Source organism: Pseudomonas sp. stari2 (genome assembly GCF_040760005.1).
GTDB lineage: Bacteria > Pseudomonadota > Gammaproteobacteria > Pseudomonadales > Pseudomonadaceae > Aquipseudomonas.
Window position 1 is genome coordinate 4,232,656 of record NZ_CP099760.1, and the last position, 57,671, is coordinate 4,290,326.

The following is a 57,671-nucleotide window of genomic DNA, read 5'->3' on the forward strand; positions in this document are numbered from 1 at the left end:
AATCGGGGCGCTGATTCCGGGCGTTTCGCGCTCCGGGTCTACGCTGACGGCGGCGCTTTTTCTCAATTTCAAACGTGAAGAAGCGGCACGCTTCTCCTTCCTGCTCGGATTGCCGGCCATCGCGCTGGCGGGGTTGAAGGAGTTGTGGGTGCTGTTCCATGCGCAACTGCCGGCGCAAGCCTGGGCGCACCTGATTTTCGGTCTGGTGATTGCCAGTATCTCGGCGTTTTTCGCGATCTGGGGCCTGATGCGCTTTCTGGAGAAGTTCTCCACCTGGCCTTTCGTGATTTACCGCGCGGTACTGGGGATTTTCCTGATCGTCGCGGTCAGCACCGGGCTCTTGAGTTAAGGCCCGCCACAAAAAACAAAACCCGCACTTGGCGGGTTTTGTTTTCTTGAAGCACTTACATTTGTTCCCAAGCTGAGCGTGGGAACAAACATGCCGAGCGGATCAGTCAGCCAGACGCCAGGTCGTGCCGCCCTTGCCGTCTTCCAGCACCACGCCCATGGCGGTGAGCTGGTCGCGGATGCGGTCGGATTCGGCCCAGTCCTTGCCGGCACGAGCCGCCAGACGCGCAGCGATCAGCGCCTCGACTTCGGCTGCATCGACACGCCCTTCGGCGCCGGCCTGCAGGAAGTCATCGGCTTCGAGCTGCAACACACCCAGCACGCTAGCCAGTTCTTTCAGGCGCGCTGCCAGACCGGCCGCTGCGTCAAGATCGCTCTCGCGCAGACGGTTGATCTCACGGACCATCTCGAACAGCACCGCGCAGGCTTCCGGCGTACCGAAGTCGTCGTTCATCACCGTGGTGAAACGCTCGACGAACGCTTCGCCGCCAGCCGGCGCCACGTTCGGCAGGCCTTTCAACGCATGGTAGAAGCGCTCCAGTGCGCCTTTGGCGTCCTTGAGATTGTCTTCCGAGTAGTTGATCGCGCTGCGGTAGTGGCTCGACACCAGCAGGTAACGCACGACTTCCGGGTGGTACTTGTCGAGCACGTCGCGAATGGTGAAGAAGTTGTTCAAGGACTTGGACATCTTCTCGCCATTGATACGGATCATGCCGCAATGCATCCACGCGTTGGCGTAGGTCTTGCCGGTGGCCGCTTCGCTCTGGGCGATTTCGTTTTCGTGGTGCGGGAACTCGAGGTCGCTGCCGCCGCCATGAATGTCGAAGGTCTCACCGAGGCAGCAGGTGGACATCACCGAGCACTCGATGTGCCAGCCCGGACGCCCGGCGCCCCACGGCGACTCCCAGCTCGGCTCGCCCGGCTTGACGCCTTTCCACAGCACGAAGTCCAGCGGATCTTCCTTGGCTTCGTCGACCTCGATCCGCGCACCGATGCGCAGGTCTTCGATCTTCTTGCGCGAGAGCTTGCCGTAGCCCATGAACTTGCCGACGCGGTAGTACACGTCGCCATTGCCCGGGGCGTAGGCGAAACCCTTGTCGATCAGGGTCTGGATCATCGCGTGCATGCCCGGGATGTGATCCGTGGCGCGCGGTTCCATGTCCGGCTTCTGGATGTTCAGGCGCGCTTCGTCTTCGTGCATCGCCGCGATCATGCGCTCGGTCAACGCTTCGAACGACTCGCCGTTCTCGTTGGCACGGTTGATGATCTTGTCGTCGATGTCGGTGATGTTGCGCACGTAGGTCAGGTCATAACCACTGAACCGCAACCAGCGGGTCACCAGGTCGAACGCGACCATGCTGCGGCCGTGGCCCAGGTGGCAGTAGTCGTACACGGTCATCCCGCAGACGTACATGCGCACCTTGTTGCCATCCAGCGGCTTGAAGACTTCTTTGCTCTTGGTGAGCGTGTTGTAGATCGAAAGCACGGTCATTCCTTAAGACTTGATCACTGGCCCCACGAATCACGCAGGGTCACGGTACGGTTGAATACCGGCTGACCTGGTTTCGAGTCCTTGATATCCGCGACGAAGTAGCCTTCGCGCTCGAACTGGAAACGGTCTTCCGGCTGTGCATTGCCCAGCGAGGGTTCAGCACGACAACCGGTCAACACTTGCAGTGAGTCAGGGTTGATGTTGTCCAGGAAACTCGCGCTGTCTTCGGCCTTCTCCGGGTTCGGAGAACGGAACAGGCGATCGTACAGACGCACTTCGCACTCGACGCTGGCAGCGGCCGGCACCCAGTGGATAACGCCCTTGACCTTGCGGCCTTCAGGGTTTTTGCCCAGGGTGTCCGGATCGTAGGAGCAACGCAGCTCGACGATGTTGCCGTCAGCATCCTTGATCGCTTCGTCGGCACGGATCACGTAGCTGCCGCGCAGACGCACTTCGCCGTTCGGCTCCAGGCGCTTGTAGCCTTTTGGCGGCTCTTCCATGAAGTCATCGCGGTCGATGTAGATTTCACGGGCGAACGGCAGCTTGCGCACGCCGAGTTCTTCTTTCTGCGGATGACGCGGCAGTTCGAGGTTCTCGACCTGGTCTTCCGGATAGTTGGTGATCACGACTTTCAACGGACGCAGCACGCACATGGCGCGCGGGGCGTTCGCGTCCAGGTCCTGACGGATGCTGAACTCAAGCATGCCGAAGTCGACCACGCCGTCGGAACGGTTGGTGCCGATCATCTCGCAGAAGTTGCGGATCGACGCCGGGGTGTAGCCACGGCGGCGGAAGCCCGACAGGGTCGACATGCGCGGATCGTCCCAGCCGTTGACGTGTTTCTCGTCAACCAGTTGCTTGAGCTTGCGCTTGCTGGTGATGGTGTAGTTGAGGTTCAGACGGCTGAACTCGTACTGACGCGGGTGTGCCGGCACTGGCAGTGCGTCGAGGAACCACTCGTACAGAGGACGATGGCTTTCGAACTCCAGGGTGCAGATCGAGTGGGTGATGCCTTCGATGGCATCCGACTGACCGTGGGTGAAGTCGTAGTTCGGGTAGATGCACCACTTGTCACCGGTCTGGTGGTGATGGGCGTGGCGGATGCGGTACATGATCGGGTCGCGCAGGTTCATGTTCGGCGAGGCCATGTCGATCTTGGCGCGCAGTACGCGGGCACCGTCCGGGAACTCACCGGCGCGCATGCGGGCGAACCAGTCCAGGTTTTCTTCCACAGAACGGTCGCGGAACGGACTGTTCTTGCCCGGCTCGGTCAGGCTGCCGCGGTATTCCTTGGCTTGCTCAGGCGTCAGGTCGTCGACGTAGGCCTTGCCGGCCTTGATCAGCTCGATGGCCCAGTCGTGCAACTGGTCGAAATATTGCGAGGCGTAGCGCACTTCGCCGGACCATTCGAAGCCCAGCCATTTGACGTCGCTTTCGATCGCATCGATGTATTCCTGGTCTTCCTTGGCCGGGTTGGTGTCGTCGAAACGCAGGTGCGTGACGCCGCCGAACTCCTGGGCCAGGCCGAAGTTCACGCAGATCGACTTGGCGTGGCCGATGTGCAGGTAGCCGTTGGGCTCAGGCGGAAAACGAGTAACGATCTGCGTGTGCTTGCCCGAGTCCAGGTCTGCCTGGATGATCGGCCGCAGGAAATTGACCGGCACGGCAGGGCCGGACTTGGCATTCGAGGTAGGGTCGACAGTGGGCTTGCTCATAGGATCCTTGACTTACATGTGCGCGGCCGCAAAGGGGGCCAGACAAAACAAAGCCGCTATCATAGCCGATGCTGTCAAGGGCCTGACAGAGCAGGCTCTTATAAAGGCATGCATTTAATCGCCGGCAATTGAAAAACTGCCTCGAAATTCGCGCCTGTCACGCTAAACTGCGCTCCTTGGCCGAAGCAGGCTGAACCGGTTGCGGGGCTTTAGCCTCCAAGACCACGAATTCCCTATAAAGAGTACTGACCATGACTCAAGTCAAACTGACCACCAACCACGGTGACATCGTCATCGAACTGAACGCTGAAAAAGCCCCGATCACCGTGGCCAACTTCATCGAATACGTCAAAGCCGGTCACTACGAAAACACCGTTTTCCACCGTGTCATCGGTAACTTCATGATCCAGGGCGGCGGTTTCGAGCCAGGCATGAAGGAAAAGAAAGACAAGCGTCCAAGCATCCAGAACGAAGCCGACAACGGTCTTTCCAACGACAAGTACACCATTGCCATGGCCCGCACCATGGAGCCGCATTCGGCTTCCGCGCAGTTCTTCATCAACGTGGCCGACAACAGCTTCCTGAACCACAGCGGCAAGAACGTTCAAGGCTGGGGCTACGCCGTATTCGGTAAAGTGACCGCCGGTACTGAAGTGGTCGACAGCATCAAGAAAGTCTCGACCGGCTCCAAGGCTGGCCACCAGGATGTACCAAACGACGACGTGATCATCGAGAAAGCCGAGATCATCGAAGCGTGATATTGCTGATTTCAGACTTGCATCTGGAAGAGGAACGCCCGGACATTACCCGGGCGTTTCTGGATTTGCTCGCCGGACGCGCCCGCTCGGCGAGTGCGTTGTACATTCTGGGCGACTTTTTCGAGGCGTGGATTGGCGACGATGCCATGACCCCTTTCCAGCGTTCCATTTGCCAGGCACTGCGCGGTTTGAGCGACAGCGGCACGGCCATATTTCTGATGCACGGCAATCGCGACTTCCTGCTCGGCAAGGCGTTCTGCAAGGAAGCCGGCTGCACGCTGCTGAAGGATCCGAGTGTCGTGCAGTTTTACGGCGAGCCGGTGCTGCTGATGCACGGCGACAGCCTCTGCACCCGCGACGAAAGCTATATGAAGCTGCGTCGCTACCTGCGCAACCCGATCACCCTGTTCATCCTGCGACATCTGCCGTTGAGCACCCGCCAAAAACTGGCGCGCAAGCTACGCAGTGAGAGCCGTGCGCAGACGCGGATGAAGGCCAACGACATCGTTGATGTCACGCCGGAGGAAATTCCGCGGATCATGCAGGAATACGGAGTGAAAACCCTGGTTCACGGGCATACCCATCGCCCGGCCATCCACAAGTTGCAGATCGGCGATCAGGCGGCGAAACGGATTGTGCTGGGGGACTGGGATCGTCAGGGCTGGGCGTTGCAGGTGGATGAGAACGGGTTTGTGTTGGCGCCGTTTGATTTTGCACCGCCGCCTTCCCTGCCTGCCCCTGCCACTGTTTGATCGTTCCCACGGCGTGGGAACGATCTCCCGGAATCAGTGACCGCTGGCCGCCGGCCCTGCTTTGGCAGCAAACGGCGGCTTCGCCAGCCACACGATCAGAATCAACCCCATGAACCCCCACCCCAGCAACGTGAAGTAGTCCACGGTCGAAAGCATATACGCCTGGCTGGTCAGCACATGATCAAGCTGCGCATAGGCCGGATTACCGGCCCCGCCCAGGTTGTTCAGCGCTTCCCGGGTCGCCGGCTCATAGGTACTGATGCTTTCACTCATGTAGGCATGATGTTGATCCGCCCGACGAATCCAGATCCAGGTGGTCAGCGAAGCCGCAAAGCTGCCGCCCAGGGTCCGCAGGAATGTCGCCAGACCAGCGCCGTCGGCAATCTGGCTCGGCGGCAGGTCCGACATCAGGATGCTCAGGGTCGGCATGAAGAACAGCGCAACGCCAATGCCCATGAACAACTGCACCAGCGCGATGTGCTGGAAGTCCACCTCATTGGTGAACTCGGCACGCATGAAGCAGCTCAGGCCGATCGCCAGAAACGCCAGCCCGGCCAGCAGTCGCAGGTCGAACTTGTGCGCGTACTTGCCGACAAACGGTGACAGCAGCACCGGCAGAATTCCGATCGGCGCCACCGCCAGCCCGGCCCAGGTCGCGGTGTAGCCCATCTGGGTCTGCAACCACTGTGGCAGGATCAGGTTGATGCCGAAGAACCCGGCGTAACCCAACACCAGCACCAGCGTGCCGATGCGGAAGTTGCGGTGGGCGAACAGGCGCAGATTGACCACCGGATGCTGGTCGGTCATTTCCCAGATCACAAACACCGCCAGCGCTATCACTGAAATGGCCGCACCGATGATGATGAAGTTCGACTCGAACCAGTCCAGGTCATTGCCCTTGTCGAGGATCACCTGCAACGCACCTACGCCGATGATCAGCGTGATCAGCCCGACGTAGTCCATCGGCTGACGACTGGTGACTACCGGACGTTTCGCCAGCTGCGAACGCACCACCATCACCGCGAACACGCCAATCGGTACGTTGATGAAGAAGATCCACGGCCAGCTGTAACTGTCGGTGATCCAGCCGCCGAGAATCGGGCCGGCAATCGGCGCCACCACCGTGACCATCGCCAATAACGCCAGGGCCATGCCGCGCCTGGCGGGCGGATACACCGCGATCAGCAGCGTCTGGGTCATCGGGTACAGCGGCCCGGCCACCAGCCCTTGCAGGACCCGGAAGCCGATCAGCTCGGGCATCGACGTGGAAATACCGCAGAGAAACGAGGCCAGCACGAACAGCATGGTGGCCCAGAGAAACAGCTTCACCTCGCCGAAACGCCGGCTCAGCCAGCCGGTGAGCGGCAGCGCGATGGCGTTGCTCACGGCGAACGAGGTGATGACCCAGGTGCCCTGCTCCGAACTCACGCCGAGGTTGCCGGAGATGGTCGGCAGCGCCACGTTGGCGATGGTGGTGTCGAGCACTTGCATGAAGGTCGCCAGCGACAGGCCGATGGTGCTGAGCAACAGGCTGGGCGGCGAAAAAGAGGCGTTATTGCTCATCGCGAATCCTTTGGAGCCGATTTTTTGGAGCGGGGACAGGCGCCGCGCCCGTTACGGAGCGCGGCGAAGGGATTGGCGAATCAGCGTTGCGCGGTCTTGCTGACCGCAGCGCTGTTGTCGTGGATCAGTTGGGCGATCATCGCGTCGGCTTCACCCAGTTGGCGGTCGTAGACGCTGGTGCTGAACGAGGCCTGTTGCGGCGGCTGCTGAGCCAATACCGGACCGCTCTGGTCGTGCAGGTTGACCTCGACATTGGTCGACAGGCCCACGCGCAGCGGATGCTTGGCCAGTTCTTCGGCGTTGATGTGAATCCGCACCGGTACACGTTGCACGATCTTGATCCAGTTACCGGTGGCGTTCTGCGCCGGCAACAGGGCGAACGCGCTGCCGGTGCCGGCACCGAGGCTGTCGACGGTGCCGCTGAATTTCACGTCGCTGCCATAGATGTCGGATTCGATGTCCACCGGTTGGCCGATGCGCATGTCGCGCAGCTGGGTTTCCTTGAAGTTGGCATCGATCCACAGCTGATCCAGCGGAATCACCGCCATCAGCGCGGTGCCCGGCTGCACGCGCTGGCCAAGTTGCACGGTGCGCTTGGCAACGTAACCGGTAACTGGCGCGATCAGCGTGCTGCGAGCATTGGTCAGGTAGGCCTGACGCAGATCGGCAGCGGCCGACATCACGTCCGGGTGCGAGGAGACTACGGTGTCATCGACCAGCGCGCTGGTGGTTTTCAGTTGTTGCTGGGCATTGGCCAGGGCGTTTTGTGCCGAGGTCAGGTCATCGCGAGCGTGGGACAGTTCTTCCTGGGAAATCGCGCCGCCGGCGGCGAGATTTTTCCGGCGGTTGTAGTTGTCCTGGGCTTTTTGCACGTTCGCCTGTTGCGCGTTGACCTGGGCTTTCATGCCATCAACGTTGCTGTACAAGCCGCGAACCTGACGCACGGTGCGCGCCAGTTTGGCCTGGGCACTTTGCAGGCCGACTTCGGCGTCGTTCGGGTCGAAGTTGACCAGTACCTGACCTTCATGGACCAGATCGCCATCGTCGGCGCCGATGCTGACCACGGTGCCGGTCACCAGCGGGGTGATTTCCACGACGTTGCCGTTGACGTAGGCGTCGTCGGTGCTTTCGTTCCAGCGACCGATGAATTCGTGATACGCCCAGACGCCGGCACCGGCGAGGGCAACCACGACGGCCAGCACCAGCAGCATCACTTTACGTTTGCGCGGATTGCCGGTATCGGAGGTGTTGTCTTGAGCTTGAGTGTTTTCGGCAGTGGCCATGACAAATACCTTGAATTAGTTGTGCGTGGTGGCTGGGCTGGCGTTGCTGGCGGTCAGGGTTTGCCCCTGAAAGCCGCCACCCAGCGCTTGCATCAGTTGAATCGACAGGTCGATCTGCTCGGCATTCAGGTTTGCCAGTTGACGCTGGGCCTGCAGCAATTGCTGCTCGATGCTGAGCACGTCCAGGTAGTTGCCGATTCCGGAACCGTAACGCTGGACCACGGTGTTGTAAGAATCCTGGGCAATCTCGGTCGCGTGCTGCTGGGCGCCGATCTGCCGGCCGATGTCACGCAACTGGTTGATGGTGTCGCCGACATCACCCAGGGCTTTCACCAGGCTTTTGTTGTACTGCGCCACGGCCAGGTCGTAATCGGCATCGCGAGCATCGAGGTTGGCGCGCAGGCGTCCGCCATCGAAGATCGGCAGCGAAAGGGTCGAGGCGATGTTGAAGAAGCGACTGGCGGACCCGAACATCGCGTCACCCAATAACGATTCGGCACCAGCGGAGGCCGACAGGTTCAAGTTGGGATAGAAGCGGGTCTTGGCCGAGTCGATGTCCTTGCTCGCGGCCTCGACACGCCAGCGTGCGGCAACCAGATCCGGGCGACGGCCCAACAATTCCGCCGGCAGTACCGAGGGCACAGCGACGGCACTGGCCTGCAGGACTTTCGGCCGGGCGATTTCGTTGCCACGATCCGGGCCTTTGCCGAGCAATACGGCCAGAGCGATTTTCGCGCTGTTCAGACGTTTTTCGGCGTCGATCAGGCTGGCTTCGGAGCTGGCTTCCAGACTTTGGGTCTGCTGGAACTGGTACTGGCTGTCGATCCCCGAGCTCAAACGACGCTGACTCAGGTCGAGCATCTGCTTGGTGCGCTTGAGGTCTTCGTTGGCCAGGTCATAAACGATATGCGCCTGCCCCAGATCGCTGTAGGCCCGGGCCACGTCGGCGGCGAGGGTCAACTGTGCGGCCTGACGGTCGACTTCAGCAGCGCGGGCCTGACCCAGTGCAGCTTCCCAGGCGTCACGCTGACCGCCCCAAAGGTCGAAGTTGTAATTGAAGCCGGCGCTGATATTGCGCGTAGTGGCGTAGGCATCGCCCTGCCCTCGCGGGTCCTGATCCTTGGCCAGACGCGAACGGGTAATGCCGGCGCTGGCGTCAAGGGTCGGATAACGCTCGGCATCGGCGGCATAGGCGGCGGCGCTGGCCTGATGGGCGCGGGCGTCGGCGATCTGCATGTCCGGGCTGTCATGCAGGGCTTCGCGAATCAGACCGTCGAGCTGCGGATCGCCGAGACTCGTCCACCAGTCGCTCTTCGGCCACGCGGCCGGCGACAGTGTCACGCCATTGAGGGATTGGCCGACCTTGAGGTCTTTCGCATCAAGGTTTTTGCCATGGGTATCGAGGCCGCTGTAGTTGGCGCAACCGGCGAGGATCATCGCCGACAGCACCAGTGTCAGGCTGCTGCGCAAGGATTTACCGCTCATTGTGTTCACCTAACCGCTGGATGGTGATCGGGTCACCAGCCGCCAGCAAAATTTTCTTGAGGATGTATTCCAGGGTTTTCAACTCATCCGGAGTAATCGCGCCGGCCAGCTCATTCATGGCGTCGGCACCGATGTGCGGCAGACGATCGGCCAGCGCCTGACCTTGCCCGGTGAGCTTCAACTGCACCTGACGACGATCGCCTTCGCTGCGCTGGCGGATCAGGAAATCTTTCTGCTCCAGACGGTCGAGCATGCGGGTCATCGAACCGCTGTCCAGCGACAGGTGCCGACACAGCTCGGCCGGGGTGTCGACGCCGTACTGGGCCATGATGATCAACACCTTGAACTGCGCGGCAGTGATGCCGTGGGGTTCCATGTGGGTGTCGATGATCCTGTCCTTGAGCAAGGCTGCACGGCCGAGCAACAGGCCGAGGTGACAATGCTTGAATTCATCCGGGGTGAAATGCTTCATGTACGCACCTAATAACTGCCTAGGCAGTGAATGTATGTCGAGATGTTACTGCCTAGGCAGCGAATGTCAACGCAATAGTTAGGCTGCTTTGTAATTAGTTGCCCAGCGGACTGGTTTTTTCGGGCAGGATGTCCTCACAAGCAAATTCCTCGGGACATGCGCCAGCCCAAAACATGGCCACGGCACCGGGATCGGACGTGCTCGCATAGAAGTAAGACAGCGTGGGCGCCAGCGCGCGGCTGAACGTTTTGAGCAAAGAGGGCAAGTCAGCTTTCTAGGAATCGCCTGATGTCCATCGGCAGGCACCGCGCTTAAGTTACGGCGCTCTTTGGCCGACACGCAAAGCCCTCTTCATGAAGCATTTAAAACTTCAGAGCTTCCTGTTCCCCCTGGTCTCAACAATGATGCTGGCATGCGCCTCGCAAGCCATGGCCGGCAGCTGCACAGTCGTCGATTCGACCACCGAAACCCTTAACTTCGGCGCCAGCCTGGTCAACACCAGTCTGACGATTCCTGCTGACACGCCTAATGGAACGGTGGTCTATCAAGACACCCTGCAAGGGTCCGCCCACATCTGGGAGTGCGCGCAGGCATCGCAATATGGCGTACTGCTGGATTCCAGACTGGGCAACGTCTCCGGCAAAGTAACGACGTTCCCCTTAGGCAAATCCGGACTGTCGTACCGCATCTGGATAGGGGCATTGGATCGATACGAGTCGTCGTTGAGCACCATCAATGCGACCCCCGCTGGTGCGAATTATGGCTTCAACGCCGGCAGTATCCGCCTGGAGATCGTCAAGAGCGGCGAGCTGGCTTCGCAGGTCAAGGTCGATGCAGGCGCCCTGGGCGCCCTGCAAGACGATGATCTTGTCCTGATAAGATTCAATCTGAGCAACCCCATCGTACTGAATGCCGCCTCGTGCCAGACCCCGTCCGTACCGGTGGCCATGGGTGATGACTATCAACTCCATGAGTTTCGCGAGGCTGGCGCCACCCCTCGCAAGGTGCGGTTCAACATTGGCTTGAATCAGTGCCGGACCGGCATCAAGAAAGTCACTTACTCGCTCAAGGCCAACACCCCGGTCATCGACGCCACAAAAGGCATCATCACGCTCAACGACAGCTCCACCGCGAAAGGCATCGGTCTGCAGTTGCTCAATGATGCCGGGCAACCGATCGCACTGGACACGACTTACCCGTTCGATGCATTCACGGCCACTGGCACCGACTTCAAGATTCCCTTGTCGGCATCGTATTACCGTCTGACGACAGAGGAACTCAAGGCCGGCAGCGCCAACACCGAAGTCACCTTCATCGTGAACTACCTGTAACCAATATAAGGATCGTCTGATTTTCCCGGTATCCGACCGTCCCTACAGTGCCGGGATGAGATTAAAGAACTACCTCCATCAGATCAGCCCCGTCCTGTCCACGCCCCATGCCGCGCGCCGCCTGCTGCGCATTTTTGCCTTCGTACTGCTGGTGGGCATACTCGGCGGCGCATACAGCTTCCTGCTGTTTACCTTCAACAATGAAATCTCCCAGCGGCGCAGCTACATGAGCAGCGCCATCGCCGAGGCGCACACTTTTTTCACCACTCGCGAAGCACTGCTCAGAAGCCTGAGCCTGTCGGCGACGCGCAAAGTCGAAATAGAGGCTCCGGTCTCCGATGAAGAAATACGCCTGCTGCTGGGGCAAGCACCGGGCCCGCAATGGAGTATCTGGCTGACCCGGCGCATGCGCGATTACCTCACGGCCCGACAATTGAACCTGATCTACGTCAGCAGCGATTCCCGGGCCCAAGTGTTACGCCTGCACAATGCAACGCCGATGGTCGGTGATGTTTCTCAGGCCATGCTGGATCAACTGCAAGCCCTCAAATATCAAAACACCGGTGCCCTGCAAGAACTCTGGCTGACCCATGCCGTTGACGGGCATTCGCAGTTGTACATTTTCATTCGGCTGGACGAACGCGACATCGACTCCGGCTGGCTCGGCCTGGAAATGGACGACCGCGAAGTCTCCAGTGCCTTGAGTGACCACAGTGCAGGCGAGTTCACTATGTTCAATGCCCAGGGCATGCCACTCTTCAGCAATAGCCTGAAACCGCCGCCCGGACAGGATCTGCCGCTTCTGCGGCAGCAGGACTTTTTCGGTTTTGTCGGAAACGGCTGGTGGCCCGAGCAACTGGTGCTGCGCAAGCAACTGAAGTCATCGGACTGGCAGCTCACCTACTCCATCGATTTGCTGGCGGTGCTGTCGGCATTGTGGCCACAAATGCTGGGGGCGCTGCTGTTCTGCCTGCTGAGTAGCGGCCTGGTGTGCGGGTTGACCCGACGTCTGGAATACCGCTTCATCAACCCGGCGATTCATCGGATCCAGGCACTGGTGGAGAGCGAGTTGTTCAGTCGCGACGTGATCCAGACCGCCCCGGTGGCGCTCTGCGTACTGCGACGCACCGATGGCCAGGTGGTGCTGGAAAACACTCTCGCCCGCCAATGGCTGGGCGAGTGCCGCGCGCAACTGGGCGCCGGCTGGATCCGCGAGGCTTTCGATGCTACCGAGCCGCTCCTGACGGATGACTTCGAGACCACAGACGGCCGCCACCTTTACCTGAGTTGTGCGCCCACCCGCTACAAAGGCGAGGACGTGTTGCTGTGTGCGTTCAGCGACATCAGTGCGCGACGACAAATCGAAGCGGCACTGGAGCAAGCCCGCCAATCGGCAGACGCCGCCAATGAAGCCAAGACCTTGTTCCTAGCGACCATGAGCCACGAAATCCGCACACCGCTTTACGGCGTGCTCGGCACGCTGGAATTGCTTGCCCGAACGCAACTGGATAGCCGACAGAAAAGTTACCTGCAAGCCATCGAGGGCTCGTCCGCCACGCTGCTGCAACTGATCTGCGACGTGCTGGATGTGTCGAAGATCGAGGCCGGACAATTGGCCCTGGAGTTGAGCGAGTTCTGCCCCACGACACTGGCGCAAGAGGTCGTGCAAGGTTACGCGGCAGCGGCGCAGAGCAAAGGCTTGCAACTGTATGCCTGCCTCGACCCGCAACTGCCGGATTGTTTGAGGGGGGATGCCAGCCGCGTGCGCCAGATCCTCAACAATCTGCTGAACAACGCGGTCAAGTTCACCGACTCCGGCCGTGTGGTGCTAAGGGTCAAACTGCTTCGTCGCGAAGGCGAGCGCGTGTGCCTGCAATGGCAAGTCTCGGACACCGGAAAAGGCATCGCTCATGACGATCAGGCCTTCATTTTCGAACCGTTTTACCAGACCGAGGGCAACACCAACGTGGTGGCCGGCACCGGCCTGGGCCTGCCCATTTGCCAACGGTTGACGCACTTGATGAATGGCACCCTGCGCATGGTCAGCGAGCCTGGACTGGGCAGCAGTTTTTCCCTGAGCGTGCCGCTGGAGCAGCGACCCTGCAATGCACCACCTGCAGCCTTGCCGGCCTTGGCGCCGGATACCGTTTATGTGGTCTCGCCCATCCGCGAACTGGCCGATAGCATCAGCGGCTGGCTGCGCCGCTGGGGTGCCCGACCGCAGATCGGCGCACCTGACGCCCTGGAACCTGACACGACGGCTGTGTTGCTGGAACTCTATCCCACGCCCTGCGAACAACGTTCCAGACCGGCATGGCAAGGGCCGCGAGTACTGGCCAGCGGCGACGCTGCCCACGAGCCTCCGTTCAACGGTGATGGCTGGAAGGTCAACCTGAACGATCTGGCCGCGATCCAGCGCGCGGTTCGCCTGGCCCAGGGCGGCCCGGTTGCGCAGCGCACGGAACCACGCGAACCCTACGCTGTGCGGCCATTGCGCCTGCATATTCTGGTGGCAGAAGACAACGTCATCAACCAGCTGATCCTGCGCGATCAGCTAGAGGAACTGGGCTGCACAGTGACGTTATCCGGCGATGGCGAGGAAGCGTTGTCGCTCTGGCGCGAGCGCGCGTTCGACATCGTTCTGACCGACGTCAACATGCCCCGACTCAATGGCTACGAGCTGGCCAAGACCCTGCGACGTCAGGACTGCACCCTCCCGATCATCGGCGCCACCGCCAACGCAATGCGTGGTGAAGACGCCCTGTGCCTGGCCGCCGGCATGAATCACTGCCTGGTCAAACCATTTACGCTACGAGCCTTGTTCACTGTCCTGGCTCCCTACGCACGAGTTGCTCATGAAGCCCTGTAGCATTTTGATTGTCGAAGACCACCCCTTCCAGCACTTGTACCTGCAGAATCTGTTCAACGAACTGGGCGAGTTCGATGTCGTGTGCGCCAGGGACGGCGAAGCCGCGCTGGCCTGCCTGAAAAAACGCGACTTCGACCTGGTACTCACCGACCTGCTGATGCCAGGTATGGACGGCGTGCAGTTCATTCAGGGACTCGCTGCACAACGTTCGCGTCCCGCGCTGGCCATCATGAGTGCGGCCTCACGCCGTATGTTGATGGGTGCCAGCCTGGTGGCGAGCAACCTGCAAGTGAAGGTGATCGGGCTGATTTCCAAGCCGGTGAGCACGGCCGCACTGCGCTGTCTGATCGATCAATTGCAGGCACTGCGCCAGACGGCGCCGACCGAGAATCGCGAAGGCATCGACCGTCAGAGTATTCTGCAGGCGCTGGACAACGGCGAACTGCAAGCCTGGTTCCAGCCCAAGAAAGCCCTGAACAATGGCCGGATCGTGGCCGCCGAAGCGCTGGTGCGCTGGATTCATCCCGAGCACGGCACATTGCTGCCCGGCGCATTTCTGCCGACGCTGATCGCCTGCGACCTCGAAGAACAGTTGCTGTGGCGGGTGCTGCAACAAGCGATTGCCGCCCAAATCGTCTGGCGCCAGCAGGGCTATGACATACCGGTTTCGATCAACCTGCCCACGCACTTGCTCAACAGCCACGACCTCCCCGACCGCATCCTTGCGTTCGTGCTGGCCCATCAAGGATTACCGGCACGTATCTGCTTCGAGTTGATGGAATGCTCGGTGCCCGATGACATCAGCAACTTCTACGCCGGTGCCTGCCGTTTGCGGATCAAAGGGTTCGAGCTGTCCCAGGACGATTTCGGCAAGGGCTACAGCTCCTACATGAACCTGGTGTCGGCCCCCTTCACCGAATTGAAGATCGACCGCGCGCTGGTGCAAGGCTGCAATGCCAACGAGGAACTGGCCCAGGCCCTGACCAGCATTGTCAGCCTGGGGAGGCAGTTGGGACTGACCGTGGTGGCGGAAGGTGTGGAAACCGCGCAAGAGCTTGCTCTGTTGCGTAAAATCGACTGCACTCAGGTTCAGGGTTTCCTGATCTCTCACGCCGTGTCTTCGGATCAGTTCCAGCAATTGCTGACCCATGACGGGCCGGCAAACGTTTATTGACCCGCAGGCCGGTGTTGACGAACGTCACTTGCTATCGAGGTCACCGTGTCCAAAGACTTTCCCATCACTGCAATCCAGGCACGCTGATGCCGCATCCCGACGCCGTCCTGGAAAAACTCGCCAGCAGTTCATCGCGCCTGAACAAGGGCCTGCTGGTGCTGACCGCCCTCGTATTGCTGTTGCTCGGCATCAGCTACGTGGGGGTCATGCGCATGATCGAAGAGCGGCGCGATACCTTGCAGTTTCATTTTGCCGCGCTGATGGAGAATGTCCGCGAACAGGAAGTGTTCCTGCGCGATATCGTCCGTGAAAGCACCAAGGGCGAGCGGCTGCCCACAAGCACGCTGCCGCCTCCCGTACAAAAGGCCATGCCCGAAGAAGGGCCGAACACTTATGAAGGCCGCGGCCTGCCGTTTTCGCTCCCCTACAGCCTGAAGATCAATCCGGACAAAATCGCCCCCGATCAATACCCCGCAATCTTCGCGCTCGGCACCCACCTGGCCGCTTACTACAGCGCGTTCTGGTCGGCGTCACACTATCAATCGCCCCAGATCGTCCTGGTCAATGGTCCCGACAACTTTGATGTGGTCGTGCCCGCCGCCGGACGTCTGCGCGGGGCGAGCCCGATGCAGATCGATGAATTGGTTCGGGCGACGACTCAGGTGAACAAACGCATGCGCGCGCACAACTCGCCGCCACGCGACCTTCAGGTGCATTGGGAACCCTATTCATCCGCCCGCGACAACAAGACCGCCCCCACCCTGATGGCCTACGTGAGCATCAACCTGGCGGGGAACACGCGGACTATCGAGGGCGCCGATACCTGGGTGATAGTGGCCTCGCTGCTAAACCTGTCTCAGGTCAATAACATCGAACGGCTGATGAAGTGGGCAATCTACGACAACTTCACCTTGATCACGCCCGGCGGTGTAATCCTGACGGGCGCCCTGAAACCCGGCCAGACGCTGCATGAGGGGGTGAACTTCAATCGCGACGGTCTGGTGTTCAAACTGACCAGCCCCGGAGAGGCGCACTGGACGGCGATCTACGTCATCAGTGTGCAGAGTTTTCTTGATTACGCACTCTGGCCATTGCTGTGCCTGATCGCAATGGTCCTGGCGATCCTCGGCTGCAGTCGTGCCATCAATCGCTGGTACCGGACCCGAGTCATCCTGCCTGCACAGCTTGCACACGCCAGCATCGCCGAAAGCGAGGCGTTCAGCCGCACGGTGATCGATACGGCGCCGACCGGCCTGTGCGTGATCCGGCGTAGCGACCACCACGTGCTGCTGGAAAACCAGCGCGCCCAGCAATGGCACGACAACAGCCAGTTGATGAGTTTGCTCACATCGTGCAACGAGTCCGGCCACGCCGACATCGAAATCGACGGGCGCCATCTGCATGTTGCCTTCGTGCCCACCCGCTACCAGGGTCAGGACGCCTGGCTGTGTGCCTTGCATGACGTGACCCGGCATGTCGAGGACGCGCTGGCACTGGAAGAGGCGCGCCAGGCCGCCGACTCGGCGAATCAGGCCAAGAGCCGGTTCCTCGCCACCATGAGTCATGAGATCCGTACCCCCCTGTACGGCGTGCTGGGCACTCTGGAATTGCTTGACCTGACACCGCTCACCCCGCGCCAGCAGGATTACTTGCACACCATCCAGCGCTCCTCCGCCACATTGTTCCAGCTGATCAGCGATGTACTGGATGTATCGAAAATCGAAGCCGGGCAGATGACCCTGGAGCTTCAGGATTTCTGTCCCCTGGAACTGACCGAAGACACCGTGCGCGCCTACAGCGCCTTCGCCCGGTCCAAGGGTCTGCAACTCTATGCCTGCATCGACGCGACGTTGCCGGACCGGGTGCGCGGTGACCCGCTGCGGATTCGCCAGATTCTCAACAACCTGCTGAGCAACGCGATCAAGTTCACCGACAACGGCCGCGTTGTACTCAGGGCACGGGTGCTGGACAGCCCCGACGGTCGCGTCAACGTGCAGTGGCAGGTCAGCGATTCGGGGATGGGGATTTCCCAGGCGCAGCAACAGCAGTTGTTCGCCCCTTTCTATCAGGTCAACAACGCTACCGAACAGGCCGGTGCGGGTCTCGGTCTGGCGATTTGCAAATGGCTGTGCGAATTGATGGAGGGGCAGTTGAACGTGGTCAGCGAACCCGGACTGGGCAGCAGCTTCACCCTGCAGCTCGGACTGGAACGCGTACCCGGCGAGTTGCCCGACTGCCCCGTCTTCAGCCCTGGTACTCCCGCCGTTTATGTGCGCGCGCAAGTCACCGAGCTGGCACAACATCTGATTGGCTGGCTCAGCCGGTTTGGCCTCGAGTGCCGCCTGGTAACGGACGAAACGTCAGCGCCATCGGCGCTGTTGGTGGAGTTTTCCTCCCTCCCCCACACCCCGCCCTGGCCCGGTCCCAGAATCATTGCCACACCGGACGGGCCCAACCCCTCGCAGCGACGCGGTACCGACCGAGAGGTCAACGCCGACGATGTCCGTGCGATCGCCTGGGCCATCTACATGGCCCGACACGGCGCCAGTACCGACAATCATCCCGTGCCGTCGCAAATGACCCGGCGCTTGAACCTGCAGGTGCTGGTGGCGGAAGACAACGTGATCAACTCGGCCATCATCAAGGAGCAACTGGAGGTGCTGGGCTGCACGGTGACTGTCGCGGCCAATGGCGAACAGGCCCTGGCACAGTGGTCTCCCGGACGCTTCGACCTGGTGCTGACCGACGTCAACATGCCAATCATGAACGGTTACCAACTGGCGGCCGCGTTGCGCCAGCAGGACCCGGCATTGCCGATCATCGGTGTCACCGCCAACGCCCTGCGCGAAGAAGGCGAACGCTGCGCCGCCGTCGGCATGAATGCCTGGATGGTCAAGCCGCTCAACCTCGCGACCCTGCGCGAGCACCTTGGAAAACACTGCAAAATCGACCTGCCCGCGGCCATCGTCGCGCCGATACAGCTTTCACCGAAAATGCGCGAACTGTTTGTCACGACCCTGCGCCAGGACGTATCCGCCACGCTGGCGGCACTGGATAACGCCGACGCCACGCGTGTAGCCCAGCAACTGCACAGTATGGCGGGCGCCCTGGGTGCGGCGCAGGTCGAAGCCATGGCCACGACATTTGTCGATCTGGAATGCCGTTTGAACGGCATGGACGTGACCACCGCCCTGGACCTGGAAGTCCGCCAGAATCTGGCTCGACTGAAAGACTTACTGGATACCCTTGAATAATTTCACTCTGGAAAATCACCCATGGAAACCTTCAACGTTGTGATTGCCGATGACCATCCCATCGTACTGGTGGGGGTACGTGAGCTGGTGGAGCGTGACAGACGCTTTCGCGTGGTGGGCGAAGCCGTTTGCTCCAGCGAGCTGATCCATCTGCTCGACACCCGGCAGGTGGATCTGGTCATCACCGACTTCAACATGCCCGGCGACTCAACCTATGGGGATGGTCTGAAACTGGTGGAATACCTGACGCGCCACCACCCTACCGTCCGGGTACTGGTGCTGACCATGATTTCCAACCGCCTGATCCTGACGCGCCTGCACGAACTCGGGGTGCTGGGCATCATCCAGAAAAACCAGCTGCATAACGAAATCGAAACGGCGCTCAAGGCCATTGCGCGGGGCAACCCGGTGCGTGGCTATGAACCTGCGCCAACCTCAGTGGTGGTCGACGGCGCAGACCTGGACGAACGTTTTACCCGGCTGTCGCCCAAAGAGCACGAAATACTGCGCCTGTTTGTTTCGGGACTGGGCGTCAGTGATATAGCACGAGGATTGAACAGAAGTGCGAAAACCATCAGCACTCAGAAGATATCGGCCATGCGCAAACTTGAGGTCAACAGCGATCAGGACTTGCTGGCTTATTGCATAGAACGCAATCTGTTCAACTAACAGGTAACTTCACAAAGCAATAAAACAACTTCTAGGAATCGTCTGATACTCCATCAGAAGTGCACTGTATATCGTGTTGTTTCAACCCGCCAACATGGTAAACAACATGAAAAATCTGTCTCACGCACTTCTCGCCCTTTCAATCATGGCCGCTGCCGGTCACGCTCTCGCAGCAGACCCGACACCGACCAAGGCTGGCAGTGGCACCATCAACTTCACCGGCACCATCAACAACGATGCCTGCTCTGTCGATGGCGCCGGAACGAACAAAACCATTTCCGTCAACATGGGCGAAGTGTCGATCAAGGACATGGGTACCGCCACCGCACCTAAAGGCAACGGTACGCTGAGCGTCGAAAACTTCGACATGAAGATCAACTGCAACGCCGGCACCAAGGTCGCCATGATCTTCGAACCGACCAAGGGCGCAGGCTCGGGCATCGTTCCTGGCACCAAAGTGCTGAAGTTGATCGACGGTCTGGGCGCCGCCAAGAACATCGGTATTGCCCTGCTCGATGCTAACGGTGCGTTGATCGACCTGAGCTCGCCGTCCACGGCGAAGATCGAAAACACTCTGCAAGACAGCAACACCACGCTGAAATTCTCGGCGGCCTACGTCACCACCGCTGATGTAGCGACAGCCGTTGCCGGTCGTGGCGACGCCACCCTGCCGTTCACGCTGCAATACGAATAATCCGCGCGAACACTCAAGTCCGGTGCGGGGTCGTTCGGCCCTGCACCCTCATTCAATTGCGCGGTACCTCCCATGTTCTATCGTCACACACTGTCCATTTGCGCAGGCCTGCTGGGCCTGCTCATGGCCGACCAGGCCATGGCCGGCATTTCATTGAGCAGCACCCGTCTGGTCTTCGACGGTCAGCACAAGGAAGCCGGGATCACCGTGCGCAACAGCGGTGAAGATGTATTGATCCAGTCCTGGATCGACACCGATACCAGCGAAACCGCCGCTGTACCGTTTGCCGTCACCCCGCCACTGGTGCGCGTCAGCGGCAACGAACAGCAAATACTGCGGGTGATCTACGAAGGCACGGGCATGCCGACCGACCGGGAGTCGGTGGTATGGCTCAATGTCCAGGAGATCCCGCAGGCGGCGAAATCCCCCAACACGTTGCAACTGGCCGTGCGTCAACGCATCAAGGTGTTCTTCCGCCCGGCGGAACTGAAAAACAACGCCTATCTGGCACCGAGCGAACTGACCTGGCGCCTGGCCGAACGCGCCGGCAAAAGCCTTCTGGTGGTGAACAACCCTGGCCAGTATCACGTCTCGATTGCCGAGATAACGCTGCAATCCGGCGCTCTCAGCGAACGGCCCTTTGATTCGATGATGATTGCGCCAGGTGAACAAAAAGAGTTCAGCCTTAAACAACTGCATCACACAAGTACAGCCCGCCTGTTATTCAACAGCATTAATGACTATGGCGCACAAGATCGTTATGGCGCGCAACTCAACAACAGCGCCGAGACCCGAGCCAGTTTGAATAAAGAGTCCCCATAACTTTCGTGCCGCTGTCACAGCCGCACTGTCACTGTATTTCTCTTCGCTCCGTTAGTTCGTATCGGAGGTGATATAGGGTTCCTGCATGTTTTTAATCAAGCGCGACGGATGGGCGCCGTTTTCGATGGCCCTGGTTTTCAGCAGCACCTGCCTGGCAGATGGCGATGAACAGTTCAATACATCGTTTCTGCAAGGCGCTCCGTCCTCTGTGGACCTGCAATCACTGCTCGCCTCCAGTAGCGTGCTGCCCGGTATTTATAGGGTGGACCTCTACGGCAACGAAACCCTGGTCGGCCGTCGCGATATCGACTTCCGCCGCCACCCTGGCACGGGCAAGGTCGAGGCCTGCCTGACCCTGGAGATGGTGCAGCAGTTGGGGGTCGACCTCGGCAAACTGCAAGCTACCGGCAAACTGATCGGCGATGACCCGGATGCCTGTCTGGACCTGCCCGCCTTGATCGATCACGCCAACGTGCGTTACGACGTGCCACGCCTGCGCCTGATGGTCAGCGTGCCGCAAAGCGCCATGGAACGCGGTCGACGCGGTTACGTCGACCCGGCCTTGTGGGACGAGGGCGTGCCCGCAGCGTTTATCAACTATCAATTGAGCAGCAGTCGCAACAGCACCCAGGCTGAAAACACCCTGTCCAACAACATCGGCTTGCGCAACGGTATCAACCTGGGTGCCTGGCGGTTGCGTAACGAATCGAACTTCAACAGCAGCACCGGCCGTCCCAATACTTTCAAAAGCAATCGCAGCTACCTGCAACATGACGTGACCGCCCTGAAGGGGCAGTTCAGTGCCGGGGACATTTTCTCGGATGCCGACCTGTTCGACAGCGTGCGCTATCGCGGCTTGAAACTGGCGTCCGACGACGGCATGCGCGCCGACAGCGAGCGCGGTTATGCGCCCATCATTCGAGGCATTGCGCAGTCCAGTGCCACTGTGGAGATTCGCCAGAACAACTACATGCTCTACACCGCCAATGTGCCACCGGGCCCGTTCGAAATCAGCGATATCTACCCCAGCGGTTCGAACGGCGATCTCGAAGTGACGATTATCGAAGCCGATGGTCGGCGCCGGGTATCGCTGCAAGCGTTTTCCAGCCTGCCGATCATGGTGCGCCAAGGGCAGTTGAAATACAGCGTCTCGGCCGGTCAGTTCAACAGCAACAGCGATGATCAGAAGTCGCCGCAATTTGTCAGCAGCACGCTGGCCTATGGCGTCAGCAGCAATCTGTCGACGATTGTCGGGGTCCAGGCGTCGGACAACTTCCAGGCGTTGTCCGTGGGCGCCGGTCGTAACACGTCGATCGGTGCGGTCTCGCTGGACGTGACCCACTCCAGCAGCCGCACCTTCGGTCAGGCCGTCACGGGCAACAGCCTGCGTGCCTTGTATGCCAAGACGTTTACCGGTACCGACACCAATTTCACGCTGGCCGCCTACCGCTACTCGACCGAGGGCTATCGCACCCTCACCGAGCACGTCGAAGCGCTGAGCAGCGACGGTCAGCCACGCACCGGTAACTCGAAAACCCGCACCGACCTCACCGTCAACCAGAGCCTGGGACGCAACCAGCAATATGGCAGCGTCTACGTGAACGCCAGCGACCAGCGCTACTGGGGGCGCGGTGGTTCGCAAAGCCTGTCGGCGGGTTACAGCAACTATTGGGGTGATGTGAGTTACAACATCGGGGCCACGTACTCCAAGGATGTCGGCAACTATGGGCCGTCGAACAATGACACCTTGCTGAACCTGTCCGTGTCATTCCCGCTGGGTTCCAAACCCCGTGCACCGCGGGCCTTTGTATCTGCCAGCACGCAGAAAGCCGACGACAGCACCCAGGTCGGCATCAATGGCTACCTGTCGGAAAACAGCGACACCTACTACTCGGTGCAAGGCGGCAACAGCAGCACCGGTGGCGGCAGCGGTTCGGTGAACCTCAGCACCCGTACCTCGGTGATGGACATCAGTGCCGGCTACAGCCAGGGACGCGGATACAACTCGCAGAGCCTTAACCTGGCAGGTTCGGTCGTGGGCCATGCCGGCGGGATCAACCTGGGACAAACTGTGGGCGAAACGTTCGCACTGGCACAGGTCGAAGGTGCGGCGGGGGTCAAGATCGCCAGCTACTCCGGGGCCAAGACCGCCAGCAACGGTTTTGCCGTGGTCCCAAACGCACAGCCTTACCGGGTGAACTGGATCAACCTGGACACCCGTGACCTGGGCGGCGATATCGAGATCGAGAATGCGACCCGGCAAGTCGTCCCCCGACGCGGAGCGGTGGTTCTGGCACGCTACGCCAGCAAGACCGGGCGGCGTGTGCAATTTGCGTTGTTCGACAGCCAGCATCGGCCAATTCCGTTTGGCGCGTCGCTCGAGGACGGCAACGGCAAGCAGTTAGCGATCTCTGACCCTGGTGGCAAGGCACTGGCGCTGGTCGAAACAGATGCCGGCACGCTCATCATCAACTGGCAGGGCCAGCGTTGTGAGGCGCCTTATGCGTTGCCGGAACGCAATAAGGCGCTGAACTATGAGCGTGTCTCGCTGGTGTGCAGTACGCCGGCCCTCTAGAAATCGCGCTTGTAGAAGATATCCAGCGAACTGGCTACGCCACTGGCAGCTTCGAGGTAGACCTTTTTGCTGAGTTTGTAGCGCAGGGCGATGGTGTTGGCGGGCTCGAACACGCCAACACCATAACGCAGGCTCAGCTTCTCGGAGATATTGCCGCTGGCTACCACGCTGGTGGTGTTGCCGCTGCCCTGGGTGTCGAGCTGGAAATCCTGAATCCCCAGGTCCTTGGCCAGACCGCTGGTGACCCCGGAACTGCCCATCAGGCCCAGACCGAGCGCCGCTTGCGCAAGCATGTTGTTGTCTTCGCCGTTGCTGCTCAGCGGACGCCCCAGCACCAGATAGGACAGCGCCTGCTCCTGGCTCATCGCCGGCTCCGAGAAGATCTGCGTGGTCGGCTGTTCGGCGCTGCCGCTCAGGCGAATACCGGCGATCACGTCGTCGGTCTGGCGGATCGCTTCGATGTCCAGATAAGGCTGATCGATCGGCCCGGCAAACAACAGGCGCGCACGGCGCACCGTCAGGCGCTGGCCGTAGGCACGGTAGCGACCGTCGTTGAGCCACAGTTCGCCACGGGTGTCCATGTTGTCGCCGATGTGCACGTGACCTTGCAGATTGGCGGTCAGGCCGAACCCGGCGAAGCTCAGTTTGTCCTCGCCGACCACCACGTCGATGTCCATCTTCATGGCCATCGGTGGCTTGCCCTCTTCGGTCTGCGCACCGACGATGATCGTGTCATCAGAGACTTTCACCGTGGATGGCGGCAATTCGCGCACGGTGATTTCGCCTCGGGGCACCAGCACTTTGCCGGCAATCGCCAGTTCGTCGCCGGCCATGGAAATCTTGAGGTCCGGCGCCACTTCAAGCTTGGCGTAGGGTTCGACGGTCACCGGCAGTTGCGTACCCTTGAGCGCCAGATCCACCACCAGCGCCTGGCCCCATGCGACGTTGCCGCTGAGGCTGCCCTGCCCGGTCTTGCCGCTTTTCCAGCCGCCGTCCAGGCGCACCGATTCGCCAGCGATCACCGCTTGCAGTCGCAGATCCTGCAACTGCAACGGCAGTTCCGGGCCGGACACTTCACCGTCACTGAGTTGCACGGTGCCGTTGACCAGCGGCGCGAGCAGGCCGCCGGAAATCGTGCCGCTGCCGTTCAGGCGCCCGGTGAGTTTCTCGACCATCGGCACGAACGGCCGGGCCACCGACAGATCCAGCCCGCTGAGACGGAACGAGCCATTCAGCGGTTTGTTCTTCGGCAGCGGATTGAGCTGCGCCTGCACCATCAGCTCACCGAGTTTGCCACCGACGAAATTGAGATCAGTGTCGATGCGTTTCGGCGTGAGTTTGCTGGTCAGCTTGAGGGTCTGGTACGGGAAGTCCAGCCACTGATCCTTTTCCTTCATGCGCAAGGTGCCGCCGCTGGCATCGACGCTGATCTGGCCGTTCGGGCCGCTGGCCGGCAGGTCCAGCTGCAGGTCGGCATTGAGCTTGCCCTGCCAGGCGAAATCCTTGGGCAGCCATTGCGCCAGGCTTTCGATCGGGAACTGCTTGAGGTGGTAGCGCAGCTTCGGCTCCGGCATCAACCGCTGGTCTTCGCCGCACAGGCTGGCATTGCCGGACATCCAGCAATGGGCGCCGAAGTTGATCTTGCCGTCGGCCAGACGTTCGAGTTTGGCCGGGTTTTGCAGCTTCCAGTCCTGACCGCCGGCCTGAATGTCACCGCTGGCCAGTCGCCCGCGCCAGTTGCCTTTGTCCAGATTGCCGTCCAGCCCCAGCGCGAGTTTCAGCTTTGGCCCGAGCAGGTCGAGGTTGAGCTTCTGATTTTTGATATCGCCCTGAGCGCTGACGGTCAACACACCCAGGTTCGTGTCGCCAGCCTGGATGCCGCTACCCTTCAGATCGATTTTCGCCCGCTGCGCGCTGTCGAGGGTGGCGTCGAGGTTGAGGCTTTGCAGGCGGTTGTCCTGGAACACCAATTGCGAGCCTTGCAGGTCGAGCTTGCCTTGCGGTGCTTTCAGCGTACCGGCGACATCGACTCGACCGTTGATCTGCCCGCGCAACTGCGGCCAGAGCTGGGCCAGACGCGGCAGCTTGATATCGATCTGCCCGATGAGCTTCTGTTGCAGACTGCCCTTGCCATTGATGCTGTTGTCGCCGAGACGGATTTGCAGGGCATTCAGATTCCACTGTTCGCCCGCGCCGTCAGCCTTGGCTTGCAGCACCGCCGGTTGCCCGCGCAGTTTGCCTTTGAGATCGAGGTCGGCGTTGAGGCTCAGGCGCTCGTTTTTCATTTCGCCTGTGCTTTTCAACGGCCCTGCCAACGTGCCCGGCAATTCAGCCATCCAGTACGCCGGGTTGAGCGCGGACAATTCCAGCGCGGTGTCCCAGACAATGCCGTCGGCGAACTGCACGTTCACATGCCCTTCGGCCTTGCCCTGACCCGCTTCGAGCTTGAATTGCGGGAGGAAGATCTGCTTGAGATTGCCACTGAACGGACTGCTCAGGCTGAACGCCCCGGCCGGGCCATCCATTGCGGCGGCGAAATTGCCGAGGTATTGGCCGTCGGTGTAAGAGACTTCACCAGTGAACGTGCGCAAGGCGACTTGCGGTTCTTCGATCTCGGAATAGAGCCGATGCCACGGAAAGTCCTGCCAATTGATATTGGCCTGGGCGCTGAGGCCTTTGCTCCAATCCACGTTGCCGGTGAGCTTGAGGCTCTGTTTGTCATTGGCGGTCAGGTCGAGGCCGGCAATCTGTGCACCCTTGGCGTCAACCTTGCCTTTGAGCAACAGCGCTACCGGACCTTTATCCGCAGGCAACGTCGCATTGCCGAGCAATTGGTAACCGTTTTTCAGGTCGCCTTCGCCGGTCAATACCAGTTGATTCAATTGCAGGGTGTCCGGCAGATCGGCGCTCGGCTTGAACGCCTCGGAGGTGATGCGCACCTTGGCCGGCAGGTTTTCCGCCAGCGGTTTCAGCTCGCCGCTCAACTGGCCGTCGAGGTAGCCACGGCTGTCGGCGTGCAGATTAAGAGTCTTGAGCAGATCGCCGTCGACTTTGAGTGCAAGCGTCCATGGGCCGGTGCCCGGTGACGGCAGGGTCAGATCACCGGCGATGTTCAACGGCCAGTTACCGGTCGGTTGCAACAGGCCGGAGAGGTTCAGGCTCAGGTCGTCGCGTTGCAGTTTCACGCTGTCGATCTGCATGCCCTTGGCAGTCCAGTGTGCCGCCAGTTGCAGGCCCTTGAGCTGCTCGCTGCCGTTGAACAACAGGCTGCCGACCTGAACGTCGCCCAGTTCGATGGCTACCGGCAATTGCAGATCCGGGAGTTTAATCGGACCGCTGTCGGTGGTTTCTTCGCCAGGCGGGAATTGCAGGATGACCTGATCGGCCTTGAGCTGCTCGACGCATAGCGTCATACGTGTCAGGCACAGCGGCGACCATTCGAAGATCGGTTTGTTGAGCTCGACGCGACTGCTGTCCTGTTGCCACACCAGATGATCGGCGCTCCATTGTCCGCCGAGGCGCCCCTGAAAGTTATCCACGCTCAAGCCCGGCACCAGCCCCAGCACCCAACGGCTGCCGGCTTGTGTACCGAGTACGGCGGTGACGCTCAATACAATCAACAGCACCAGCGACAACAGCGCCAGAGCGGAAATCTTCAAACCACGCTTCACAGCTCAGGCCCCATGGAAAAGTGCAGCCGGATGCCGCCATCGTCGTCCAGCGCATGGGCCAGGTCGAGGCGGATCGGCCCCACCGGCGAGACCCAGCGCACACCGATACCGACCCCGGTCTTGAGGTTCGGCAGTTCGAGTTTGTTGAAAGAGTTGCCCTGATCGACGAAGGTCGCGACCCGCCATTTTTCGGCGATCGAGTATTGGTACTCGACGCTGCCGACCACCATGTAGCGCCCGCCGATGCGGTCGCCTTTGGAGTTCTCCGGTGACAGGCTCTGGTAGTCGTAACCGCGCACACTCTGGTCGCCACCTGCGAAGAAGCGCAGCGATGGCGGCACCGAGTTGTAACCGTTGGTGGCACTGCCACCGACCTGCACGCGCCCGAGGAAACGGTGATTGTCGAATACCGTGGTCAGCCCTTTGATCAGGGCCGTGCCATACAGCAGGTTGTTGTCCGAACCGACGCCCTCTTTCGCCACTTTGCTTTCAAAGGTCAGACGATAACCGTTGTGCGGGTCGATGCGATTGTCACTTTTCAGGTAGGAGTAACTGATGCCGGGCATCAACAAGGTACTCAGACCCGAGTCGTCACCGAGCTGGTATTCCTCGCGCTGCCACTTCAGCGAGATCACCCGCTGCCAGCCGCTGGGCAACTTGCTGTGCCATTCCGGGCCGAAGGTCAGCAGTTTGCTCAGGGTGTCGGAGCCGTCGATGTTTTCGTACTGATAACCACCGGCCCAGCGCAGTTTGTCGGTCAGCGGCGGATCCAGCGGAATGTCATAGAACAGACCGACGTTCTGCCGCGGCGCCGACAATTCGGCCTCCCAGCCGTAACTGTCGCCTTGCGGGTTGACCCAGTGGCGGGTCCAGTTGGCCTTGATCCGCGGGCCGACGTCGGTGGAGTAACCGAGACCGAGACCCATGGTGCGTGGCTTGCGGGTATCGAGTTTGACCGCGACCGGGATCACGTCGTCCTTGGCAGCAGTCGGCGCAGCGTCGACCCGCACGCCTTCAAAGTAACCGCTCGATTGCAGGTCGCGGTTGAGTTCGGCGATCAGCTCGGAGTCGTAAGGCTCGCCCGGTTTGAACGGCACCATGCGTTGCAGCAGGTCTTCATCGAACGGCGTGTCGCCTTCGAAACTGACCTTGCCCAGCGCATAACGCGGGCCGCTTTCATAGATCAGCTCGACATCGGCGACTCCGGCGCGGGGATCGACCATCAGTTTCTGGCTGGTGAAATGACCACTGAAGAAACCGAAGCGCGAGGCCTGATTCTGGATCAGGCGCTTGGCGTCTTCGTAGCGGCCATGGTTGAGCACTGCACCGGGCTTGAGCACGTCGCTTTTCGGTACACGAAAGGATTTGAGGGCGGCAGCGGGTCCGTCGACCCGCACAGTCACATTGCGCAGACGGATCGGTTCGCCGGGATCGATTTTCAGCACCAGGCGCGGTTTTTCTCCGCCCTTCACTTCACTGTCGATCTGCGGCTGGTAGTAGCCCAAAGCCTGGGCGGCCTTGCGCGCCTGCTCTTCGGCGCCGCGACTGAAGCGCTGCAAGGCTTCTTCGTCACGATCGCCGAGGCTGCCGATATAGCCTTCTATATTGGCTTTGAGTTCATCGTTGGACGGTTTGATCCGCACATCCAATTCACTTTGCGCCAGCGCCGCGCAGCTGCTTAACAGCATGAGCACGCCACTGGTAAATCTTCCTGGAAACTTCATAGGCGCGGATGCTATCACGGGCTTGGGAGCGTGATAGAACAGGAAATTTCCCAAAAAGTTCGACGGTCATCCCGTTGCAGTTTGTAACACCTGCGGATTGGCGTGGAAAAATACATGCTCGCGCACCGGTCCGACGGCGACTTCGCCAATTTCCTCGTAGCCCTGACGCTTGTAAAACTCCAGGTAACGCGGGTTGCCGGTATCGAGGATCACGCCTTGGGAGCTTTCATCCACCGCGCACCAGTTGTGCACCGCTTGCAGCAGCTGCTCGCCGAAGTGCTTGCCCTGAAATTGTGGATGCACACCCAACAACGGCAGCATGTGAACCGAATCGGTGGGCACGCAGGCTTCAACGGCGGCGTGATACTCCAGATAGCGCCGGGTGCAGCGGAAACCGGTGCTCAACACCATGCGCAAACGCCAGGCCCAACTCTCGGTAACACCCAGACGCCGTTGCGGCGGCGCGATCAGGGCGATCCCGATCAGACGATCATTGACCAACAGGCCGATGGCCGGCAGATCCTGCAGGAAATGCTGTTTGACCAGTTCTCGCACCGTCGCGCGCACGCGTTGTTCATAACCCGGACGCTCGGCCTCGAACAGATAAGCGAAGGTCGGCTCGTGACGGTAAGCCTGATACAGCAAGGATCGTGCTTCACGGGAATAGCCGCGGTCGAGCATGTGGATGTCGGCGATGGCGGTCGAGGTTTCAGGCATGACGGTGATTCTCCCTGGACGGGACTCAACAGGCCCCGTTCTTGTTATACGAGCCTTGGGCTGAAGTGATCGTTCCCACACCCGAAAGACATTAGCAGCGCATATGGACTACCGCCACGCTGGCCCAGATCCTACATGTCAGCTAGCATCGCCCTTTTGCCAGGACTGCCGACCATGAAGATCGTTTCCTTCAACATCAACGGACTGCGGGCCCGCCCGCATCAGCTGGCGGCGCTGATCGAAAAGCATCAGCCGGACGTCATCGGCCTGCAGGAAACCAAGGTCCACGACGATCAGTTCCCTCTGGAAGAAGTGCGGGCCCTGGGTTATCACGTGTATTTCCACGGCCAGAAAGGCCATTACGGCGTCGCCCTGCTCTCGCGCCAGGAGCCGATTGCCGTGCACAAAGGCTTTGCCACCGATGAAGAAGACGCGCAGCGGCGTTTTATCTGGGGCACTTTCGCCGACGCCAACGGCGTTCCGGTGACGATCATGAACGGCTATTTCCCACAGGGTGAAAGCCGTGACCACCCAACCAAATTCCCGGCCAAGCAGCGTTTCTACAGCGATCTGCAAGCACTGCTGGAGAGCCAGTTCAACAATGAACAGCCGCTGGTGGTGATGGGCGATGTGAACATTTCGCCGGAAGACTGCGACATCGGCATCGGCCCGGACAACATGAAGCGCTGGCTGAAAACCGGCAAATGCAGCTTCCTGCCGGAAGAGCGCGAGTGGATGGCCCGCCTGAAAAACTGGGGCCTGACCGACAGTTTCCGCCACCTGAACCCGGACGTGGCCGATATCTTCAGCTGGTTCGACTACCGCAGCCGTGGTTTTGAAGACGAGCCGAAGCGCGGTCTGCGGATCGACGTGATCCTGGCTTCCCACGGTTTGCTGCCACGGGTGAAAGCCGCCGGTGTCGACTATGAACTGCGCGGGATGGAAAAGCCTTCGGACCACGCGCCGATCTGGCTTGAATTGAGCTGATAGCGCAATCACCGCGAATCACTGTGGGAGTTCGCTCCCACAGCTTGAGCGCTGTCATCTTTCAGAAACGTCCCTGACTTAATCTCCCCGGCAATCCCCTTGGCTGCATTCGGTGCCGGCATGACCCTGCGCGTTCTGTTCGTCTTTCTCTTGAGTGCCTGGCTGCAGGTTTCGGCCGCGGCATTGCCCATTCCCGAGAACGGCCCGGTCCTGCGCATCCAGGGTTCCAACACCATTGGCGCAGCCCTCGGCCCGGCACTGGTGGAAGGCCTGCTGGAAGAACAGGGGCTGGTGAACGTCCACAGCGAAACGCCGGACACCGCCAACGAGCAACGGGTCGTCGGCCTCACGGCTCAAGGTAAACGTGTGGTGGTGGAAATCGCCGCCCATGGTTCCAGCACCGGTTTCTCCGCGCTCAAAAACAACAGCGCCGATCTGGCCGCCTCTTCCCGTCCGATCAAGGACAGCGAGCTCGCCAGCCTTGTTTCGCTTGGCGATCTGAAAAGTCCAGGCGCCGAGCAAGTCATCGCCATCGATGGCCTGGCGATCATTCTTCACCCCGACAATCCGCTGAATCAGCTGAACATCGAGCAACTGGCGCGGATCTTCAGCGGCGAGGCGAAGACGTGGGAAGAACTCGGCGGCAAGGGTGGGACGATTCATCTGTATGCGCGGGATGATCAGTCCGGCACCTACGACACGTTCAAGGAACTGGTCCTCAGCCGTCGTGGGAAAACCCTGAACAGTTCGGCGAAACGTTTCGAGTCCAGCGAGCAATTGTCCGACGCGGTCAGTGCCGATCCGCAGGGCATCGGTTTCATCGGTCTGCCTTATGTGCGCCAGGCAAAAGCCGTGGCAATCGTCGACGGGCAGTCCCAGGCCATGCTGCCACTGGCCAGCCTGATCGCCACCGAAGACTATCCGCTGTCCCGCCGGCTGTTCTTCTATTTGCCACCCGATAATCAGAATCCATGGGCCGCAGCCTTGGTGGATTTTGCGCAAAGCCGCCAGGGGCAGGCGATTGTCGCGGCCAACGGTTTTATTGCCCAGACCGTGCATGCCATCTCGGTCACGCCGAATGCGCTGATGCCCGAGGGTTATCAATCCCTGAGCCGGCATGCCCAGCGTCTGACCGTGAATTTCCGCTTTGAAGAAGGCAGCGCCAGCCTCGACAACAAGGCCCGGCAGGATCTGGTCCGGGTATTCGACTATATAAAGCACCATGACAAGACCGATCGCGCGGTCACACTGGTGGGTTTTGGCGATGCCAAGGATGACCCGGCCCGGGCGGATTTGCTGTCGAAGCTGCGGGCGATGGCGGTACGGCGGGAGCTGGTGAAGAACGGCGTGGTGTTGCGCGAAGTGCGCGGGTTTGGCGCGCTGATGCCGGTGGCGACCAACAGCGGGGATGAAGGCCGGATCAAGAATCGGCGGGTCGAGGTTTGGGTTTACTGAGCTGACGCTGTTCGATCCCACGTTTGTAGTGGGACCGAACAGGTGCTGGATCAGCGCTCGCTACGCAGCATTTCCTTCGGCACGTACTTGCCGATCTCGAACTTGCCGATCGCCGCGCGGTGCACTTCGTCCGGGCCGTCGGCCAGGCGCAGGGTACGTTGCATGGCGTACATGTAGGCCAGCGGGAAATCGTTCGATACCCCTGCCCCGCCATGAATCTGGATCGCCCGGTCGATCACCCGCAACGCGACATTCGGTGCGACGACCTTGATCTGCGCAATTTCGCTCTTGGCGACCTTGTTACCCACGGTGTCCATCATGTACGCCGCCTTCAGGGTCAGCAGACGTGCCATATCGATTTCCATCCGCGAGTCGGCGATCTTGTCGACGTTACCGCCCAGACGCGCCAGCGGTTTGCCGAACGCAGTGCGACTCACCGAACGTTTGCACATCAATTCCAATGCGCGCTCGGCCATGCCGATCGAACGCATGCAGTGGTGAATCCGGCCTGGGCCAAGGCGACCTTGAGCGATTTCGAAGCCGCGTCCTTCACCGAGCAGGACGTTTTCGTACGGCACCCGCACGTTGTCGAACAGCACTTCGGCGTGACCGTGCGGTGCGTCGTCGTAACCGAACACCGGCAGCGGACGGACGATCTTCACGCCGGGGGTGTCGACCGGTACCAGAATCATCGAGTGCTGGGCGTGGCGCGGTGCATCGGGGTTGCTCAGGCCCATGAAGATCAGGATTTTGCAGCGCGGATCGCAGGCGCCGGAGGTCCACCATTTCTTGCCGTTGATCACCCATTCATCGCCATCGCGCACGGCACGGGCAGCCATGTTGGTGGCGTCGGAGGACGCGACGTCCGGCTCGGTCATGGCAAATGCCGAGCGGATCTCGCCGCGCAGCAGCGGTTCGAGCCAGCGCTGTTTCTGTTCTTCGTTGGCGTAACGCACCAACACTTCCATGTTGCCGGTGTCCGGTGCCGAACAGTTGAACGGCTCCGGGCCGAGCAGCGAACGGCCCATGATTTCCGCCAGTGGCGCATATTCGAGGTTGGTCAGGCCGGCGCCCAGTTCCGACTCAGGCAGAAACAAATTCCACAGCCCTTCCGCCTTGGCCTTGGCCTTGAGCTCTTCCATGATTGCGGTCGGCTGCCAGCGGTCGCCCTCGGCAACCTGCCGTTCGAACACGGCTTCGGCCGGGTAAACGTAAGTGTCCATGAACGCGGTCACGCGCTCACGCAGTTCTTGCACCTTGGGCGAATATGCGAAATCCATGAGCAATTACCTTTTTTCGGCAGGTTGTTTAAGTCATGCAATCGATGCTAGAACAGCGTTGATAATTTACCTAGCCTATTCTCGGCGTGTATAAACATTCATCACCGATATATGATTGGTTGATTTTCCTGGCCGCCCTGACCCGCGCCATCCACCTATAAAAAGAGAGCCGCGTAATGAATCTGAGCAAGGTCGACCTCAACCTTTTCATCGTCTTCGACGCGATCTACACCGAAGCCAACCTGACCCGCGCCGGGCAGATTGTCGGCATCACCCAGCCGGCGGTGTCCAACGCATTGGCGCGGTTGCGCGAGACCTTCAACGACCCGCTCTTCGTACGCACCGCCCAAGGCATGGTGCCGACGCCCATGGCGCAGAACATCATCGGCCCGGTGCGCAACGCACTGTCGCTACTGCGGGTATCGGTTCAGGAAAGCCGCATTTTCAACCCTTCGCAAGCGGTCAAGACCTACCGCATCAGCATGACCGACCTGACCGAAGCGGTGATTCTGCCGCCGCTGTTCCAGCGTCTGCGTCGTCTGGCACCAACGGTGATCATCGAAAGCTTCCTGTCCAAGCGCCGGGAAACCACCAAGGAACTGGCCGCCGGGCGCCTCGACTTTGCCGTGGATGCTCCGCTCAACACCGACCCGCAGGTGCGCCACGTCAAGCTGATGGAAGACCGTTATGTCTGCGCGATGCGCAAGGGTCATCCGCTGGCGACCAAGGAAAAACTCACCCTCGACGATTACCTGTCGCTGACCCACATTCATATTTCCAGCCGCCGCAGCGGCCTGGGCCATGTCGATCTGGCGCTGGGCAAAATGGGCATCCAGCGCAAGATCGCCCTGCGCTCGCAGCACTATCTGATGGCGTCCCAGGTGTTGCAGCAGACCGACATGGTGATGACCGTGCCGGAACGTTTCGCCCGCCGCCATGACCTGCATGCGTTCAATCTGCCGGTCAACGATGTGCCGCCGGTGGAAACCCATTTGTACTGGCACGAAAGCACCGATCAGGACCCGGCCAACCGCTGGATGCGCGAGCAGATGATCGAGTTGTGCCAGCAAGTGACGGCGCACGAGAAGAAGCTCGACAAGCTGCAGGCGCCCGCCACTTGACGTAAACGTCAACCTGCCATTAGCTTAGCGCCAAGACCTTATTTCGAGCGCTTTCATGAGCAGCCAGACCTACAGCATTTCCGACCTCGCCCGCGAGCTGGACATCACCACCCGGGCGATCCGCTTCTATGAAGAACAAGGCCTGCTCAGCCCTGAGCGCCGAGGCCAGGAACGCATCTACTCACCGCGCGACAAGGTCAGCCTGAAACTGATCCTGCGGGGCAAACGCATCGGTTTTTCCCTGGCCGAGTGCCGCGAGCTGATCGAACTCTACGACCCCTCCAGCGGTAACACCAAACAACTCAACAGCATGCTGGCGAAAATCAGCGAGCGCCGGGAACAGCTCGAGCAGCAATTGCTGGACATCGAACAGATGAAGCTGGAGCTCGACACCGCCGAAGAACGCTGCGTGCAGGCGCTGGAGCAGACGCTCAAGAGTCAGCAAGGCGCGCAGTAGCCTCCCGATAATTACAACAGGTCAATGCCATGTCCCTCCCCTCCCAAGTACGCCTGATCGAAGTCGGCCCGCGTGACGGCCTGCAGAACGAAGCCCAGCCCATCAGCGTTGCCGACAAGGTGCAACTGGTCGACGCGCTGAGCGCTGCCGGCCTCGGCTATATAGAGGTCGGCAGTTTCGTCTCGCCCAAGTGGGTGCCGCAGATGGCCGGTTCCGCTGACGTGTTCGCGCAGATACAGCGCAAACCCGGCGTGACCTATGGCGCGCTGGCGCCGAACCTGCGCGGTTTTGAAGATGCACTGGCGGCCGGGGTCAAGGAAGTCGCAGTGTTTGCTGCTGCGTCGGAAGCTTTCTCGCAGCGCAACATCAATTGCTCGATCAGCGAAAGCCTGGCGCGGTTCGTGCCGATCATGGAATCGGCGAAACAGCACGGCGTTACCGTACGCGGTTACGTGTCCTGCGTGCTGGGCTGCCCTTATGAAGGCGAGGTCGCGCCAGAACAGGTGGCCATGGTCGCCCGCGAGTTGTACGCGATGGGCTGCTACGAAGTGTCGCTGGGCGACACCATCGGCACTGGCACCGCTGGCGCCACCCGCCGGCTGTTTGAAGTGGTATCGAAACAGGTGCCGAGAGAAAAACTCGCCGGCCACTTCCACGACACCTACGGCCAGGCCATGGCCAACATCTACGCCAGCCTGCTGGAAGGCATCGCGGTGTTCGACAGCTCGATCGCCGGCCTGGGCGGCTGCCCGTACGCCAAGGGCGCCAGCGGTAACGTCGCCACCGAAGACGTGGTGTACCTGCTCAACGGCCTGGGCATCAAGACCGGTATCGACCTCGACGCCTTGATTGCCGCTGGCCAACAGATCAGTGCAGTGCTGGGTCGCCCGACCGGTTCGCGCGTGGCCAAGGCCCGTAGCGCACAGTGAGGGGATGGTGTTACCGCCGAGCGCGAAACGTGGGCACAAGCGAGTAACACGGAAACAAATTGTCTGGTTTTGCCTGAAGGAAAAATCCTTCAAAAATCTCAAATCATTGATTTAAAAGGCTTTTTAAAAACTGGCACGGCTTCTGCTATCTCTATGGCATAACAAGAATAAAAAGCAGCAAACCAATAAAAATAAGACGTACCGACTCTGACATAACAAAAACAACACGGCAGAGACGCAGCTAACAGATTTTTTTGGAGAAGGTGTGCTTTTCAGGGTGTTCCTCGGAATGACCCGCAACCGGGCAGAGAACAATAAAACTACCTTCAGGTAGCTCCCGAATCGGTTGGATCGCCTGGCGAGAAAGCAGATCAGCGCTCAAAAAAATACGTTTGCTCTTGACCCCGGATGGGGGTCGCCAAAAACAGCGGTAAAGGGCCACGGTTGCCAAAAACAACAACAGACCGCCCCTCAATAATAAAAAAGAGCACGCGACGACAAAATTAAAGGGGAGCTTCGGCTCCCCTTTGTGCTTTCTACGATTCCTGTTTTCAGCGCCGCCCCCTTGTGGGAGCGGGCTTGCTCGCTCCCACATTCGATCTTTGTCAGGCCTGCTTTTCTCGCAACTCCTCGATACTGATCTCACGCATGCGGAATTTCTGGATCTTGCCCGTCACCGTCATCGGAAACTCGTCTACAAACTTGAAGTAACGCGGCGTCTTGAAGTGGGCGATGCGCTCCTTGCACCACGCTTGCAGCTCTTGTTCGGTGGCGCTGTGGCCGGGATGGAATTTGATCCAGGCGACGATTTCCTCGCCGTAACGCGAGCAGGGAATGCCGATCACCTGCACGTCTGCCACCGCCGGGTGAGTGAAGAAAAACTCTTCCAGTTCACGCGGGTAAATGTTTTCGCCGCCACGGATGATCATGTCCTTGTTACGGCCGGCGATGCACACGTAACCCTCGTCGTTCATGCTCGCCAGGTCGCCGGTGTGCATCCAGCCTGCCGCGTCGACGGCTTCGGCGGTGGCCTGCGGGTTGTTCCAGTAGCCGAGCATCACGCTGTAGCCACGGGTGCACAGTTCGCCGATGGTGCCGCGTGGTACCGGGTTGCCGGCCTCGTCGATGATTTTGCTTTCGAGTTGTGGCTGGGTGCGGCCGACGGTGGTGACGCGCAGTTCCAGTTCGTCCGATGGCCCGGTCTGCAGGGAGACGGGGCTGGTTTCGGTCATGCCGTAGGCGATCTGCACTTCGCTCATATGCATTTCGCTGATGACCCGGCGCATCACCTCGATCGGGCAGGTGGCGCCGGCCATGATTCCGGTGCGCAGGGTCGACAGGTCGAATTCGGCGCGCTGCGGTTGATCGAGCATGGCGATGAACATGGTGGGTACGCCGTACAGCGCGGTGGACTTTTCTTCGGCGACGGTGCTCAGGGTCAGCAAAGGATCGAAGGCGTCGTTGGGATAAATCATCGTACTGCCGTGGGTGACGCAGCCAAGATTGCCCATGACCATGCCGAAGCAGTGATACAGCGGCACCGGGATCACCAAGCGATCGGCGGCAGTCAGGCCGAGGCTTTCGCCGACCATGTAGCCGTTGTTGAGGATGTTGTAGTGACTGAGGGTCGCGCCTTTGGGGAAACCGGTAGTGCCGGAGGTGTACTGGATGTTGACCGGTTGATCGAAGTGCAGGCTGTCGCTGCGTTCACGCAATTGTTCCGGGGAAACACTGGCGGCCAGATCGGCCAGTTGCGACCACGGAAGAAAACCCGAAGGCGGCTGAGGATCGAGACTGATCAGTCCGCGCAGCTCCGGCAAGCGCTCACTGTGGAGTTGGCCGATGGATTGCTCGGTCAGTTCCGGCAGCAGGCCCTGAAGCATGCCGTGGTAGTTCGAAGATTTGAAAGCACCGGCACAGACCAGCCATTGGCAGCCGGATTGCTTGAGCACGTATTCGAGTTCGGAACTGCGGTAGGCCGGGTTGATGTTGACCAGAATCACGCCGATCTTTGCGGTGGCGAACTGAGTGATGCACCACTGTGCGCAATTCGGTGCCCAGATGCCGAGCCGGTCGCCAACCTGCAAACCCAACGCCAGCAGGGCTCTGGCGTGAACATCCACCGCGTCGGCCAGTTGCCGCCAGGTGTAACGCAACTGCTGATGACGCACCACCAACGCCTCGCCGTCCGGGTACTGCGCGACGGTCTCGTCGAACTTCTGCCCGATGGTCATCGCCAGCAAGGCTTTGTCCTGGGAACCACGGGTATAGCTGCGTTGCGGGTTTGCACTGGGTTGATCCATGACGACCCCTATTGTCTTTATTAGTGGGTGTTGGACCGGAGCCATGTCAGCTCCGACCGTTCAGAACTGGCCCTACTCTCGCTCAAGTTGACGTTAACGTAAAGGGTGATTGACAGCCACTCGTCTCAAGCTTACGTTAACGTAAAGGTGAGAGCCAAACCGCCGCCCTCCCCGCCCTACAAAAAGCCAAAAAGGTGACCCATGAGCTATCCATCCCTGAACTTTGCCCTCGGTGAAACCATCGACATGCTGCGCGATCAGGTCCAGTCCTTCGTCGCCAAGGAGATCGCCCCGCGTGCCGCGCAGATCGACAGCGACAACCTGTTCCCCGCCGATCTGTGGCGCAAGTTCGGTGACATGGGCCTGCTCGGCATCACCGTGCCGGAACAGTACGGCGGCGCTGGGCTGGGTTACCTCGCACACGTTGTGGCGATGGAAGAAATCAGCCGCGGTTCGGCTTCCGTGGCGTTGTCCTACGGCGCCCACTCCAACCTCTGCGTGAACCAGATCAACCGCAACGGCAACCACGAACAGAAATCCAGATACCTGCCGAAACTGATCAGCGGCGAACACGTCGGCGCACTCGCCATGAGCGAGCCGAACGCCGGTTCCGATGTGGTCTCGATGAAACTGCGTGCCGATAAACGCGGCGACCGTTTCGTGCTCAACGGCAGCAAGACCTGGATCACCAACGGCCCCGACGCCAATACCTACGTGATCTACGCCAAGACCGACCTGGAAAAAGGCCCCCACGGCATCACCGCATTCATCGTCGAGCGCGACTGGAAAGGCTTCAGCCGCAGCAACAAGTTCGACAAGCTCGGCATGCGCGGCTCCAACACTTGCGAGCTGTTCTTCGATGACGTTGAAGTACCAGAAGAAAACATCCTCGGCGTGCTCAACGGCGGCGTGAAAGTGCTGATGAGCGGCCTCGATTACGAGCGCGTCGTGCTGTCCGGTGGCCCGACCGGGATCATGCAGTCGTGCATGGATCTGATCGTGCCGTACATCCATGACCGCAAACAGTTCGGCCAGAGCATCGGCGAATTCCAGCTGATCCAGGGCAAAGTCGCCGACATGTACACCCAGCTCAACGCCAGCCGCGCCTACCTCTATGCTGTGGCCCAGGCCTGCGAACGCAACGAAACCACGCGCAAGGATGCCGCTGGCGTGATCCTCTACACCGCCGAACGCGCCACACAAATGGCTCTGGACGCGATCCAGATTCTCGGCGGTAACGGCTACATCAACGAATTCCCCGCCGGCCGTCTGCTGCGTGACGCCAAGCTGTACGAAATCGGTGCCGGCACCAGTGAGATCCGTCGCATGCTGATCGGTCGCGAACTGTTCAACGAAACCCGCTAAACGGAGCTGTCCATGGCTATCCTGCATACCCAGCTCAATCCCCGTTCAGCGGAGTTCGCCGCCAACAGCGCGGCGATGCTCGAACAGGTCGACGCCCTCCATACCCTGCTTGCCCAAGTGGCTCAGGGTGGCGGCGCGAAAGCTCAGGAACGTCACACATCGCGGGGCAAGCTGCTGCCGCGTGAGCGGATCAACCGCCTCCTCGATCCGGGCTCGCCGTTTCTGGAAATCAGTCAATTGGCCGCCCACGCTGTGTATGGCGAAGACGTGCCGGCCGCTGGCGTGATTGCCGGGATCGGCCGCGTGGAAGGCGTCGAGTGCATGATCGTCGCCAACGACGCGACGGTGAAAGGTGGTTCGTACTACCCGCTGACCGTGAAGAAACACCTGCGCGCCCAGACCATCGCCCAACAGAACCGCCTGCCGTGCATCTATCTGGTGGACTCGGGCGGCGCCAACCTGCCGCGTCAGGACGAGGTGTTCCCGGATCGCGAGCACTTCGGGCGGATCTTCTTCAACCAGGCCAACATGAGCGCCATGGGCATTCCGCAGATTGCCGTGGTCATGGGTTCGTGCACCGCTGGCGGCGCGTATGTACCGGCGATGGCTGACGAAGCGATCATGGTGCGCAATCAGGCGACGATTTTCCTCGCCGGTCCGCCACTGGTAAAGGCTGCGACCGGTGAAGTGGTCAGCGCCGAAGACCTCGGCGGGGCCGATGTGCATTGCAAGATTTCCGGCGTGGCCGACCATTACGCCGAAAGCGATGAGCACGCCCTCGCCCTCGCCCGCCGCAGCGTCGCCAACCTCAACTGGCGCAAGCTCGGCGAAGTGCAGCAGCGCACGCCGATTGCGCCGCTGTACGCCAGCGATGAGTTGTACGGAGTGGTTTCGGCGGACGCCAAGCAGCCATTCGATGTGCGCGAAGTGATTGCACGACTGGTCGACGGTTCAGTGTTCGATGAATTCAAGGCGCTGTTCGGTACGACGCTGGTGTGCGGCTTCGCCCACCTGCACGGCTACCCGATCGCGATCCTCGCCAACAACGGCATCCTGTTCGCGGAAGCCGCGCAAAAAGGCGCGCACTTCATTGAACTGGCCTGCCAGCGCGGCATTCCGTTGTTGTTCCTGCAGAACATCACCGGCTTCATGGTCGGCCAGAAATACGAGGCCGGCGGCATCGCCAAGCACGGCGCGAAACTGGTAACCGCCGTGGCGTGCGCCAAGGTGCCGAAATTCACCGTGATCATCGGCGGCAGCTTCGGTGCCGGTAACTACGGCATGTGCGGGCGGGCCTACGATCCTCGTTTCCTGTGGATGTGGCCGAATGCGCGGATCGGCGTGATGGGCGCCGAGCAGGCGGCCGGCGTGTTGGTACAGGTCAAGCGCGAGCAGGCCGAACGCAGCGGTCAGGCGTTCAGTGCCGAGCAGGAAAGCGAGATCAAGCAACCGATTCTCGACCAATACGAAGAGCAGGGTCACCCCTACTATTCCAGCGCTCGGCTGTGGGACGACGGCGTCATCGACCCGGCGCAGACCCGCGATGTGCTGGCCCTGGCCTTGTCCGCGTCGTTGAACGCGCCTATCGAACCGAGCCGCTTCGGCGTGTTCCGGATGTGATCGGGAGAACCTCATGAGCGATTTCAACACCCTCGAACTGCACAGCGATCCACGGGGTTTCGCGACCTTGTGGCTGAGCCGCGAAGAAAAGAACAACGCGTTCAACGCCGAAATGATCCGCGAGTTGATTTTGGCTTTGGACAAGGTTGCCAGCGACGCCAGCCTGCGTTTCCTGCTGGTGCGCGGACGCGGCAAACACTTCAGCGCCGGCGCCGATCTGGCCTGGATGCAGCAATCGGCCGAACTCGATTACCACACCAACCTTGACGACGCCCGGGAACTGGCGGAGCTGATGTACAACCTCGCCAAACTGAAATTCCCGACCATGGCCGTGGTGCAAGGCGCGGCGTTCGGCGGCGCGCTGGGTCTGATCAGTTGCTGCGATATGGCGATTGGCGCCGATGAGGCGCAATTCTGTCTGTCGGAAGTACGCATTGGCCTGGCGCCGGCGGTGATCAGCCCGTTCGTGGTGCAAGCCATCGGCGAGCGCGCGGCGCGGCGTTATGCGCTGACAGCCGAGCGTTTCGGCGGTCAGCGGGCGCGGGAAATCGGTTTGTTGTCGGAAAGCTATCCGGCGACCGAGCTTGAACAGCAAGTCGAGCAATGGATCGACAACCTGCTGCACAACAGCCCCGCCGCCATGCGCGCCAGCAAGGATCTGCTGCGTGAAGTCGGCAACGGCGCGCTGACGCCGGCCCTGCGTCGTTACACCGAAAACGCCATCGCCCGCATCCGCGTCAGCCCGGAAGGCCAGGAAGGCTTGCGGGCCTTTTTGCAGAAACGTCCGCCGAGCTGGCAAGCCGCAACCACCACCAAGGAGCCGCGTTGATGAGCGCACCTGTTCTCACCACCCTGCTGGTGGCCAACCGTGGCGAAATCGCTTGTCGGGTCATGCGCACCGCCAAGTCGCTGGGCCTGACCACCGTTGCCGTGCACAGCGCCACCGACCGGGAAGCCCGGCACAGCCGTGAAGCGGATATTCGCGTCGACCTGGGCGGCAGCAAAGCGGCCGACAGTTACCTGCAAATCGACAAACTGATCGCGGCGGCCAAGGCCAGCGGCGCTCAGGCGATTCATCCGGGTTACGGCTTTCTTTCAGAAAACGCCGGGTTTGCCCGCGCCATCGAAGCGGCCGGCCTGATCTTCCTCGGCCCGCCCGCCTCGGCCATCGACGCGATGGGCAGCAAGTCCGCCGCAAAAGCGTTGATGGAAACCGCCGGCGTGCCGCTGGTGCCGGGTTATCACGGCGAAGCCCAGGATCTGGACACTTTCCGCGATGCTTGCGAACGCATCGGCTACCCGGTGCTGCTCAAGGCCACGGCCGGCGGTGGCGGCAAGGGCATGAAAGTGGTTGAAGACGTCAGCCAACTGGCTGAAGCGCTGGCCTCGGCTCAGCGTGAAGCGCAGTCGTCGTTCGGCGATTCGCGGATGCTGGTGGAGAAATACCTGCTCAAGCCGCGCCACGTGGAAATCCAGGTGTTTGCCGATCAGCATGGCAATTGCCTCTACCTGAACGAGCGCGACTGCTCGATTCAGCGTCGGCATCAGAAGGTCGTTGAAGAAGCGCCGGCACCGGGCCTGAGTCCAGAACTGCGTCGGGCGATGGGCGAAGCCGCTGTGCGTTCAGCGCAGGCCATCGGTTACGTCGGCGCCGGCACGGTGGAGTTTCTGCTGGACGCTCGCGGCGAGTTCTTCTTCATGGAAATGAACACGCGGTTGCAGGTTGAACACCCAGTCACCGAGGCCATCACCGGGCTCGATCTGGTGGCCTGGCAGATTCGCGTCGCCCGTGGCGAAGCGTTGCCGATCACTCAGGATCAAGTGCCGCTGAACGGGCATGCGATTGAAGTGCGGCTATATGCGGAAGATCCATCGAATGATTTTCTTCCGGCGACCGGTCGCCTGGATCTGTATCGCGAATCCGCCGCCGGGCCAGGGCGCCGTGTGGACAGCGGCGTTGAGGAAGGCGACGAGATTTCGCCGTTCTATGACCCGATGCTCGGCAAGTTGATTGCCTGGGGCGAGGATCGTGAGCAGGCGCGTTTGCGACTGCTGAGCATGCTCGATGAGTTTGCGATTGGCGGGTTGAAGACCAATATCAACTTCCTGCGGCGGATCATAGGTCATCCGGCGTTTGCGGCAGCGGAGCTGGATACCGGGTTCATTCCGCGCTATCAGGAACAGTTGCTGCCAGCGCCTGCTGCACTGAGTGATGAGTTCTGGGATGCGGCGGCGCAGGCTTTTGCGCAGAGTTTGCCGGGGATGACTCGGGCAGATGATCCCGCTTCGCCCTGGGCGCTTCACAGCGGTTTGCGCGCCGGTTTGCCTCGCGAAATCACTCTGCATTTGAGCTGCGAGGAGCAGGATCGGGCGTTGACGCTCGGAGCTGGCGGCAATGCAAAACTGATCGGCGAGCTACTGGTGGTCGAGCACGATGGACTGCGTCGACAGCTGCGGGCGATTCGTCGTGGAGAGGTTCTGTTTCTGCAATGGGACAGCGAGTTGCGGCGCGTTGAAATGTACGACCCGATCAGCGCTGTTGAAGCCAGTCACAGCCATCAGGGCGGTCTGACTGCACCGATGAACGGCAGCATCGTGCGAGTGCTGGTGGAGGCCGGACAAGCGGTTGAAGCCGGTGCGCAACTGGTGGTGCTGGAAGCGATGAAGATGGAGCACAGCATCCGCGCGCCCCACGCCGGCGTGATCAAGGCGCTGTATTGCCAGGAAGGCGAAATGGTCAGCGAAGGCAGCGCGCTGGTCGAACTGGAAGAAGCGTGAAAGGTGGATCGATCCTACGCCTGGCGAGGATCGATCTGACTAATATTTGGCCGTTGCCTGAACCACGACACCGATAATTCGGCACTCGTCGGTAAACAAGGCCTTCGGCCAGGTCGGATTGAGCGGCATCAGGTAACGCTGGCCGCCCTCTTCGATCAATTTACGAAAAATCGCCTCGTCACTGTCCTGCCACTGGGCGATCACCAGTTTGCCGGGCTCCGCCTCCACCGCAGGATCCACAAGGATCAGCATCCCTTCGCCGATGCTTTGCCCCGTGGGCGCGGTCATCGAATTGCCCGCCACTGTGAGCCAGAACGCCGGGCCTCGGGCGTGGTAATCCGTCAGCTCGAAGCGTCGCTTGTCCTTACCACTCGAATACACAGGTTGGCTCTCGCGGGCCTCGATCGGCACATTCCAGTCGCTGACCGGATAGCGGAAGTAAGGGTTGTACTTCTGCGCCAGTGGCATTTCGTCGTCCTTGTCGACTTGCGGTTCGCGGATCACCACCGCGACTTCGAGAAACTCCATGCCCAGCGCTTTCAGCACGCGGTTCATTTGCGTGATGCCGGGCTCACGGCGCTTGTTCAGCCAATGGCCGATACCGCCCTGAGACATGCCGACGCGCTCGCCGAGCTCGACTTGAGTGACGTTGAGTTCACTCATTTTGGCCTTGACCAACTCAATCCATTTATCCATGTGCGGCACCATACGTGCCCGTCCCGTGCCATCAAAACACATATTGTAGTATTTAAATTCTGGTCACAAATACTCTAAGTACTATTCTAGGTTCACGGATTTGAATCGACCAAGGAGTGACCTTTCCCCATGAATATCACCAGCAAAGACCTGCCCGACCTGCAAATGGACACCACCTTCACGTCTCCGCAAGGGTGCGCCGCTGCGCAACGCGCATTGGACTATTACTTGAAACCGGCTGTGTCAGAACCGGAAGTGGAGGAACGCTTTTTCGGCGTGAACAATAACCTGAGTGGCGAAGAATCCCTGGTCCACGCCTCGGATTTGCTGCGATGTGCAGCAGCCACGGCGTTCAAGGCAGCAGACGGCTTGCAGGGCGTCAGTCGGGATTTGGCGTTTTCGGTCGTGCACATGGTCGACATGGCACGAGCGATGGTCGATCACTCGCTCGATGGCGGGGTTCGCTGAAGACGGACAGGAAAGAATTTTCCAATCGCGCAGATAAAAACGTTTGACTTGCAAATGATAATGATTACTATTGCAAGCAACTGGTCGCAAGATCAGTCGATGGACCAGAGACCTTAGGTCGGTCTTCTGGACTATCTCCTCATCAGGCTAATCACGGTTTTTGACCCGGCTTTTTGCCGGGTCTTTTTTTGCCAGTTTTCTGGCTTGTGGCTTCAGGCTAATGAAGTCTTTAGGTTCTGCAAATTCGATGGCGCGGATAATATCAAAAGAATATCGCTTGGCAAGCGAACCCCGGCCGCATTGGGGAAAAGTAATGCCAATTAGCACTTGAGAATCAATCGCACAGCTACTAAGCTGCATCCGCGTCATGGAGGACGCCCCCCCCGCCACACCCCGCAATTTCCCTCGGTTTCACCCCAGTCTTGCGTGTAAAGTAGCCGCCATAAAAATCATATTCAGGAACCGATTATGACCGTGGCCAAATCTTCGTTCGACATCAGCGCCAACTTCGACAGCGGCAACATCCAAGTCATCGATATCAGCAACCCGCTCAGTCCGGTTCTGGCCATTCGCCCAGATACCCGCAGCGCCCACTTCCAGTGGTTCCACTTCAAGGCCAGCGGCCTGCATGTACATCAAGAACACTGGTTCCGTCTGGTCAACGCCAGCCAGTCCTCCTACAACAAAGCCTGGACCGGCTATCAGGCCGTCGCGTCCTACGACCACGTCAACTGGTTCCGCATTCCAACCCAATTCGAAGGCGACAGTCTGCGCTTCTGTCTCGAAGCCGAGCAGACCCACGCCTGGTTCGCGTACTTCGAACCCTACAGCCGTGGCCGTCATGACTGGCTGATCGAGCAAGCGCTGACCAAGGCCGGCACCGAACTGCTGGCCACTGGCAAAAGCGTCGAAGGCCGTGACATTCAACTGTTGCGCAAAGGCACCGGCGCTGAAGGCCGTCGCAAGATCTGGATCATCGCCCAGCAGCATCCCGGCGAACACATGGCCGAGTGGTTCATGGAAGGCGTGATCGAACGTCTGGAGCATCACAACGATCCAGTGTTGAAAAAGTTGCTGGAAAGTGCCGATCTGTACCTGGTGCCGAACATGAACCCGGACGGTGCCTTCCACGGCCACCTGCGCACCAACGCCATGGGCCAGGATCTGAACCGCGCCTGGCAGAACGCCAGTCAGGAAGTCAGCCCGGAAGTCCTTTTCGTACAGCAGCAGATGGAAAAGTACGGCGTCGATCTGTTCCTCGACATACACGGCGACGAAGAAATACCCCACGTATTCACCGCTGGTTGCGAAGGAAACCCGGGCTACACCCCGCGAATCGAAAAACTCGAAGAGCACTTCCGCAGCCACCTGAAACACACCACCAAAGATTTCCAGACCAAGTACGGCTACACCCGCGACGAACCGGGCCAGGCCAACATGACCCTGGCCTGCAACAGCGTTGGCCAGAAGTTCGACTGCCTGTCGCTGACCCTGGAAATGCCGTTCAAGGATCACGATGACGCGCCGAACCCGCTCACCGGCTGGTCGGGCCAGCGCTCAAAACAATTGGGCAAAGATGTGCTGACCACCATCGCCGACATGGTCGACACCCTGCGCTGATCCCCCCACCCTGTTTTTCGCTTCACGAAAGATCGCAGCCCGTCTGCGATCTTTTTTTTGTGCCGTCTTTTACCCAATCAGGTTGCAAATAAAAACCGGATTACTTACCGTCAATCAAGTTTCAACTTGAAACCTGAAAGGATCCGGGACATGAAAACTGCAACACTCGATAACGGTGTCGTACTGCTTTTCGCTATCGCTTGCGGCCTCGCGGTGGGCAACGTGTATTACGCCCAGCCGCTGCTGGATGCGATGGCCGACGCCTTCGGTCTATCGCCGGGCAGCATCGGCATCGTCATGACCTTGACTCAGATCGGTTATGGAATCGGTCTGATATTGCTCGTGCCCCTCGGCGATCTGCTCAATCGGCGGCGGCTGATCGTCACGCAAACGCTGTTGTCCGCCGCAGCCTTGCTGATGATTGCGGTGGCCCCGAACAGCGCCTGGCTGCTGATCGGCGTCACCCTGACCGGTCTGCTTGCGGTGGTCACCCAGGTGCTGGTCGCCTACGCCGCAACTCTTGCCGTCCCCGCGCAACGCGGAAAAGTTGTCGGCGTGATCACCAGCGGCATCGTCGTCGGCATTCTGCTCGCGCGCACGGTAGCGGGCGGCATGGCTGATCTGGCCGGCTGGCGTTCGATCTATCTGTTGTCGGCAGGATTGACGCTGGTGATGGCCGCGCTGCTGTTTCGGGTATTGCCCAAGGACGAAGAAGCACGACCGGACACGCGTTACGTGGCACTGATCACTTCAGTGTTCACTCTGTTTCGAGAGGAGCCGGTGCTGCGCCGACGAGCGATCCTGGCGCTGCTCACCTTCGCCAGCGCCATGGTGCTGTGGACGCCAATGGTTTTGCCGTTGGCCGCCCCGCCGCTGTCGCTTTCCCACAGTGAAATCGGATTGTTCGGACTGGCCGGCGCGGCTGGCGCATTGGCCGCCGCAAGAGCCGGACACTTGGCGGATCGCGGATTCGGGCAATGGGTCAGCGGCTTGTCCCTGCTGCTGATGCTCGGTTCGTGGCTACCGATCGCATTTACCCAATCCTCGTTGTGGGGGCTGTTACTCGGGGTAATCACCCTGGATCTGGGCTTGCAGGCTGTGCACGTCACCAGCCAGAGCATGATCTACAGCGTCCGCCCACAGGCACAGAGCCGACTGACCGCCGGCTACATGCTGTTTTATTCAATTGGCAGCGCCTTGGGCTCGATCGCCTCGACGGCCATGTACGCCTGGGCAGGATGGCCGGGCGTCTGCTGGCTGGGTGCCGGAATAAACATCGTCGCGCTGATGTATTGGTGGCGAACATTGGCACCGCAAAAACGTGGCGAGCAAATGTGCTCCCTCGCCACGCCGGATTAACGTCTGCAGTCAGTTGCGATTGCGTCCCCGCAGCATGCTGTCGAGCACCTCGTCGCGACGCACCCAGCCATGAAACAGCGCCGCCGCCAGATGCAGCAGCACGGTCAGGAATAACAAATACGCCAGATACCCGTGAGCCTCGCGCAGCAACGCAAACACCTGCGCATCCGCCGGCACGATCGACGGCAATTGCAGGGACGCGCCGAGCATCACCGGATCCCCCGCCGCGCTGATCATCGCCCAGCCCAGCAGCGGCAACACCAGCATCAGCGCGTACAGCAACAGATGAGAGGCCTTGGCCGCCATCACCTGCCAGCCCGGCAGATCCTCCGGCAGTGGTGGCTGACGCGTGCCCAGTCGCACCAGAATGCGCACGATCACCAGCAACAGGATCGCAATACCCAGCGGCTTGTGCAGGTTGATCAGCCATTCATGCCGCGCCGACACCGAGGTCACCATGCCGGCGCCGATGAACAACATCGCGATGATCATCAACGCCATCAGCCAGTGCAACAGCCGCGCCAGCGGATTGAAATGAGTCGGTTGCGTGCTCATGGACGAGCCTCCTTTTTGCCGGTCGGCAGTTGGCTGACTTCGCTGGTGCGACGCAGGTAGGAATCGGCGTAACCGGCCGAGCGCGCGGCCAGCAACGGATCGTCGGAACCCTGAATACCGGCCGGCAGCACCAGCGGATCGTAGTTGATGTCACGGCATTCACCGCTGAGCTGCGGCTGGGTCTTTTCCAGTACCAGAGTGCCTGCATTCAACACTTTGCGGCCGGCGGGCCAGGTCTTGCTCGCATCGTTCACCGGATCGTCGGCGTTGGCCAAGGTGATGTTCAACTGAAAGCGCAGCGGCCCTTCGGCCAGGCGTTGCACCAGGTCCTTCTCAAGGAAGTCGCTACCTTCAGGCGCAGTCGCACCGGCAGCATCCTGAGCCAGAGGCGTCATGCTCCAGCGCACCGCCTGTTTCTTGCCGCTGGCATCCACCAGATAAAACGCGTTGATGCTGTTGTAGGTTTCCGTCGCGTAACTGGCCGACGGTTTGGCGGTTTTTATCCAGGTCAGGAACGGTACGGCTTCCGGGTGCGAGGCAAAGAACGCCGGGACCTTGCTCGGGTCCGGTTTTCCCGTCGCCGGATCCGGCGATTGCGCCTGCTGCAACTGATAGAACGCCTCGGGTGTGCCGACCGGGAACACCGGCATACTGTTCATCCCGGTGCGCCATTGCTGGCCGTTGGCCTGGGTGAAACGCAGCGCCAGGCTGCGAATCGGTACGGCGCTGTCCGGTGCATAAGGATTACCCGCCGGCAGCGCGAAGCGCCCGACTACCGGGGTGCGTGGCTCATTGAACACCTGCGCGACAGAGTAAGGACGCGCCTCACCACTGTTTTCAAAATGGCCGATGACGCAAACGCCCTTGGCGTGATTGCGACGAAACCCCGGGTGCACGCCGTTGTTCTTTTCCAGTACATCAACCAACGCCTTGGGCGTCAGGCGTTGTGGGTCAAACGAGCCATGAACGTAGGCAAAAACCCCGGCCACTGCTGCGACCACCACGGCGATACCGCCGAGACGCAACACCAGGCTCGCGGCACTCAATGGCGGGCGTTGTGGCCCGCCGGGCGGTGAGCTGCGATCAACCATGAAAGACTCCAGGGCCATCGGCCACAAGTAGGAAGAATCAGCAAGACGCACGCCATCAGGATTTATTCCACGGCCCGGTATTTATTTTTCCGAACGTGGAATAACCTCGAATGCCGGACGTCTTCCTAGTCCACAGCGTAGTGACTAGCAGAACTTCATGAGCGAATTCGACGAACAACTGAGAGAAATCATTCCCAGATTGCGGCGCTTTGCCGTGTCGTTGACGCGCAACGGCAGCAGCGCCGACGATCTGGTTCAGGCCAGCCTGGAGAGAGCCCTGTCCAGTTGGCGCGACAAGCGCGCCGAGGGCGATCTTCGCGCGTGGCTGTTTTCGATCCTGTACCGCCAGTTCCTCGATGCGCACCGGCGCTCCCGGCGCTACGCCCGAATGCTCGAATTCTTCACCGGCCGCGATGACGCCGAACCCTCGGTGGAGCGCACGGTGATTGCCCAATCTACCCTGCAAGCCTTCGATCGCCTCCCCACCGAACAGCGCGCGCTGTTGCTGATGGTGTCGGTGGAAGGCTTGACCTATAAGGAGGTCGCCGAGATTCTCGACGTCCCCACCGGCACCGTGATGTCGCGCCTGTCCCGCGCCCGCCAGGCTTTGCGCCAGCTCAGCGACGGCGAAATCAGCAGCCCTTCCTTGCGGATACTCAAATGATCAGCCTGCCCCCCAGCGAGCGTGATTTGCACGCCTACATCGACCACCAGCTCAGCGACGCCGACCGGCGTGTGCTGGAAAACTGGCTGGCCAGCCACCCGGAAGACGCCGCGTTGATCCGCGCCTGGCAACAGGATGCCCAACACCTGCGCGCCGCCCTCGGCGGTGCCTTGCAGCAACCGGTCAATCCGGATCTGGACCCGGCGCTGATCCGCCAACGGCTCAAGCATCGATCGCGCCGCCAATGGGCCAGCGCAGCGGTGCTGTTGATTGCCGTCAGCCTCGGCGGTGTCGGGGGCTGGAAGGCTCGGGACATGACCGTGTTTCATCCCCCCGCACCGATGACGGATGCCTTGCAGGCGTACCGTTTGATCGCCCAGCAAGGGCTTCTGCCGGCGGACTACAAGGTCGATGGTGACGGCGATATCCAGCGCTGGCTCGACCGCTATTTCACTCAGGCCAATCGCCTGCCGGACCTGACGTCGGCCGGATTTGCACCGGTCAGCGGCCGTCTGCTGAGCACCGATGAAGGCCCGGCGGCGATGGTGATGTATGAAGACCAGAGCGGGCACAAGGTCAGTTTCTACGTGCGTCCACCGGGACCGAAAAATACCTTTCTGCCCCGGGGCAGTCGCCAGGACGGGGATCTTCAGGCCGAATATTGGTCGGGCAAGGGTTACAACTACGCAATGGTCAGCCCGACCGATACGCCTGCGGCAGAAATGCTCAAGCAATCCCTGAGTTTCTAGCCGGCTCAGAACCCCACATCCAGCACCACATTGTCCAGGTAGGTGCCAGCGGGCGGCGTGGTCTGGTCGGTGTAGATCTTCGCGTTGTAGTTGAAGATCTGGCTGCCGGTACCCAGACCATTGCCGGGATTGACCTCGGCATCACTGCTGGCTCGACGTGCAGCGCCAACACTGCCCCAGCGGGTGGTGCCGGCGCTTTTGAAAATGTCGTAGGCCAGGTAATTGCTGCCGGAAATCATTCGTCGTCGACCGCCGACGCTGACTGCGTTCTGGCCGTCGTTCAAACCCACGGTATAGGCGCTGCCCTTGGTGCAGGCCAGGTTGATGGTCTGCCCCGTGACCGGGGTAAACGCACTGATCACCGGCGCGCTGCCGAACGCGATGTTGGGCGCGGTGATGGTGCAATCGTTGGCCACGGTCAGGTTGACTGTCAGCGTCGTGGTGCCGCTGTTGATGTCGCGGCCCAGGCAGAGTCCGCCGACCCCGATGCCCGAACAGTAATTCCAGTTCCAGAAAATGCTCAGGGTTTCGGTGTACACCCCGGCTGCCACATTGCTGCCAATCGTTGTGCCGAAATACAGCGGCACGGTTTTCGGTACGGTACCGTTGAGCAATCCCAGCGCATCGATAATGCCGTTGCGGGCGAAGTCGTAGGCCGTGCCGCGGGTCAACGGGTAGCTGGTGCTGTTGTTGGCGTAGATCGTATAGCCGATGACGTCTCCGGTGGGCCCGAGCAAGCCGCCCTGGGTGGAGGTTACCGTGGCCCAGAAGTGATCGTTGTTGGCCAACAGCGACAACAGCGAACCTGTACAACTCAACCCGCCGTTGAGTGTGGAACTGGGTTGCGACGTGGTGCGAACCGCAATCGAACTGATCGTGCCGAACGCCGCCGGCGTGGTGGTGACCACCGAACACAGCGCCTGCGCCGCCCCCGGCAACATCAGCGCCAGCCACAGGCAGAGCCGTGCCCACATCATTGGCACACCAACGGCCCGATCAGGGGGATCTGATCCTGCTGCAGGTCAACTTTGAACTGCACCTGGCAGCTCTTGCCATCCGCCAGAGTCACTCTCAGCGAGTTCTGCGCCTGCAGGTTTTCCAGGTAGACCAGCCCGTCCCAGCCCACCACCGTCCGCGTGCCGCTCTCCTCGTGCAGTACACCGCTGCCCAGTAGCAATTCCTGCTGCTGTGCATCCACCAACACGATGCTCGCGGCGATCACCCGGCTCAGCGGAAACTCCAGCAGATAACCGCTGCCACGGCGCACGGCAATGCGCTGTTCGACATTCGGGGTGCGCACGTTGGCCGGCAGGTTCAACGGATCGATTTCATATTTGCCACGGTAGTAGGCACTGCTCCACGGCACCAGTAAATGACCGTTGCGATCCGTCTGGCCGACCTGCTGGTTCTCGTAACGCACCGGAACATCCGCGTAACCATCGGTGCTGACCACCACGAACGCATCGTCGATGCGGTTGGCCGCGAACACTTGGTGATCCATCCACACCAGCGAACCACTGGCATCGGCCCAGCGGGTTTCGGCATCCGATGTACCGTAGACACCGGCCTGCAATTGCACCGATTGCAGTCGCCAGGTCACGTCAGCCTGACGGTAATCAGGCCCGTCGCCGTTGGCGTAACCGAGATTGAAACCCACCCCTCCCTGGGATGGCACGGCGCGGCTGTAATTGACGCGCTGTTGAGTCTGCCCGGTCTTGCTGCGTTCGCTGCTGATGGCGAGACTACCGCGCAGGTCGAAGGGGACCACCAGTTGTGCCTGCACCGCCCAGTTGGCGTCGCCGATTTCGCGGTTGGCCGACAGGTAGAAACTGCTGTTGCGCCACAATGGCTTGCTCCAGCTCAGGTTGAGCAACCGCGTGCGGGAATCGTCCGCCGCCCGGATATCGAAGTAGCCGACACCCAGACTGCCCCAGCGCTCAAGGTTGAGGCTCAGGGTCGCCTGCTCGCTGCGCTTGCTAAGGCTGGTGTAAGGACTGTCGACCACCGTAAGGTCGGCGTATTGGTCGCGGCGTTGCAACCGTTGCCAGGAAAAGCTGAAACGCTGGGCGCTGTACTGATAACCGAGGCTGTATTGCTGACCGCCCTCACCGTCGAAACGGCTCTGGCTGATCGCACTGTTGAGAACCCCGAAATTGCCCAGCCGCAGATTTCCACCGAGCCCGCCAAGGGTCAGTGAGTCGGCCGCTTCGGCGTGGCTTTCCAGCGTGAAGCTGTCGCTGATGCCATAACGCAGGCTGCCGGACGTTACGCCCGGCCCGTAGCTGAAATCCTTCAATCCGTAATCACGTCGAAGCGTACCGGCGCTTATCGAGAAATCGCTCAAGCCCTTCTGCAACAAGCTGCTGGTGACATAGAACGGCACGGTGGTCGATACCTGCCGACCCAGTGCATCAGTGGTCACCACCACAGCTTCGCCCGCACCGTTGATGAAGGGGATGTTGGTCAGGGTGTACGGGCCCGGTTGCAAATCGGTGCTACTGGACTTGTAGCCGTTGATGAACAGATCCACCGAGGACGGCACCGCCGCTTCACCGGCGAACTGTGGCAGCGGATAGGTCACCAGATCCGGGCGCACCGCGAAATCCCGGGAGAACTGCACGCCCCCCAGACGCACCGAACTGCTCCAGGGCAAGGCGCCGCTGACCACGTCCCCTGCCTCGTAGGTCAGCATCCGCTCGTCATCGGAGTAGCGCCACGTGGTGTCGTAGCGCAGATACCCGTTGCTCAGCGTGCTGACCGAATCACCCGACAAGGTGCGCCGGTATTGCCCGGTGCTGGAGAGCGTGCCCCAACTGTCGAACACCCGGATTTCATTCCATGCCGCCAGATAAGTACCGGCATCATCGGTGTCGTTGAGGTACAGGTCGTAGTTGAACAAAGCGCCGAAACTGCTCAGCGCCGGGGTACGTGGATAGACCTGACGATTGCCGATGAACTGCTCCGGCAGCCAGTCCGGCGGCACATCGAGCAGCAGTCGCTGGCCGACGCTGTCGTAGTCGCTGTGCAGCCCCGGCAGACCGTCGAGATCGACTTCGGTACCGGCACTCTCGGGCAGTTTCATGCCGGTGTCGCGCAACACACTGGCCGGCAGGAACAACTGCCCGCCGCGCTGCTCCACCGCCACTACGCGTCCGGTATTCATCTGGTTGACCACCAGTTCCAGAAACAACTGTGCATCGCTGACGGCCTCCATGCCGCTGGGAGGCGGCGGCAGTTCGCCGGCCCTGGATGGATGAATGAACATCAGGCAACACGCGCCGGTGACAAGCCACAACGGACGCTGAATACGGCGAGCCCATCCCGGCCCCATTAGCGTGCTTCGTCCGTCAATGGACTGGTTCCTCCTGAAACCGCTGCTGCCCGCAGGCCTGTCGCTTGCCCGGCGGCCCCGCACTACCCGGCCCGCAGGCCGAAATCCTTACTTCGCCGGAGCGATGCTCTGTACCTGTGCCGCGCCATTGATCCGACCGGCCAGTTCTCCCGTTGTTGATCCCGGCGCCGGCCAGCGCATGACCGCGCCGGGCAACACATAACCCAACAGCCCTTCCGCCAACGGCTTGCTCTGCCCGCCCTGCTTGAGCGCCACATCGGTCAACCGCGCATGCACCGCGCCCTGGTTGCGCACTTCCACATAGGGTTTGCCGTCGACCGAAACCGTGCGCCAGCTCAATTGCGGCAGGCCGATGCCCTTGGGATCACGCTGTCGGGTCGTGTCTTCCTTGCTCCACAGGCCGGCACCGTATGCAAACAAGGGCACCGAATAGCGCATCTGGAAGCGGATTGCGGCGGCGGTTTTCCCGGTATCGGCGGCAGGAGGCTGGGCCGAGGGAATTTCGTCGATGATGATCCGGTAGGCCAGTTCCTGGCCGGGCGGCACGTCTTTGGTGCGGGTCAGGCGCACCAGTTGTTTCTGTCCCGGTTCGATCTTCGCCACCGGCGGACTGCCGATCACGTCACGCTGGTTCTGGTATTGCTCCTGGAAGCCGTTCTGACTCCAGCCGAACACCCTGATCTGCAGATTGGCGGTTTCGCTGCCACGATTCTCCAGCCACAGCGCGCTGGCCTGCTGGTCGGCTTCGAGCACCGGATCGATGGGCCAGATCAGCACCGAACTGGCCGCCTGCGCCTTGACACCAGCAAGCAAAGCCAACATCAACATCGCGCAACGCACGAGCCATCGCCTTGACGTGATAAACCCCATAAACCCGCTCCTTGTGCCTTGCATCACCACGACAGTTGCACTTGCAACACATCGCTGTACGTCCCCCCAGGCTGATTGCCCGGCAACTGCGCCTGACCGTAGATCGGCAGGCTGATGTTGTTGGCGTCGCTATAGGCCACCGCAACGCTCTGCCCGATGCCCAGGCTCTGGCTGTAGGCCGCATCGCGAAACAGCGCATACGCCACCTTCGCGCTGCCGCCACTGATCTGCATGCGGCGCCCGCCGCTGTTGTACTGCCCGCCATCGACCGTCATGTTCAGCGTCACCCCCGGCGTGCATTGCAACTGCACGCCGCCGGTCAATGCCACTTGCACCGTGCCGGTGGCCAGCGCCGAACTCGAACCGAAATTCAGTCCGCCATAGTTCGACACGCCCCCCACTACCAGGCAGCCCGGTGTGATCGTCGCGCTGACCTGAAAGCTCTGGCTGGTCACCGCCGCCAACGGCAGCGGCACAGCCCCCGCGCACAGCAGGAGCAGCGCCGCACAACCATGCCGGCCCATGGCACTAGAACGTCAGCTCAACTGAAATCGTGTCGGTGTAAGTGCCCGCCGGCAGGCCGGCCTTGCCCACCGCCTGACCGTAGATGTTCACCGTTTGCGCCACACCGGTGCTGGCGGCGAGGTTGATCACGCCGTCGATGGCCAGCAATTGCGAGTGCCCGGCATCGGTGTACAGGTCGTAGGGCACGTAGTTGGCAACACCGTCGTAAAGCGCACGGGTGCCGCCAGGCGACAACCCGTCGTGGGCGCCGGCCCGCACCTTGACCGACGGCGTTGTGCCGGCCGAGCAGAGAATCGACAAGGCTCCGCCACCGCCGCCCAGCACCTGCCCGGTCGCAGTGGTGAACAGGCTGTTGGCGGTACCGAAGTTCAGGGCACCGAAGTTCAGGCCTGTGGAACCGCCGGAACCGTTGACCTGGCAACTGCTGGTCAAGATCAGGCTGGAGGTGATCTGCCCGGTGACCGTGGTGGCCGCGTTGACGCTGGAGGCGAGCGTCAGGCCGAGCAACGACAAACCTATCCTTGATGCAATCGTACGCATGGTGTCCTTCCTCTACGGTTTACCAATCGAGCGTCACCGTCAGGGTGTCGGTGTAGACACCAGCCGGTACCGCACGGGTGTTCGCCACCACCGAGCCAAATACCGGGATAGGTATCTGCGCGCCGCTGGTGACAGCGAAATTGTGTTGTTGGCCGATGCTGTAGCTCTGGCTGCCCGAAGCATCGAGAAACAGCTGATAGGGAATGGTCTGGCGACCGTTGCTCAAGCGGCGGGTGCTGCCGTCGCCATGGGCGCCACCATCGATGGTCACGGTAAAACCAGTCACTGAAGGGTTGCAGGCAACGTTAAGCCGGCCGCTGCTGTCATTGGCCAGGCTGGCCTTGATCGGCGCATTCCAGGTCGGGCCCTGCTGGCCGAAATCGAGTTTGCCGAAATCGCCCACCGGACTGGCGGGGCTTGTGGAATTGGTCACCTCACAGCCGGCGATCAGTATCAGTCGCGCATGAATCTGCCCGTTGATCGTGGCTTGCGCATCCTCCGTGAGCAACAGCAATGCGCCTGTGGCGACTACCAGCCAGTGCTTGCCTGTCATTGCGTCCCTACTCCTTCTGATCCTTCAGCATCAATCGACCTCCGCGTTCGTCATTGAACGTCGATTTCCTGTTGCATCCCGCTCGATCACCAGGTGACCGTTACCTTGACCAGATCCGAATACCGGCTGACCCACGGAACTTCCGTCATCCGCTCGATCCGCCCATAAAGCGGCAATTCAACCGAACCGCTGTCTGGCACTCGCCCGCTGACCGGCACGTCCACCACCAGCGGCACCCGCCGCGCGGCATCCTGATACAAGCGGTAAGGGATGGCTTTGCCTCCCGCCTCGCCTGCCATGTAACGCACTTCGCCAGTCCCGCCGTGCAGGCCGCCATCGACGCGCAGCTGATACGGCGTGTCCGGGTTGCATTCCAGGCGCGGCAATCGCGAATTGATCAGCGCCGCCCCGAGCGGCCCGGCCGGATCATCGAGGCGCGCCGTGTTGCCGAAGTCGAGCACGCCCAGTTGCTCGATACCGGCTTCCCGCTGCTGACCGATCAACTGGCAACCGCGCCGTACATCGACGCGCACTTCGACCTGCAGGTCGGCGGCCTGTACCGTTGTTGCGAGCCCGCCCAGCAATGCCCAGACCATCCCTGCATTCACTGCCCGTTCCTTGTTGGCGACAGCTTCTCTGCCGTTACAGTGTTTCAGGTTAGCAACGGACGCCGATTGCGCCAGTCGATTGGATCCACTGAATGTGCGGGATATGTTTCGAAAAGTTGTCGATCCGTTACCCCATGGCACTGAAAAAACCTGTACGCACCGCAGATTACTGTGCAGAAAGACTGTTGGCCGATAAAGCGCAGTGGAAGGCAAACTATCCATCTGGTTACACTACGTCGCCGCGCTCGGGGGGAGCCGGCCCGACGATGACGGAGTGACCTCACCGTGCCCGCCCGACCGCCCGAACGTTCGCGTCTGTCCCAGCGCCTTTCAGGGTTGCGCCGTTTGTTCGGCAAGC

General features: G+C 60.7%; 48 protein-coding genes (2 of these 48 only partly in view). 26 read left to right on the forward strand and 22 right to left on the reverse strand.

Annotated features, from left to right (window positions below; all coding sequences use genetic code 11):
* Positions 1-349, forward strand: the final stretch of a protein-coding gene (locus tag NH234_RS19315) for an undecaprenyl-diphosphate phosphatase (RefSeq protein WP_085732168.1). 524 nt of this gene lie to the left of the window's left edge; only the last 349 of its 873 coding nucleotides appear in the window; its start codon lies beyond the left edge, outside the window; it ends in the stop codon at positions 347-349.
* 102 nt (positions 350-451) lie between these two features.
* Here NH234_RS19315 and cysS read toward each other — a convergent pair whose 3' ends face one another.
* Together cysS and NH234_RS19325 are read right to left on the reverse strand one after the other, a co-directional pair.
* Positions 452-1,834 carry a cysteine--tRNA ligase gene (gene cysS / locus NH234_RS19320; RefSeq protein WP_085732169.1) on the reverse strand — a complete coding sequence of 461 codons (1,383 nt, stop codon included), beginning with the start codon at positions 1,832-1,834 and terminating at the stop codon, positions 452-454.
* 20 nt (positions 1,835-1,854) lie between these two features.
* The gene (locus NH234_RS19325; RefSeq protein ID WP_367253905.1) at positions 1,855-3,555 is read right to left on the reverse strand and encodes a glutamine--tRNA ligase/YqeY domain fusion protein; all 1,701 of its coding nucleotides are present in this window, start codon (positions 3,553-3,555) and stop codon (positions 1,855-1,857) included.
* 251 nt (positions 3,556-3,806) lie between these two features.
* Here NH234_RS19325 and NH234_RS19330 point away from each other — a divergent pair, with 251 nt between their 5' ends.
* Both NH234_RS19330 and lpxH read left to right on the forward strand, forming a co-directional pair.
* Positions 3,807-4,313 carry a peptidylprolyl isomerase gene (locus tag NH234_RS19330; RefSeq protein ID WP_085732171.1) on the forward strand — a complete coding sequence of 169 codons (507 nt, stop codon included), beginning with the start codon at positions 3,807-3,809 and terminating at the stop codon, positions 4,311-4,313.
* Entirely contained in the window at positions 4,310-5,065 is a 756-nt protein-coding gene (gene lpxH, locus NH234_RS19335) for a UDP-2,3-diacylglucosamine diphosphatase (RefSeq protein ID WP_367253908.1), read from the forward strand. The genes NH234_RS19330 and lpxH overlap by 4 nt, the downstream gene beginning before the upstream one ends.
* 33 nt (positions 5,066-5,098) lie before the next feature.
* Here the strand turns inward: lpxH and NH234_RS19340 are convergent, their stop codons facing one another.
* The 4 genes from NH234_RS19340 to NH234_RS19355 all read right to left on the reverse strand — a co-directional run bounded on the left by NH234_RS19340 (position 5,099) and on the right by NH234_RS19355 (position 9,868).
* Entirely contained in the window at positions 5,099-6,628 is a 1,530-nt protein-coding gene (locus NH234_RS19340; RefSeq protein ID WP_085732173.1) for a DHA2 family efflux MFS transporter permease subunit, read from the reverse strand.
* Between the two features lie 80 nt (positions 6,629-6,708).
* Complete coding sequence (locus NH234_RS19345) at positions 6,709-7,911, reverse strand: efflux RND transporter periplasmic adaptor subunit (RefSeq protein ID WP_085732174.1); 1,203 nt, start codon at positions 7,909-7,911, stop codon at positions 6,709-6,711.
* A gap of 15 nt (positions 7,912-7,926) precedes the next feature.
* A complete protein-coding gene (locus NH234_RS19350; RefSeq protein ID WP_367253910.1) occupies positions 7,927-9,396 on the reverse strand; it encodes an efflux transporter outer membrane subunit in 1,470 nt (489 codons plus the stop codon).
* Positions 9,386-9,868 carry a MarR family transcriptional regulator gene (locus NH234_RS19355; protein ID WP_085699069.1) on the reverse strand — a complete coding sequence of 161 codons (483 nt, stop codon included), beginning with the start codon at positions 9,866-9,868 and terminating at the stop codon, positions 9,386-9,388. Before NH234_RS19355 ends, NH234_RS19350 begins: the two co-directional genes overlap by 11 nt.
* A 401-nt stretch (positions 9,869-10,269) precedes the next feature.
* Between NH234_RS19355 and NH234_RS19360 the strand changes: the two genes are divergently transcribed.
* The 8 genes from NH234_RS19360 to NH234_RS19395 all read left to right on the forward strand — a co-directional run bounded on the left by NH234_RS19360 (position 10,270) and on the right by NH234_RS19395 (position 23,256).
* On the forward strand, positions 10,270-11,199 hold the full coding sequence (locus tag NH234_RS19360) for a fimbrial protein (RefSeq protein WP_367253912.1): 930 nt from the start codon (positions 10,270-10,272) through the stop codon (positions 11,197-11,199).
* A 55-nt stretch (positions 11,200-11,254) separates the two neighbouring features.
* Positions 11,255-14,068, forward strand: a complete 2,814-nt coding sequence (locus NH234_RS19365; protein WP_367253914.1) for an ATP-binding protein — start codon at positions 11,255-11,257, stop codon at positions 14,066-14,068.
* On the forward strand, positions 14,055-15,242 hold the full coding sequence (locus NH234_RS19370) for an EAL domain-containing protein (RefSeq protein ID WP_367253916.1): 1,188 nt from the start codon (positions 14,055-14,057) through the stop codon (positions 15,240-15,242). The genes NH234_RS19365 and NH234_RS19370 overlap by 14 nt, the downstream gene beginning before the upstream one ends.
* An 86-nt stretch (positions 15,243-15,328) precedes the next feature.
* Complete coding sequence (locus NH234_RS19375; protein WP_367253918.1) at positions 15,329-18,496, forward strand: ATP-binding protein; 3,168 nt, start codon at positions 15,329-15,331, stop codon at positions 18,494-18,496.
* Positions 18,497-18,517: 21 nt separating this feature from the next.
* Positions 18,518-19,165, forward strand: coding sequence for a response regulator (locus NH234_RS19380; protein ID WP_367253920.1), 648 nt, complete (start codon positions 18,518-18,520; stop codon positions 19,163-19,165).
* A gap of 106 nt (positions 19,166-19,271) precedes the next feature.
* Positions 19,272-19,859: a fimbrial protein gene (locus NH234_RS19385; RefSeq protein WP_367253922.1), complete on the forward strand. Its 588-nt coding sequence runs from the start codon at positions 19,272-19,274 to the stop codon at positions 19,857-19,859.
* Positions 19,860-19,931: 72 nt separating this feature from the next.
* Entirely contained in the window at positions 19,932-20,681 is a 750-nt protein-coding gene (locus NH234_RS19390; RefSeq protein ID WP_367253924.1) for a molecular chaperone, read from the forward strand.
* Between the two features lie 85 nt (positions 20,682-20,766).
* Complete coding sequence (locus NH234_RS19395; protein WP_367253925.1) at positions 20,767-23,256, forward strand: fimbria/pilus outer membrane usher protein; 2,490 nt, start codon at positions 20,767-20,769, stop codon at positions 23,254-23,256.
* Here NH234_RS19395 and NH234_RS19400 read toward each other — a convergent pair.
* From NH234_RS19400 to NH234_RS19410, 3 genes are all read right to left on the reverse strand, one after another.
* Positions 23,253-26,927 (reverse strand): translocation/assembly module TamB domain-containing protein, encoded by a 3,675-nt coding sequence (locus NH234_RS19400; RefSeq protein ID WP_367253927.1) that lies wholly within the window; start codon positions 26,925-26,927, stop codon positions 23,253-23,255. The genes NH234_RS19395 and NH234_RS19400 overlap by 4 nt on opposite strands.
* Complete coding sequence (locus tag NH234_RS19405) at positions 26,924-28,651, reverse strand: autotransporter assembly complex family protein (RefSeq protein ID WP_367253929.1); 1,728 nt, start codon at positions 28,649-28,651, stop codon at positions 26,924-26,926. Before NH234_RS19405 ends, NH234_RS19400 begins: the two co-directional genes overlap by 4 nt.
* 66 nt (positions 28,652-28,717) lie before the next feature.
* Entirely contained in the window at positions 28,718-29,368 is a 651-nt protein-coding gene (locus NH234_RS19410; RefSeq protein WP_085732178.1) for an N-acetyltransferase, read from the reverse strand.
* A 174-nt stretch (positions 29,369-29,542) separates the two neighbouring features.
* On the opposite strand from NH234_RS19410, the gene xthA reads away from it, so the two are divergent.
* Positions 29,543-30,355, forward strand: coding sequence for an exodeoxyribonuclease III (gene xthA, locus NH234_RS19415; protein WP_085732179.1), 813 nt, complete (start codon positions 29,543-29,545; stop codon positions 30,353-30,355).
* A gap of 120 nt (positions 30,356-30,475) precedes the next feature.
* Positions 30,476-31,810: a substrate-binding domain-containing protein gene (locus tag NH234_RS19420; protein ID WP_367257210.1), complete on the forward strand. Its 1,335-nt coding sequence runs from the start codon at positions 30,476-30,478 to the stop codon at positions 31,808-31,810.
* Between the two features lie 50 nt (positions 31,811-31,860).
* Here NH234_RS19420 and NH234_RS19425 read toward each other — a convergent pair whose 3' ends face one another.
* Positions 31,861-33,090, reverse strand: coding sequence for an acyl-CoA dehydrogenase (locus NH234_RS19425; RefSeq protein WP_041075051.1), 1,230 nt, complete (start codon positions 33,088-33,090; stop codon positions 31,861-31,863).
* Between the two features lie 176 nt (positions 33,091-33,266).
* Between NH234_RS19425 and NH234_RS19430 the strand changes: the two genes are divergently transcribed.
* The 3 genes from NH234_RS19430 to NH234_RS19440 are packed head-to-tail and all read left to right on the forward strand — an operon-like array spanning position 33,267 to position 35,597.
* On the forward strand, positions 33,267-34,211 hold the full coding sequence (locus NH234_RS19430) for a LysR family transcriptional regulator (RefSeq protein ID WP_289203354.1): 945 nt from the start codon (positions 33,267-33,269) through the stop codon (positions 34,209-34,211).
* Between the two features lie 55 nt (positions 34,212-34,266).
* A complete protein-coding gene (locus tag NH234_RS19435; protein WP_367253932.1) occupies positions 34,267-34,668 on the forward strand; it encodes a MerR family DNA-binding transcriptional regulator in 402 nt (133 codons plus the stop codon).
* Between the two features lie 29 nt (positions 34,669-34,697).
* Complete coding sequence (locus NH234_RS19440; RefSeq protein ID WP_367253934.1) at positions 34,698-35,597, forward strand: hydroxymethylglutaryl-CoA lyase; 900 nt, start codon at positions 34,698-34,700, stop codon at positions 35,595-35,597.
* Positions 35,598-36,202: 605 nt separating this feature from the next.
* On the opposite strand, the gene NH234_RS19445 is transcribed toward NH234_RS19440, so the two are convergent.
* Complete coding sequence (locus NH234_RS19445; protein WP_367253936.1) at positions 36,203-37,900, reverse strand: AMP-binding protein; 1,698 nt, start codon at positions 37,898-37,900, stop codon at positions 36,203-36,205.
* A 201-nt stretch (positions 37,901-38,101) separates the two neighbouring features.
* Between NH234_RS19445 and NH234_RS19450 the strand changes: the two genes are divergently transcribed.
* Genes NH234_RS19450 through NH234_RS19465 form a run of 4 tightly spaced genes read left to right on the forward strand, consistent with a single transcriptional unit; the run spans position 38,102 to position 43,663 of the window.
* Positions 38,102-39,265, forward strand: a complete 1,164-nt coding sequence (locus NH234_RS19450) for an isovaleryl-CoA dehydrogenase (protein ID WP_367253937.1) — start codon at positions 38,102-38,104, stop codon at positions 39,263-39,265.
* Between the two features lie 12 nt (positions 39,266-39,277).
* Positions 39,278-40,885, forward strand: coding sequence for a carboxyl transferase domain-containing protein (locus tag NH234_RS19455; protein WP_085732183.1), 1,608 nt, complete (start codon positions 39,278-39,280; stop codon positions 40,883-40,885).
* A gap of 13 nt (positions 40,886-40,898) precedes the next feature.
* Positions 40,899-41,714, forward strand: a complete 816-nt coding sequence (locus NH234_RS19460; RefSeq protein WP_367253938.1) for a gamma-carboxygeranoyl-CoA hydratase — start codon at positions 40,899-40,901, stop codon at positions 41,712-41,714.
* Positions 41,714-43,663 carry an acetyl-CoA carboxylase biotin carboxylase subunit gene (locus NH234_RS19465; protein WP_367253939.1) on the forward strand — a complete coding sequence of 650 codons (1,950 nt, stop codon included), beginning with the start codon at positions 41,714-41,716 and terminating at the stop codon, positions 43,661-43,663. The genes NH234_RS19460 and NH234_RS19465 overlap by 1 nt, the downstream gene beginning before the upstream one ends.
* 39 nt (positions 43,664-43,702) lie before the next feature.
* On the opposite strand, the gene NH234_RS19470 is transcribed toward NH234_RS19465, so the two are convergent.
* Positions 43,703-44,359, reverse strand: coding sequence for a LexA family transcriptional regulator (locus tag NH234_RS19470; RefSeq protein ID WP_085732269.1), 657 nt, complete (start codon positions 44,357-44,359; stop codon positions 43,703-43,705).
* Positions 44,360-44,488: 129 nt separating this feature from the next.
* On the opposite strand from NH234_RS19470, the gene NH234_RS19475 reads away from it, so the two are divergent.
* Entirely contained in the window at positions 44,489-44,827 is a 339-nt protein-coding gene (locus NH234_RS19475; protein ID WP_085732186.1) for a DUF3077 domain-containing protein, read from the forward strand.
* A gap of 147 nt (positions 44,828-44,974) precedes the next feature.
* Here NH234_RS19475 and NH234_RS19480 read toward each other — a convergent pair whose 3' ends face one another.
* Entirely contained in the window at positions 44,975-45,196 is a 222-nt protein-coding gene (locus tag NH234_RS19480) for a hypothetical protein (RefSeq protein ID WP_367253941.1), read from the reverse strand.
* 99 nt (positions 45,197-45,295) lie between these two features.
* Here NH234_RS19480 and NH234_RS19485 point away from each other — a divergent pair, with 99 nt between their 5' ends.
* Positions 45,296-46,447, forward strand: coding sequence for a M14-type cytosolic carboxypeptidase (locus tag NH234_RS19485; RefSeq protein ID WP_367253942.1), 1,152 nt, complete (start codon positions 45,296-45,298; stop codon positions 46,445-46,447).
* Positions 46,448-46,597: 150 nt separating this feature from the next.
* On the forward strand, positions 46,598-47,806 hold the full coding sequence (locus NH234_RS19490) for an MFS transporter (protein ID WP_367253944.1): 1,209 nt from the start codon (positions 46,598-46,600) through the stop codon (positions 47,804-47,806).
* A gap of 9 nt (positions 47,807-47,815) precedes the next feature.
* Here the strand turns inward: NH234_RS19490 and NH234_RS19495 are convergent, their stop codons facing one another.
* Together NH234_RS19495 and NH234_RS19500 are read right to left on the reverse strand one after the other, a co-directional pair.
* Positions 47,816-48,361, reverse strand: coding sequence for a cytochrome b (locus tag NH234_RS19495; RefSeq protein WP_367253946.1), 546 nt, complete (start codon positions 48,359-48,361; stop codon positions 47,816-47,818).
* Positions 48,358-49,452: a catalase family peroxidase gene (locus NH234_RS19500; RefSeq protein ID WP_367253948.1), complete on the reverse strand. Its 1,095-nt coding sequence runs from the start codon at positions 49,450-49,452 to the stop codon at positions 48,358-48,360. Before NH234_RS19500 ends, NH234_RS19495 begins: the two co-directional genes overlap by 4 nt.
* Positions 49,453-49,609: 157 nt before the next feature.
* On the opposite strand from NH234_RS19500, the gene NH234_RS19505 reads away from it, so the two are divergent.
* Together NH234_RS19505 and NH234_RS19510 are read left to right on the forward strand one after the other, a co-directional pair.
* On the forward strand, positions 49,610-50,116 hold the full coding sequence (locus tag NH234_RS19505; protein WP_367253949.1) for an RNA polymerase sigma factor: 507 nt from the start codon (positions 49,610-49,612) through the stop codon (positions 50,114-50,116).
* On the forward strand, positions 50,113-50,865 hold the full coding sequence (locus NH234_RS19510; protein ID WP_085732192.1) for an anti-sigma factor: 753 nt from the start codon (positions 50,113-50,115) through the stop codon (positions 50,863-50,865). The genes NH234_RS19505 and NH234_RS19510 overlap by 4 nt, the downstream gene beginning before the upstream one ends.
* Positions 50,866-50,870: 5 nt before the next feature.
* Here the strand turns inward: NH234_RS19510 and NH234_RS19515 are convergent, their stop codons facing one another.
* The 7 genes from NH234_RS19515 to NH234_RS19545 form a co-directional block, all read right to left on the reverse strand.
* Complete coding sequence (locus NH234_RS19515) at positions 50,871-51,842, reverse strand: spore coat protein U domain-containing protein (protein ID WP_367253951.1); 972 nt, start codon at positions 51,840-51,842, stop codon at positions 50,871-50,873.
* The gene (locus NH234_RS19520; RefSeq protein ID WP_367253953.1) at positions 51,839-54,196 is read right to left on the reverse strand and encodes a fimbria/pilus outer membrane usher protein; all 2,358 of its coding nucleotides are present in this window, start codon (positions 54,194-54,196) and stop codon (positions 51,839-51,841) included. The genes NH234_RS19515 and NH234_RS19520 overlap by 4 nt, the downstream gene beginning before the upstream one ends.
* 108 nt (positions 54,197-54,304) lie before the next feature.
* Positions 54,305-55,087: a molecular chaperone gene (locus NH234_RS19525; protein ID WP_085732195.1), complete on the reverse strand. Its 783-nt coding sequence runs from the start codon at positions 55,085-55,087 to the stop codon at positions 54,305-54,307.
* Positions 55,088-55,110: 23 nt separating this feature from the next.
* Positions 55,111-55,611, reverse strand: coding sequence for a spore coat U domain-containing protein (locus NH234_RS19530; RefSeq protein WP_367253954.1), 501 nt, complete (start codon positions 55,609-55,611; stop codon positions 55,111-55,113).
* A gap of 4 nt (positions 55,612-55,615) precedes the next feature.
* Positions 55,616-56,152 (reverse strand): spore coat protein U domain-containing protein, encoded by a 537-nt coding sequence (locus NH234_RS19535; protein ID WP_085732197.1) that lies wholly within the window; start codon positions 56,150-56,152, stop codon positions 55,616-55,618.
* Positions 56,153-56,171: 19 nt separating this feature from the next.
* Entirely contained in the window at positions 56,172-56,705 is a 534-nt protein-coding gene (locus NH234_RS19540; protein WP_085732198.1) for a spore coat U domain-containing protein, read from the reverse strand.
* Positions 56,706-56,791: 86 nt separating this feature from the next.
* Positions 56,792-57,301, reverse strand: a complete 510-nt coding sequence (locus NH234_RS19545) for a spore coat U domain-containing protein (RefSeq protein ID WP_367257213.1) — start codon at positions 57,299-57,301, stop codon at positions 56,792-56,794.
* A 297-nt stretch (positions 57,302-57,598) separates the two neighbouring features.
* Here NH234_RS19545 and zapE point away from each other — a divergent pair, with 297 nt between their 5' ends.
* Positions 57,599-57,671 carry the 5' portion of a cell division protein ZapE gene (zapE, locus tag NH234_RS19550; protein WP_367253955.1) on the forward strand. The gene runs 1,058 nt beyond the window's last position, so only the first 73 of its 1,131 coding nucleotides appear in the window; it begins with the start codon at positions 57,599-57,601; its stop codon lies beyond the right edge, outside the window.

Bases quoted from the DNA above. Each gene is read 5' to 3' on its own strand.
- NH234_RS19325 (WP_367253905.1), bottom strand. From the start codon at position 3,555: ATGAGCAAGCCCACTGTCGACCCTACCTCGAATGCCAAGTCCGGCCCT.
- NH234_RS19330 (WP_085732171.1), top strand. From the start codon at position 3,807: ATGACTCAAGTCAAACTGACCACCAACCACGGTGACATCGTCATCGAA.
- NH234_RS19340 (WP_085732173.1), bottom strand. From the start codon at position 6,628: ATGAGCAATAACGCCTCTTTTTCGCCGCCCAGCCTGTTGCTCAGCACC.
- NH234_RS19345 (WP_085732174.1), bottom strand. From the start codon at position 7,911: ATGGCCACTGCCGAAAACACTCAAGCTCAAGACAACACCTCCGATACC.
- NH234_RS19350 (WP_367253910.1), bottom strand. From the start codon at position 9,396: ATGAGCGGTAAATCCTTGCGCAGCAGCCTGACACTGGTGCTGTCGGCG.
- NH234_RS19355 (WP_085699069.1), bottom strand. From the start codon at position 9,868: ATGAAGCATTTCACCCCGGATGAATTCAAGCATTGTCACCTCGGCCTG.
- NH234_RS19360 (WP_367253912.1), top strand. From the start codon at position 10,270: ATGATGCTGGCATGCGCCTCGCAAGCCATGGCCGGCAGCTGCACAGTC.
- NH234_RS19365 (WP_367253914.1), top strand. From the start codon at position 11,255: ATGAGATTAAAGAACTACCTCCATCAGATCAGCCCCGTCCTGTCCACG.
- NH234_RS19370 (WP_367253916.1), top strand. From the start codon at position 14,055: ATGAAGCCCTGTAGCATTTTGATTGTCGAAGACCACCCCTTCCAGCAC.
- NH234_RS19375 (WP_367253918.1), top strand. From the start codon at position 15,329: ATGCCGCATCCCGACGCCGTCCTGGAAAAACTCGCCAGCAGTTCATCG.
- NH234_RS19380 (WP_367253920.1), top strand. From the start codon at position 18,518: ATGGAAACCTTCAACGTTGTGATTGCCGATGACCATCCCATCGTACTG.
- NH234_RS19385 (WP_367253922.1), top strand. From the start codon at position 19,272: ATGAAAAATCTGTCTCACGCACTTCTCGCCCTTTCAATCATGGCCGCT.
- NH234_RS19390 (WP_367253924.1), top strand. From the start codon at position 19,932: ATGTTCTATCGTCACACACTGTCCATTTGCGCAGGCCTGCTGGGCCTG.
- NH234_RS19395 (WP_367253925.1), top strand. From the start codon at position 20,767: ATGTTTTTAATCAAGCGCGACGGATGGGCGCCGTTTTCGATGGCCCTG.
- NH234_RS19405 (WP_367253929.1), bottom strand. From the start codon at position 28,651: ATGAAGTTTCCAGGAAGATTTACCAGTGGCGTGCTCATGCTGTTAAGC.
- NH234_RS19410 (WP_085732178.1), bottom strand. From the start codon at position 29,368: ATGCCTGAAACCTCGACCGCCATCGCCGACATCCACATGCTCGACCGC.
- xthA (WP_085732179.1), top strand. From the start codon at position 29,543: ATGAAGATCGTTTCCTTCAACATCAACGGACTGCGGGCCCGCCCGCAT.
- NH234_RS19420 (WP_367257210.1), top strand. From the start codon at position 30,476: ATGACCCTGCGCGTTCTGTTCGTCTTTCTCTTGAGTGCCTGGCTGCAG.
- NH234_RS19425 (WP_041075051.1), bottom strand. From the start codon at position 33,090: ATGGATTTCGCATATTCGCCCAAGGTGCAAGAACTGCGTGAGCGCGTG.
- NH234_RS19430 (WP_289203354.1), top strand. From the start codon at position 33,267: ATGAATCTGAGCAAGGTCGACCTCAACCTTTTCATCGTCTTCGACGCG.
- NH234_RS19435 (WP_367253932.1), top strand. From the start codon at position 34,267: ATGAGCAGCCAGACCTACAGCATTTCCGACCTCGCCCGCGAGCTGGAC.
- NH234_RS19440 (WP_367253934.1), top strand. From the start codon at position 34,698: ATGTCCCTCCCCTCCCAAGTACGCCTGATCGAAGTCGGCCCGCGTGAC.
- NH234_RS19445 (WP_367253936.1), bottom strand. From the start codon at position 37,900: ATGGATCAACCCAGTGCAAACCCGCAACGCAGCTATACCCGTGGTTCC.
- NH234_RS19450 (WP_367253937.1), top strand. From the start codon at position 38,102: ATGAGCTATCCATCCCTGAACTTTGCCCTCGGTGAAACCATCGACATG.
- NH234_RS19455 (WP_085732183.1), top strand. From the start codon at position 39,278: ATGGCTATCCTGCATACCCAGCTCAATCCCCGTTCAGCGGAGTTCGCC.
- NH234_RS19460 (WP_367253938.1), top strand. From the start codon at position 40,899: ATGAGCGATTTCAACACCCTCGAACTGCACAGCGATCCACGGGGTTTC.
- NH234_RS19465 (WP_367253939.1), top strand. From the start codon at position 41,714: ATGAGCGCACCTGTTCTCACCACCCTGCTGGTGGCCAACCGTGGCGAA.
- NH234_RS19470 (WP_085732269.1), bottom strand. From the start codon at position 44,359: ATGGATAAATGGATTGAGTTGGTCAAGGCCAAAATGAGTGAACTCAAC.
- NH234_RS19475 (WP_085732186.1), top strand. From the start codon at position 44,489: ATGAATATCACCAGCAAAGACCTGCCCGACCTGCAAATGGACACCACC.
- NH234_RS19480 (WP_367253941.1), bottom strand. From the start codon at position 45,196: ATGACGCGGATGCAGCTTAGTAGCTGTGCGATTGATTCTCAAGTGCTA.
- NH234_RS19485 (WP_367253942.1), top strand. From the start codon at position 45,296: ATGACCGTGGCCAAATCTTCGTTCGACATCAGCGCCAACTTCGACAGC.
- NH234_RS19490 (WP_367253944.1), top strand. From the start codon at position 46,598: ATGAAAACTGCAACACTCGATAACGGTGTCGTACTGCTTTTCGCTATC.
- NH234_RS19495 (WP_367253946.1), bottom strand. From the start codon at position 48,361: ATGAGCACGCAACCGACTCATTTCAATCCGCTGGCGCGGCTGTTGCAC.
- NH234_RS19500 (WP_367253948.1), bottom strand. From the start codon at position 49,452: ATGGTTGATCGCAGCTCACCGCCCGGCGGGCCACAACGCCCGCCATTG.
- NH234_RS19505 (WP_367253949.1), top strand. From the start codon at position 49,610: ATGAGCGAATTCGACGAACAACTGAGAGAAATCATTCCCAGATTGCGG.
- NH234_RS19510 (WP_085732192.1), top strand. From the start codon at position 50,113: ATGATCAGCCTGCCCCCCAGCGAGCGTGATTTGCACGCCTACATCGAC.
- NH234_RS19515 (WP_367253951.1), bottom strand. From the start codon at position 51,842: ATGATGTGGGCACGGCTCTGCCTGTGGCTGGCGCTGATGTTGCCGGGG.
- NH234_RS19520 (WP_367253953.1), bottom strand. From the start codon at position 54,196: ATGGGGCCGGGATGGGCTCGCCGTATTCAGCGTCCGTTGTGGCTTGTC.
- NH234_RS19525 (WP_085732195.1), bottom strand. From the start codon at position 55,087: ATGGGGTTTATCACGTCAAGGCGATGGCTCGTGCGTTGCGCGATGTTG.
- NH234_RS19530 (WP_367253954.1), bottom strand. From the start codon at position 55,611: ATGGGCCGGCATGGTTGTGCGGCGCTGCTCCTGCTGTGCGCGGGGGCT.
- NH234_RS19535 (WP_085732197.1), bottom strand. From the start codon at position 56,152: ATGCGTACGATTGCATCAAGGATAGGTTTGTCGTTGCTCGGCCTGACG.
- NH234_RS19540 (WP_085732198.1), bottom strand. From the start codon at position 56,705: ATGACAGGCAAGCACTGGCTGGTAGTCGCCACAGGCGCATTGCTGTTG.
- NH234_RS19545 (WP_367257213.1), bottom strand. From the start codon at position 57,301: ATGGTCTGGGCATTGCTGGGCGGGCTCGCAACAACGGTACAGGCCGCC.